At 64.3% G+C, this 56409-nt stretch carries 56 protein-coding genes (2 of these 56 running past the window's edge); 32 read left to right on the top strand and 24 right to left on the bottom strand.

What is annotated here, in order from left to right:
* Positions 1-26, top strand: the end of a protein-coding gene (locus HHL08_RS04225) for an oxygenase (protein ID WP_169571224.1). It extends 1048 nt beyond the left edge of the window; 26 of the gene's 1074 nt are visible here — the last part of the coding sequence; its start codon lies beyond the left edge, outside the window; it ends in the stop codon at positions 24-26.
* 60 nt (positions 27-86) lie between these two features.
* Complete coding sequence (locus HHL08_RS04220) at positions 87-1160, top strand: LLM class flavin-dependent oxidoreductase (protein WP_169571223.1); 1074 nt, start codon at positions 87-89, stop codon at positions 1158-1160.
* A 4-nt stretch (positions 1161-1164) separates the two neighbouring features.
* On the opposite strand, the gene HHL08_RS04215 is transcribed toward HHL08_RS04220, so the two are convergent.
* The 9 genes from HHL08_RS04215 to HHL08_RS04175 all read right to left on the bottom strand — a co-directional run bounded on the left by HHL08_RS04215 (position 1165) and on the right by HHL08_RS04175 (position 15109).
* On the bottom strand, positions 1165-2832 hold the full coding sequence (locus HHL08_RS04215) for an FAD-dependent oxidoreductase (RefSeq protein WP_169571222.1): 1668 nt from the start codon (positions 2830-2832) through the stop codon (positions 1165-1167).
* Between the two features lie 35 nt (positions 2833-2867).
* On the bottom strand, positions 2868-3788 hold the full coding sequence (locus HHL08_RS04210) for a TIGR03619 family F420-dependent LLM class oxidoreductase (protein WP_169571221.1): 921 nt from the start codon (positions 3786-3788) through the stop codon (positions 2868-2870).
* An 84-nt stretch (positions 3789-3872) separates the two neighbouring features.
* Complete coding sequence (npdG, locus tag HHL08_RS04205; RefSeq protein ID WP_169571220.1) at positions 3873-4529, bottom strand: NADPH-dependent F420 reductase; 657 nt, start codon at positions 4527-4529, stop codon at positions 3873-3875.
* The gene (locus tag HHL08_RS04200) at positions 4526-5356 is read right to left on the bottom strand and encodes an SDR family NAD(P)-dependent oxidoreductase (RefSeq protein WP_169571219.1); all 831 of its coding nucleotides are present in this window, start codon (positions 5354-5356) and stop codon (positions 4526-4528) included. Before HHL08_RS04200 ends, npdG begins: the two co-directional genes overlap by 4 nt.
* Complete coding sequence (gene cofH / locus HHL08_RS04195) at positions 5353-7686, bottom strand: 5-amino-6-(D-ribitylamino)uracil--L-tyrosine 4-hydroxyphenyl transferase CofH (RefSeq protein WP_169571218.1); 2334 nt, start codon at positions 7684-7686, stop codon at positions 5353-5355. Before cofH ends, HHL08_RS04200 begins: the two co-directional genes overlap by 4 nt.
* Positions 7687-7757: 71 nt before the next feature.
* Positions 7758-10139, bottom strand: coding sequence for a TonB-dependent receptor (locus HHL08_RS04190; RefSeq protein WP_169571217.1), 2382 nt, complete (start codon positions 10137-10139; stop codon positions 7758-7760).
* A 177-nt stretch (positions 10140-10316) separates the two neighbouring features.
* Positions 10317-11411 carry a CaiB/BaiF CoA transferase family protein gene (locus HHL08_RS04185; protein WP_169571216.1) on the bottom strand — a complete coding sequence of 365 codons (1095 nt, stop codon included), beginning with the start codon at positions 11409-11411 and terminating at the stop codon, positions 10317-10319.
* Positions 11411-12340 carry a BKACE family enzyme gene (locus HHL08_RS04180; RefSeq protein WP_169571215.1) on the bottom strand — a complete coding sequence of 310 codons (930 nt, stop codon included), beginning with the start codon at positions 12338-12340 and terminating at the stop codon, positions 11411-11413. The genes HHL08_RS04185 and HHL08_RS04180 overlap by 1 nt, the downstream gene beginning before the upstream one ends.
* An 87-nt stretch (positions 12341-12427) precedes the next feature.
* Positions 12428-15109, bottom strand: coding sequence for a LuxR C-terminal-related transcriptional regulator (locus tag HHL08_RS04175; protein ID WP_206377710.1), 2682 nt, complete (start codon positions 15107-15109; stop codon positions 12428-12430).
* Between the two features lie 223 nt (positions 15110-15332).
* Between HHL08_RS04175 and HHL08_RS04170 the strand changes: the two genes are divergently transcribed.
* Genes HHL08_RS04170 through HHL08_RS04160 form a run of 3 tightly spaced genes read left to right on the top strand, consistent with a single transcriptional unit; the run spans position 15333 to position 17618 of the window.
* Positions 15333-16334, top strand: a complete 1002-nt coding sequence (locus HHL08_RS04170; RefSeq protein WP_169571214.1) for a quinone oxidoreductase family protein — start codon at positions 15333-15335, stop codon at positions 16332-16334.
* Positions 16331-17107: an SDR family oxidoreductase gene (locus HHL08_RS04165; protein ID WP_169571213.1), complete on the top strand. Its 777-nt coding sequence runs from the start codon at positions 16331-16333 to the stop codon at positions 17105-17107. Before HHL08_RS04170 ends, HHL08_RS04165 begins: the two co-directional genes overlap by 4 nt.
* Before the next feature lie 4 nt (positions 17108-17111).
* Entirely contained in the window at positions 17112-17618 is a 507-nt protein-coding gene (locus HHL08_RS04160; RefSeq protein WP_169571212.1) for a nuclear transport factor 2 family protein, read from the top strand.
* Positions 17619-17656: 38 nt separating this feature from the next.
* Here HHL08_RS04160 and HHL08_RS04155 read toward each other — a convergent pair whose 3' ends face one another.
* Genes HHL08_RS04155 through HHL08_RS04135 form a run of 5 tightly spaced genes read right to left on the bottom strand, consistent with a single transcriptional unit; the run spans position 17657 to position 23937 of the window.
* On the bottom strand, positions 17657-18484 hold the full coding sequence (locus HHL08_RS04155) for an SDR family NAD(P)-dependent oxidoreductase (RefSeq protein WP_169571211.1): 828 nt from the start codon (positions 18482-18484) through the stop codon (positions 17657-17659).
* A gap of 17 nt (positions 18485-18501) precedes the next feature.
* Positions 18502-19356, bottom strand: a complete 855-nt coding sequence (locus tag HHL08_RS04150) for a MaoC/PaaZ C-terminal domain-containing protein (RefSeq protein ID WP_169571210.1) — start codon at positions 19354-19356, stop codon at positions 18502-18504.
* 21 nt (positions 19357-19377) lie between these two features.
* Complete coding sequence (locus tag HHL08_RS04145; RefSeq protein WP_169571209.1) at positions 19378-20535, bottom strand: acyl-CoA dehydrogenase family protein; 1158 nt, start codon at positions 20533-20535, stop codon at positions 19378-19380.
* Positions 20532-22700 (bottom strand): 3-hydroxyacyl-CoA dehydrogenase NAD-binding domain-containing protein, encoded by a 2169-nt coding sequence (locus HHL08_RS04140; RefSeq protein WP_206377706.1) that lies wholly within the window; start codon positions 22698-22700, stop codon positions 20532-20534. The genes HHL08_RS04145 and HHL08_RS04140 overlap by 4 nt, the downstream gene beginning before the upstream one ends.
* A gap of 34 nt (positions 22701-22734) precedes the next feature.
* A complete protein-coding gene (locus tag HHL08_RS04135; RefSeq protein ID WP_169571208.1) occupies positions 22735-23937 on the bottom strand; it encodes an acetyl-CoA C-acetyltransferase in 1203 nt (400 codons plus the stop codon).
* Between the two features lie 153 nt (positions 23938-24090).
* Here HHL08_RS04135 and HHL08_RS04130 point away from each other — a divergent pair, with 153 nt between their 5' ends.
* Entirely contained in the window at positions 24091-25761 is a 1671-nt protein-coding gene (locus HHL08_RS04130) for a class I adenylate-forming enzyme family protein (RefSeq protein WP_169571207.1), read from the top strand.
* 25 nt (positions 25762-25786) lie between these two features.
* Entirely contained in the window at positions 25787-26569 is a 783-nt protein-coding gene (locus HHL08_RS04125) for an SDR family NAD(P)-dependent oxidoreductase (protein ID WP_169571206.1), read from the top strand.
* 7 nt (positions 26570-26576) lie between these two features.
* Here HHL08_RS04125 and HHL08_RS04120 read toward each other — a convergent pair whose 3' ends face one another.
* Complete coding sequence (locus tag HHL08_RS04120) at positions 26577-27281, bottom strand: GntR family transcriptional regulator (RefSeq protein WP_206377704.1); 705 nt, start codon at positions 27279-27281, stop codon at positions 26577-26579.
* Between the two features lie 129 nt (positions 27282-27410).
* On the opposite strand from HHL08_RS04120, the gene HHL08_RS04115 reads away from it, so the two are divergent.
* The 11 genes from HHL08_RS04115 to HHL08_RS04065 all read left to right on the top strand — a co-directional run bounded on the left by HHL08_RS04115 (position 27411) and on the right by HHL08_RS04065 (position 36009).
* The gene (locus HHL08_RS04115) at positions 27411-28262 is read left to right on the top strand and encodes a fumarylacetoacetate hydrolase family protein (RefSeq protein ID WP_169571204.1); all 852 of its coding nucleotides are present in this window, start codon (positions 27411-27413) and stop codon (positions 28260-28262) included.
* 53 nt (positions 28263-28315) lie between these two features.
* Positions 28316-29281 (top strand): VOC family protein, encoded by a 966-nt coding sequence (locus HHL08_RS04110; RefSeq protein WP_169571203.1) that lies wholly within the window; start codon positions 28316-28318, stop codon positions 29279-29281.
* Complete coding sequence (locus HHL08_RS04105) at positions 29278-30018, top strand: alpha/beta fold hydrolase (RefSeq protein ID WP_169571202.1); 741 nt, start codon at positions 29278-29280, stop codon at positions 30016-30018. The genes HHL08_RS04110 and HHL08_RS04105 overlap by 4 nt, the downstream gene beginning before the upstream one ends.
* On the top strand, positions 30015-30791 hold the full coding sequence (locus HHL08_RS04100) for an SDR family oxidoreductase (protein ID WP_169571201.1): 777 nt from the start codon (positions 30015-30017) through the stop codon (positions 30789-30791). Before HHL08_RS04105 ends, HHL08_RS04100 begins: the two co-directional genes overlap by 4 nt.
* Positions 30792-30873: 82 nt before the next feature.
* Positions 30874-32037 carry an acyl-CoA dehydrogenase family protein gene (locus HHL08_RS04095; protein WP_169571200.1) on the top strand — a complete coding sequence of 388 codons (1164 nt, stop codon included), beginning with the start codon at positions 30874-30876 and terminating at the stop codon, positions 32035-32037.
* A 9-nt stretch (positions 32038-32046) separates the two neighbouring features.
* Positions 32047-32505 carry a hypothetical protein gene (locus HHL08_RS04090; protein WP_169571199.1) on the top strand — a complete coding sequence of 153 codons (459 nt, stop codon included), beginning with the start codon at positions 32047-32049 and terminating at the stop codon, positions 32503-32505.
* Entirely contained in the window at positions 32502-32891 is a 390-nt protein-coding gene (locus HHL08_RS04085) for a MaoC family dehydratase (RefSeq protein ID WP_169571198.1), read from the top strand. Before HHL08_RS04090 ends, HHL08_RS04085 begins: the two co-directional genes overlap by 4 nt.
* 21 nt (positions 32892-32912) lie before the next feature.
* Complete coding sequence (locus tag HHL08_RS04080) at positions 32913-33467, top strand: VOC family protein (protein ID WP_268932672.1); 555 nt, start codon at positions 32913-32915, stop codon at positions 33465-33467.
* 16 nt (positions 33468-33483) lie between these two features.
* Positions 33484-34323 (top strand): alpha/beta fold hydrolase, encoded by an 840-nt coding sequence (locus HHL08_RS04075; RefSeq protein WP_169571197.1) that lies wholly within the window; start codon positions 33484-33486, stop codon positions 34321-34323.
* Complete coding sequence (locus HHL08_RS04070; RefSeq protein WP_169571196.1) at positions 34320-35075, top strand: SDR family NAD(P)-dependent oxidoreductase; 756 nt, start codon at positions 34320-34322, stop codon at positions 35073-35075. The genes HHL08_RS04075 and HHL08_RS04070 overlap by 4 nt, the downstream gene beginning before the upstream one ends.
* Before the next feature lie 16 nt (positions 35076-35091).
* A complete protein-coding gene (locus tag HHL08_RS04065) occupies positions 35092-36009 on the top strand; it encodes an alpha/beta fold hydrolase (RefSeq protein WP_169571195.1) in 918 nt (305 codons plus the stop codon).
* Between the two features lie 48 nt (positions 36010-36057).
* Here the strand turns inward: HHL08_RS04065 and HHL08_RS04060 are convergent, their stop codons facing one another.
* The gene (locus HHL08_RS04060; RefSeq protein WP_169571194.1) at positions 36058-36582 is read right to left on the bottom strand and encodes an ester cyclase; all 525 of its coding nucleotides are present in this window, start codon (positions 36580-36582) and stop codon (positions 36058-36060) included.
* Between the two features lie 164 nt (positions 36583-36746).
* Between HHL08_RS04060 and HHL08_RS04055 the strand changes: the two genes are divergently transcribed.
* The 5 genes from HHL08_RS04055 to HHL08_RS04035 all read left to right on the top strand — a co-directional run bounded on the left by HHL08_RS04055 (position 36747) and on the right by HHL08_RS04035 (position 41855).
* Positions 36747-37199 carry a nuclear transport factor 2 family protein gene (locus HHL08_RS04055; RefSeq protein ID WP_206377721.1) on the top strand — a complete coding sequence of 151 codons (453 nt, stop codon included), beginning with the start codon at positions 36747-36749 and terminating at the stop codon, positions 37197-37199.
* A gap of 50 nt (positions 37200-37249) precedes the next feature.
* Positions 37250-39586: a membrane-bound PQQ-dependent dehydrogenase, glucose/quinate/shikimate family gene (locus HHL08_RS04050; RefSeq protein WP_169571192.1), complete on the top strand. Its 2337-nt coding sequence runs from the start codon at positions 37250-37252 to the stop codon at positions 39584-39586.
* 86 nt (positions 39587-39672) lie between these two features.
* A complete protein-coding gene (locus tag HHL08_RS04045; protein ID WP_169571191.1) occupies positions 39673-40113 on the top strand; it encodes a nuclear transport factor 2 family protein in 441 nt (146 codons plus the stop codon).
* The gene (locus HHL08_RS04040) at positions 40106-41107 is read left to right on the top strand and encodes an NADP-dependent oxidoreductase (RefSeq protein ID WP_169571190.1); all 1002 of its coding nucleotides are present in this window, start codon (positions 40106-40108) and stop codon (positions 41105-41107) included. Before HHL08_RS04045 ends, HHL08_RS04040 begins: the two co-directional genes overlap by 8 nt.
* A 22-nt stretch (positions 41108-41129) precedes the next feature.
* Complete coding sequence (locus HHL08_RS04035; protein ID WP_169571189.1) at positions 41130-41855, top strand: SDR family oxidoreductase; 726 nt, start codon at positions 41130-41132, stop codon at positions 41853-41855.
* Here the strand turns inward: HHL08_RS04035 and HHL08_RS04030 are convergent.
* Positions 41852-43003 (bottom strand): oxidoreductase, encoded by a 1152-nt coding sequence (locus tag HHL08_RS04030; protein WP_169571188.1) that lies wholly within the window; start codon positions 43001-43003, stop codon positions 41852-41854. The genes HHL08_RS04035 and HHL08_RS04030 overlap by 4 nt on opposite strands.
* A gap of 130 nt (positions 43004-43133) precedes the next feature.
* On the bottom strand, positions 43134-43340 hold the full coding sequence (locus HHL08_RS04025; protein WP_169571187.1) for a ferredoxin: 207 nt from the start codon (positions 43338-43340) through the stop codon (positions 43134-43136).
* Between the two features lie 92 nt (positions 43341-43432).
* Between HHL08_RS04025 and HHL08_RS04020 the strand changes: the two genes are divergently transcribed.
* The 8 genes from HHL08_RS04020 to HHL08_RS03985 are packed head-to-tail and all read left to right on the top strand — an operon-like array spanning position 43433 to position 50465.
* Complete coding sequence (locus tag HHL08_RS04020) at positions 43433-44818, top strand: aromatic ring-hydroxylating dioxygenase subunit alpha (RefSeq protein WP_169571186.1); 1386 nt, start codon at positions 43433-43435, stop codon at positions 44816-44818.
* 26 nt (positions 44819-44844) lie between these two features.
* Positions 44845-45423, top strand: a complete 579-nt coding sequence (locus tag HHL08_RS04015) for a 3-phenylpropionate/cinnamic acid dioxygenase subunit beta (RefSeq protein WP_169571185.1) — start codon at positions 44845-44847, stop codon at positions 45421-45423.
* A 13-nt stretch (positions 45424-45436) separates the two neighbouring features.
* Positions 45437-46606, top strand: coding sequence for an FAD-dependent oxidoreductase (locus tag HHL08_RS04010; RefSeq protein ID WP_169571184.1), 1170 nt, complete (start codon positions 45437-45439; stop codon positions 46604-46606).
* Positions 46603-47415, top strand: coding sequence for an SDR family NAD(P)-dependent oxidoreductase (locus HHL08_RS04005; protein WP_169571183.1), 813 nt, complete (start codon positions 46603-46605; stop codon positions 47413-47415). The genes HHL08_RS04010 and HHL08_RS04005 overlap by 4 nt, the downstream gene beginning before the upstream one ends.
* Positions 47412-48044 (top strand): TetR/AcrR family transcriptional regulator, encoded by a 633-nt coding sequence (locus HHL08_RS04000; protein WP_169571182.1) that lies wholly within the window; start codon positions 47412-47414, stop codon positions 48042-48044. Before HHL08_RS04005 ends, HHL08_RS04000 begins: the two co-directional genes overlap by 4 nt.
* A gap of 4 nt (positions 48045-48048) precedes the next feature.
* On the top strand, positions 48049-49275 hold the full coding sequence (locus tag HHL08_RS03995) for an acyl-CoA dehydrogenase family protein (RefSeq protein ID WP_206377701.1): 1227 nt from the start codon (positions 48049-48051) through the stop codon (positions 49273-49275).
* Between the two features lie 51 nt (positions 49276-49326).
* Positions 49327-49893, top strand: a complete 567-nt coding sequence (locus HHL08_RS03990; protein ID WP_169571181.1) for a gamma carbonic anhydrase family protein — start codon at positions 49327-49329, stop codon at positions 49891-49893.
* Entirely contained in the window at positions 49890-50465 is a 576-nt protein-coding gene (locus tag HHL08_RS03985) for a malonic semialdehyde reductase (protein WP_169571180.1), read from the top strand. The genes HHL08_RS03990 and HHL08_RS03985 overlap by 4 nt, the downstream gene beginning before the upstream one ends.
* A 33-nt stretch (positions 50466-50498) precedes the next feature.
* Here the strand turns inward: HHL08_RS03985 and HHL08_RS03980 are convergent, their stop codons facing one another.
* From HHL08_RS03980 to HHL08_RS03970, 3 genes are all read right to left on the bottom strand, one after another.
* Complete coding sequence (locus HHL08_RS03980; RefSeq protein ID WP_169571179.1) at positions 50499-51722, bottom strand: cytochrome P450; 1224 nt, start codon at positions 51720-51722, stop codon at positions 50499-50501.
* 79 nt (positions 51723-51801) lie between these two features.
* Complete coding sequence (locus HHL08_RS03975) at positions 51802-52965, bottom strand: acyl-CoA dehydrogenase family protein (RefSeq protein ID WP_169571178.1); 1164 nt, start codon at positions 52963-52965, stop codon at positions 51802-51804.
* An 18-nt stretch (positions 52966-52983) separates the two neighbouring features.
* Positions 52984-53718: a GntR family transcriptional regulator gene (locus tag HHL08_RS03970; protein ID WP_169571177.1), complete on the bottom strand. Its 735-nt coding sequence runs from the start codon at positions 53716-53718 to the stop codon at positions 52984-52986.
* Between the two features lie 86 nt (positions 53719-53804).
* Here HHL08_RS03970 and HHL08_RS03965 point away from each other — a divergent pair, with 86 nt between their 5' ends.
* On the top strand, positions 53805-54251 hold the full coding sequence (locus HHL08_RS03965; RefSeq protein ID WP_235954808.1) for a hypothetical protein: 447 nt from the start codon (positions 53805-53807) through the stop codon (positions 54249-54251).
* Positions 54252-54279: 28 nt separating this feature from the next.
* On the opposite strand, the gene HHL08_RS03960 is transcribed toward HHL08_RS03965, so the two are convergent.
* The 3 genes in view from HHL08_RS03960 to HHL08_RS03950 are tightly spaced (at most 16 nt apart) and all read right to left on the bottom strand, a layout consistent with a single transcriptional unit that may run on beyond the window.
* Positions 54280-54996 (bottom strand): TetR/AcrR family transcriptional regulator, encoded by a 717-nt coding sequence (locus tag HHL08_RS03960; RefSeq protein WP_235954806.1) that lies wholly within the window; start codon positions 54994-54996, stop codon positions 54280-54282.
* Positions 54997-55002: 6 nt separating this feature from the next.
* Positions 55003-55368 (bottom strand): hypothetical protein, encoded by a 366-nt coding sequence (locus HHL08_RS03955; protein WP_169571176.1) that lies wholly within the window; start codon positions 55366-55368, stop codon positions 55003-55005.
* A gap of 16 nt (positions 55369-55384) precedes the next feature.
* Positions 55385-56409, bottom strand: partial view of an acyl-CoA dehydrogenase family protein gene (locus tag HHL08_RS03950; protein ID WP_235954804.1) — the 3' portion only. It continues 250 nt past the right edge of the window; 1025 of the gene's 1275 nt are visible here — the last part of the coding sequence; its start codon lies off the right edge, out of view; its stop codon occupies positions 55385-55387.

Here is a 56409-nt window from a genome sequence, read left to right as displayed (position 1 = left end):
TGCGCAAGGAACTGTTCCAGTTCTGATTTCCCCCTCCCCCTGAAGGGCGGACCCATATGGTCCGCCCGGTTTTTTCGGGATGCTTCATGCCAAAGCTCGTCAACGCCGTCGGCGGCGAACGCCGCTGGTGGGGGGTCATGCCGACCCTGCCAGCCCCCATGATGGGCGGGATCGGCCAGCAGATGGAGCAGGTCGGCTTCGAGGGCTGTTTTTCGCTCCAGATCTATGGCCCGCCCTTTGTGCCGATGGCCGCCACGGCCGCGCTGACCAGCAGCCTGAAGGTCGGGACCGGCGTTGCCATCGCGGGCACCCGCAGCCCGGTGGAAACCGCCTATGCGGCGATGGACGTGGACCGGATTTCGGGCGGGCGCTTCGTGCTGGGGCTGGGGTCCAGCATCAAGAGTTGCGTCACCGGCATGTATGGTGAGCCGGAGCGCAAATTGCTGACCCATTTGCGCGAGAGCGTGAAGGTGATTCGCTATGTCATCGCCAACGCGCATATCGGCCTCGACCCGATCGAGGGGGAATATTTCTCCGCCGATTTTGGCGAGATGATGCTGACGGCGCCCCCGGTGCGCGCGGAAATCCCGATCTGGATCGCTGCGTTGCAGGACAAGATGACCGCGTTGGCGCTGGAAGTCGGCGACGGGCTGATGGTCCATGCGTTGTGGTCAGCGGCCTATACGCGCAGCAAGCTGCCCTTCATCGAAGCGACGCTGGCGAAATATGGGCGCGCGCGCAGCGACATAGAGATTAACGCCTGGCCGTGGATCGCTGTGAACGACGACAAGCAGAAGGCGATCGACGACAGCCGCGCGACGGTCGCCGCCTATTCGGGCTATAAGGAATATGAGCCGTTTTTTGAAGCGATCGGCTTTGGCGATCAGGCCCGCGCTTGCCAACTCAGTCTGGGCGAACATGGCGACATCGCCAAGGTCATCGGCAATGTGTCGGACGATATGGTCGAGGCGTTCGTCACCTGCGGCCCGGTCGACGAGGTGCTGGAGAAGATCGAGCCCTTTTGGGACGTGGTGGATTCGCTGTGTCCGATGACGCCCTATCGCGACCTGACGATGGAGCAGATGACCGACTATAATGCCGGTCTGTACCGGCTGGTGGCGACCGCGAAGGCGCGGGCCGGGGTCACCGAACCCGCCTGACCGGTCAGGCGGGAACCAGCGCCCCCGCTCCCATGGCTCCCATCGCCTGACCCGCAATATAGCCCGTCACCATCGCCGGACCGACATTGCAGCCATGGGCGGGCGACTTGCCGCGCCAGATCGAGTTCGCATCCAGCCCTGCGGCATAGAGGCCCGCGACCGGCGCGCCATCGGTGCCAATCACCCGGCAATGCGCGTCGATCTTCAGCCCCACCGTGGTCGATCCATCGCCGGGGTGGATTTTGATCGCGTAGAAGGGCGCCTTTTCGACGCGGCCCAGGCACGGATTGGGCTTATGCTTGGGATCGCCGATTTCGATGTCGATCTGGGTGTCGCCCTTGCCGAAATCGGGGTCTTTGCCGGTTTCGGCATAGCGATTCATCTTGGCCACGGTTGCGAGCAGGCCTTCGCCATCGACGCCGATCTTGTCGGCCAGTGCGCGCAGGGTGGGTGCCTCGATCACATAGCCGGCCGCGATCAGCTTTTTCAGCCCGCCGCCGCCGGGCAGCACCATGCCCATGCCGTAGGTTTTGACGCAATGGGCGTCGCCGATGATTTGGGCGGGGACGGTGCCGGTGGCGTGCATCGCCTCGACGAAATGGACCGACGCCTCGTTGCCGAACCGCTCGCCCTTCGCGTTGACGGCGATGCAGCCGGGTTTCGACATGTCGATCAGATGGGCGTAGCGGGCGACATAGCCGTCGGGCCGGGTCATGGTGGATACGACCGCCCAGACCGCGTTGACGAGGTTGTCGCCATCCAGCGACGCGCCAGCCTCCAGCCCCATATTCATGCCATCGCCGGTATTTTCATAGGGGAGGATCGACACATGATCTTCCGCGAACGGAATATAGGCCTTGCGCAATTGCTCGCTGGCGGAAAAGCCGCCCGCCGCCAGCAGCACGCCGACCTTGGCCGCGATATCCTCTCCACCCACGCGCACGCCGGTCACGCGGCCGTCGGCGACCAGCAGGCGATCGACCGCCGCGTCCTTGCGCAGGGTTATGCCCGCGTCGAGCGCGGACCGCAGCAGCCGCGCGACGAGGGCGTTGCCCATCGTCAGCCGGGTGCCGCGCGGGTAGCGGCGCAGCTTGTCCGCACCGAATTTCGCGGCCAGCTTGCCGAAATGGAACAGGGATTTTGCCGATGGCATGTCGGCCAGATAGGGCAGATCGAACAGGTCGATCATGAAGCCGCCGGGTGCGTTGAATTCTTCGCGGGCGGGGCGCAGGTCGGCGAAATGGGCGCCCAGTTTCTTGCCGTCATATTCCTGGGGCGAGAGCAAGCGGCCATGATCGGCGGACCCGGCGATGGCGGGATACCAATCGCTGCTGGGCGGAGAAAGGAGGAAGCGGACCGCGCTGTTGCGCTCTAGCCAGGCGACCATCGCTGGCGCTGCATCGAGATAGGCGTCGATCAGCGCCGGGTCGGCGCTTGGTCCGATGACGTCGAGCACATATTGGCGCGCGACCGCCGCGCTGTCATCGACCCCGGCGGCCTGCGCCTGCGGACTGCCCGGCACCCAGATGCCGCCGCCCGATATGGCGGTGGTGCCGCCGAAATATGCAGCCTTTTCCAGCACCAGCACCGTCAGGCCCGCAGCCGCGGCCCGCAGCGCCGCCGTCAGGCCCGCCGCGCCCGATCCGACGACGACCACATCATATTGGGTCATGATCTACTCCGATTCACTATGCAGGTGGGCAATGCTCACACTTTGGGCATGATCTCTTCGGCTACCCAGTGCAGGCGCTCGATATATTCGGTGAGGCCCGTCATGCCCGGTGGCAGCGGCACGATCGTTTCGTTGACGCCCAGATCCTTCAGCCAGCCGATCTGGTCGATGATCTTTTGCGCATTGCGGGTGCCGGGCGCGCGGGGATCGTCCATAATTTCGTGATGGGCGCCGACATTGAGCATTTCCAGCGCGAAGAACAGGTCGATCGGGCGACCGTCATAGGATGGCTGGGCGCGGATGAGGTCGAGACATGCTGGGAATTTTTCCGGCGGGGTGCGGAAGGGCGACCAGCCGTCGCCGAATTTCGCGACGCGCTTCAATACCGGTTCCGCGTCGCCCCCGAACCAGATCGGCAGGCGCGGCTGCTGCACTGGCTTGGGCGCGAAGCCGACATTCTTGAAGGAGACGAATTCGCCCTCGAACGTCGGCGTGTCGGACGTCCATAGTTCGATGATCGCGGCGACATATTCGTCCGCCATCCGCCCGCGATTGTGGAAATCGACGCCCAGCATGTCGAATTCCTCCTTCAGCCAGCCGACGCCGAACAAAGCGGTCGCGCGGCCGCCGCTCAGCCAGTCGAGCGTGGACCAGGCCTTGGCCTGCACGATCGGGCTTTGCAGCGGCAGGATGGAGACGGACGAACTGACCCGCATTTTCGACGTGCGCCCGGCGAGGAAGGCGAGCGCCACCGTGCCATGGACATAATGGTCGCCAGACAGGGCGACATGTTCCTGCGGGATGATGAAATGCTCACCCAACATGCATTTGTTGAAGCCCAGATCGTCGGCGACCTTGAGCGCGCGGCCGATATCGTCGCCGGTCAGCGCATGTTCCCATGGCTGGGTCATCGCCGCCACATGCATCGAATTGGGCACGCCGATGTTGAGCTTCATTCCTCTATCCCCTGTATCGTTTATGCCCGGCAGGATGGCGCGCCCGGTGGCCGGGTCGCACCTTCCGCCCGGAAGGGGTTGCGCTCAATCGGTCGGTGGAATCAGGTCGCCGGTGATGCGGATGCCCGCACCATCGACCTTGTAGGTCTTGTTGAGGAAGATGAGGATCGAGGTCAGGGCTTCGGCGGCGGCGGAATTGCACAGTGCGCCGCCGTGCAGGCCGCGCAGGCCCATCGCGTCTGCAAGGGCGACCACTTGACCGCGCGCCGCCTTGTCATCGCCGAAGACAAGCACGTCGCAGCCGACATCGACATCCTTGGCCAGCTTATGCGCGGCGACATTATGGAAGGCGGACACGACAGTCACACCCTCGCCCAGCGCGGCCTGGGCGCGGAGCGCGGCCGATCCTTCGGCGGGGAGTTGCACGCGCATCACCTTGGGCGGGACCAGCGGGACGGTGGTGTCCACGACGATCTTGCCCACAACATGGGGCGCGATGTCGCGCAGCGTCGCGTCCTGCGCCGCGAAGGGCACGGTGACGATGACGATGTCCGCCCCGGCCGCCGCGTCGATATTGGTGGCGCCGGAGAGGTCGTGGCCGAGTTCCGCCGCCGTCTTTTGCGCGCCGTCCGCGCTGCGCGATCCGATAACGACGGGATAGCCCGCACGGGCGAGGCGCCAGGCGATCGCCGCGCCCAGATTGCCGGTGCCGCCGACGATGGCGATAGCGGGAAGGCTCATGCCTGTGTCTCCGTCTGCATGGCGGCGAAGCGCATCATGTCCGCATAGACCGCCGAATGGGAAGTGAAGCCGCCATCGGCGACGATCGATGCGCCGGTGACATAGCGCGCCTGATCGGACGCCAGGAAGGCGACGACTTCGGCGATGTCCTCTGGCCGGCCCAGATAATCGACCAGATTATGTTCGGTCATCAGCTTCTGCGCCTCCGGCGGCATATTGTCGTCCAGCGCCTCGGTCATCACCAGCCCGACCACGACGACATTGGATCGGATGCCCTGCTTGCCATATTGGGTGGCGATATATTTGGAGAGGCCCAGCATCCCTGCCTTGGTCGTGCCATAGGCAGGATAGTCGACATCGCCCGCCAGCCCCTTGCCGGAACCTGTAAAGACGATCGACCCGCCGCCTGCCGACAGCAGATGCGGGATGGCGTGTTTGGCGCACAGCATCGACCCGCGCAGGTTGGTGGCGAAGGTGCGATCCCAGAAGGCGACGTCCATGTCGGCGATCAGCGCGTCTTCATGCATCAGGCCGGTCTGGGCGGCGTTGCTGTGGAGGATATGGAGGCCGCCGAAATGATCGACCACCTTGGTTATCCCTGCCGCGATCGAGGCTTCCTCCATGACGTCCATGGCGACGGCGAGCGCCTGCCCGCCCTGCGCCGTGATTTCGTCGACCACATAGGACAGGCGCGATTCTGTGCGGCCGGTGATCGCGACCTTCGCGCCGCGCTGCGCCATCATCAGCGCGGTGGCGCGGCCGATGCCGCTGCCGCCGCCGGTGATGATCGCCACCTTGTCCTTCAGGGGGTGCAAGAGATCGGTCATAGGGACTCCGTGATGTGGGTTTGCCGGGGCGATACCGGATCATAAAGGGTGGTGCGCTGGCGCGCCGGGCGGCCGACCGATGCGGCGAGCGCGCGCATTTGCGTGGGGCCAAATTCCTGGCCGTTGACGCCACCCGCCGCGCGGGTGATCGATTCGTCCATCAGGGTGCCGCCCATGTCGTTGGCGCCCGCGTTCAGGATTGCCGCCGCCCCCTCCGGTCCCATCTTGACCCAGGACACCTGGATATTGGGGATCAGCGGATGCAGCACGATACGGGCGATCGCGTGCATCAGCACCGCCTCACGATAGCTTGGGCCGGAGCGCGCCAGCCCCTTCCGCCAGATCGGCGCTTCCATATGGACGAAGGGCAAGGGGACGAATTCGGTGAAGCCGCCGGTCTGTTCCTGCAAGGCGCGGATGCGCAGCAGGTGGCGCGCCCAGTGGCGATACCCCTCGACATGGCCAAACATGATCGTCGCGGTGCTGCGCAGGCCGATACCATGGGCGACGCGCATCACCTCGATCCACTCGTCGGCGCTGACCTTGTCCGGGCAGATGAGCGCGCGGATTTCGGGGTCGAGTATCTCGGCTGCTGTACCGGGCAAGGTGGAGAGGCCCGCCGCTTTCAACTGTGCCAGATAATCCTCCAGCGGCAGGCCCAGCGTCTGGGCACCATGGGTCACTTCCAGCGGGGAGAAGGCGTGGATATGGATGTCCGGCGCGGCGTCGCGCACGGCCTTCAGTACCGCCAGATAAGTGTTGCCATCATAGTCGGGATGGATGCCGCCTTGCAGGCAGACTTCGGTTGCGCCGCGATCCCAGGCTTCCGCCGCGCGCCGTCCGACTTCGGCATAGTCGAGCCGGTAGGCCGGGCCGCGCATCGCCTTCGTACTGCCCTTCGAAAAGGCGCAGAAGCCGCATTTGTAGAGGCAGATATTGGTGTAGTTGATGTTGCGGTTGACGGCATAGGTCAGCGTGTCGCCGATGGTCTCCTGCCGCAGCCGGTCGGCCTGCGCGATGATGGCGGCAAGGTCAGGCCCCTCCGCATCGAACAGGGTTACAATGGCGCGTTCGCTCAGGCGCCCGCCCGCTTCGGCGTGGCGCAGGAGCGCCTGCACCGATGCCTGGCCTACATCGCCGCCGATCAGCGCGGGTGCGACGTCGCCATGTCCGGCGGCCCAGTCGTCGGGTTTGGGCAGGCCGCGTCCGTCGATCGCGCGCAGGATAAGGGTCGCGACCGCAGGCGCGGCCCAATCCTGCGCCGCCAGCGCGTAACGTGGCCCGATGGCAAGGCGTTGGGAAAGCGTGCGGCCAGCGGCGCGGGTGGCCTGCGCCAATGTCTCCAGATGGGGCCAGGGCGCTTCGGGATTTACATGGTCGGGCGTCACCGGCGACACCCCGCCCCAGTCGTTCACCCCGGCCCGGATCAGTGGGGCGAGATCGACCTGATCGTGCAGGTTGGGCGGCGCCTGGATCGTCATCTCCGGCCCCAGGATCAGCCGCGCTGCGGCGATCGTCCAGAGATGATCGTCGAGCGCGGGTTCGGCATGATCGGCCATCCGCGTGCCCGGCTTGGCCCGGAAATTCTGGATGATGACTTCCTGAATATGGCCATATTGGCGATGCAGGTCGCGGATGGCGACCAGCGCGTCGACCTGTTCGTCGCGGGTTTCGCCGATGCCGATCAGCAGCCCGGTGGTGAAAGGCACTTTGGCGCGGCCCGCCTCGGCGATCGTGGCCAGACGGCGCACCGGCTCCTTGTCGGGCGACCCGAAATGCGGGCCGCCACGCGCGCACAGCCGATCTGCGCTGCTTTCCAGCATGATGCCCATCGACGCGGCATGGGGGCGCAGCAGGGCATAGTCGGCCGCGTCCATCAGGCCGGGGTTGAGGTGGGGCAGCAGGCCGGTTTCCTGCAGGACCAGTTCAGCCATTTCGACGAGGTAAGAAAGCGTGGAATCATGGCCCAGCCGGGCCAGCGCGTCGCGCGCCGCGGCGTAGCGGTCCTCGGGCCGGTCGCCCAGGGTGAACAGCGCCTCCCGGCACCCGGCCTCAGCGCCCGCGCGCGCGATCGCCAGGACTTCTTCGCGGCTGAGATAGGCGTCGACCGCCCGCGCCGGGGTGGTGGCGAAGGTGCAGTAATGGCAGACATCGCGGCATAATTTGGTGAGCGGAATGAACACTTTGCGCGAATAGGTGACGCGGGCGCCATGCCCCTCCAGCGTCAGCGCCTCCGCCTTCTTCATCATCGCGGCCAACGGGCTGGCGCGCAGCTCAGCCGCAATCTCGCCAGGGGCCGCGTCCGTGCGATGCAGATCGTCCAAAGTCACATCCTACTCCGCAATTATCCCGGCCCATGGCGCGGGCGGGGCAGATGCTATCTGCCCCGCCCGCCTTCGCATCAGAAGCTGTATTTCGCGCTGACGCCCCAGGTCCGTGGCTCCCCGGCATAGACCGAACTGAGCGGGAAGGATGGCAGCAGCACGCTGGATGCCGAGAAATAGTCTTCCTTGAAGATATTTTTCACGAACACGCCCAGATCCAGACCGGTTCCACCGATGCCGCGCCAGTCGATACGGGCGTTCGCCATCTGATAGCCGGGCAATTTTTCGCCATTCTGCCCACCGAAATCGTCGGTCATGAACAAGTCGGCGTTAAAGGCGAGATCGCCATCGGCCGGCTTGATTGGCAAGATCCAGCTCACGCTCGCCGTGCCGGAGAATTTGGGCGAGTAGGTGTTGATCTGCGCCTTGCCCAGCGTGACCGATGCGGGCAGCCCGTCCGGTACGTTGACGCTTTCCACCTTCACGTCGGTATAGGCGGCGTTGAAGGACACGGTGAAGTTGCGGGTGGGGCTGATCGAGGCTTCCAGTTCCACGCCCCAGATCCGCAAATTGGCGACATTGGCGGCAAGCGAACCATTGGTCGGCGAATCCGGCGTGCCGTTGGGGATGATGGTTTGGGTGTTGAGGAATTGCAGCGCGTTTTTATACTTGCTGTAATAGGCCGCGATGTTCAATCGGCCACGCGCCTCCCCCACATGATAGTCATATTTCGAACCCAGTTCGACGTCGGTGATCTTTTCCTCGCCCGTCTTCTGGAATGCGCGCAGGTCCGGGCAGACGCCGCCGGTCGCCACGCAGGACGGATCGACGCCGCCGGTGGTGAAGGGCGTTTCGAACAGCGGGGTGTTGATGTTCACGCCGCGATAGCCGCGCCGCGACGAGATATAGAGCAGCCAGTCGGGCGTCGCCTTATAATCCAGACCGATGGTCCAGCTTGGCTCCTCCCCCTTGTTGGAAACGGTGCCGACGCCATCGGCAAGGCCCAACGCGGCGGTGGAGAGGCAGGTGCTTTCATCGACATAGTCGTTGCCGATCGTGCCGCCGCAGGCCGACACCTTGTCCCAGCTGTAGCGGCCGCCAAGGTTCAGTTTCAGCTTGTCGGTGATTTCATAGCCGATCTGTCCATAGATCGCGAAATTCTTGTTGCGGACATGGGCGCTGACCGCAGGTGCCGGCACGCCGCCGACCGAGAAGGCGGTGAATTGCGATCCGGTGGGACCGGCGGACTTATCATTATTGTAGAAGACGCCGGTGATGAAGTTGAACGACCCGAAATCGCCCAGCAACTGGGTTTCGTTGGTCAGATATTGGCGATCCAGCACCGACGCGGCATGGAACAGGGTGAAGGGCACAGCAGCGGGGAGTGGCGCGGGCAGGCCGGTGGGGATCGACAGATTTTGCAGCGCGCCGGTGTTGATCAGCTGATCGCTGAAATTCTTGCGGAAACCGAAGATGTTGCGCAGCGTCAGGTCGCCAAAGCTGAACGAGGTGTCGTTGGTGATCGACGTCATCTTGCGCGACGAACGGCCGCCATTGATGCCGCCGTCAAACGAACCGCGACGGTTGCCGCGCTGCGTTTGGAGCGCGGCCTGCGCCTGCGGGTCCAGCACGCCCAGGCCGAAGGCGGCGAGCGAGAAATTCTGGCGCAGCAGATAGAGGCCACCGGCCAGTTCGTCGCTCTTGAAATATTCGTAGATGGTGGTGCTTTTCAGACCCTCGACCGGCTCCAGCAGCAAGGACAGGCGAAAGGCATCCTGCTTGATATTGTCAAAGCCCGGCCCGCCGTCAAAGGCGATCGTGCGCGGGTCCTGCCGCCGGACCTGGCCGGCCGCGCGGAACGCCACCTTGTCGGCGACGATGGGGACGTTGATCGCGCCTTCCAGTTCGCGATAGTCGAAGCTGCCATAGGTGCCCTCGACATAGCCTTCAAATTCATAGGTCGGGCGCTGGCTGCCGATGACCACGGCGCCGCCAAGCGTGTTGCGACCGAACAAGGTGCCCTGCGGCCCTTTGAGCACCTGGATGCTGCCGATGTCGTAAGTCGGCACGTTCGAGCCGACGGCAGGCAGCGGAGTGTCGTTTAGGTAGATGACGACGCCGGGCGTGACTTCGCCGAGCGGCAGCTGGCCGATGCCGCGCAGGGTGAGCGCGACATTGTCCTTGCCGCCTTCGGACGAGAAGGTGAAGCCCGGTGCGATCGTCTTGACGTCGCTGACCGTCTGGACGGTGCTGCGCTCCAGCGAGGCGGCCGAGAAGGCGGAGATGGAGACGGACACGTCCTGCAACCGTTCTTCGCGACGGCGGGCGGTGACGACGATGTCGCCGCTGCCGGAACTTTCAGCCTGGGGCGCGGCGCTGGTTGCGTCCTGCGCCCACAGCGGAGCCGCCAAGGTCGCACCGGTCGACAGCAGCGCCAGTTTCAAAATGCCGAATTTCATTCTCTCTCTCCCGTAACCGATCTGGATCGCCTGTTCTGTTGGCAGGCATCGTCCTTACCGGTGCATAAAGGCGATCACGGCCGCCATTCTCCACCTATCGTTCGACAGGAATCGTTGCACAGATGGAAACTAATCTGTCTATCGTGGTAATTATGCCGCAGGCTTTTGGCGTGGCGATCAGGACCAGCGGCGGAGGATGTCCGCCACGTCCGCGCTGGCCGGTTCGGTGATGGCCCCCGTAGTGCGATCCAGCCTGGGCGCGGGCGCGGGTTGGGGGATGCCTTCCCGCTGGACAAAAGTGCCGCGCGCCTGATTATGCGGATGCCCCGGCGCTTCGGCCATCGCCAGAACCGGGGTGACGCACGCATCGGTCTGGGCGAAATGATCGGCCCATGCGTCGCGCGTTTGGGTCGCGAAGGCGGCCGTAAAATCGGCCTGCATCGCGGGCCAGCCCGCCCGGTCATTCTGGTCGTAGCGACGATCGGACAGGCCCAGCCCTTCGACCATCTGGGCAAAGAATTTGGGTTCCAGGCAACCGACCGCGACATGGCGGCCATCCGCGCACGTATAGCAGCGATAGAAAGGTGCGGCCCCGTCCAGCAGGTTGGAGGCGGGCGCATCGGTCCATAGCCCCTTGGGCTGCCAAGCGTAGAAAAGGCTCATCAGAGACGCGACGCCGTCCGTGATGCAGGCGTCGACCACCTGCCCCTGCCCCGTCCGTTGCGCCGACAGCAGGGCGCTGAGCAGGCCAAAGATCAGGAACATGGCGCCGCCGCCATAATCGCCCACCAGATTGAGCGGCACTGGCGGCGGCGCGCCCTGTTTGCCCATCGCGTGCAGCGCGCCGGTGATCGAGAGATAGTTGATGTCATGCCCCGCCCGCATCGCCAGCGGACCCGATTGGCCCCATCCGGTCATGCGGCCGAACACCAGGCGCGGATTGCGCGCGAGGCAGATGTCGGGGCCGATGCCGAGCCGTTCCATCACGCCAGGGCGATAGCCCTCTATCAGGCCGTCCGCCAGATCGATCAGGTCGAGCAGCTGCGCGCGATCCTCATCGCGCTTGAGGTCGAGATGGATGACCGTCCGGCTGCGGTGGAGAATGTCGCCGCCGACATCGTCCCAGTCGCCCGCGCCCGCCGATGGCGGCCGCGCGACGCGGATGATCTCCGCCCCCATGTCCGCCAACAGCATCGCCGCCAGCGGCACCGGGCCGATGGCGTCGATCTCGACGATGCGGATGCCGGCCAGCGGCCCCGATAGCTTGGTCATCAGATGTTGGTCCGGTCTGCGCCCTTGAGGTCCAGAATAGCGCGCGCCTCGTCCGGCGTGGCGATGTCCAGGCCCATCCCCTCAATGATCTGGCGCGCGGTCGCGACCTGTTCGGCGTTGGTCTGCGCCAGGCGACCGGGACCGCCCCAGAGCGAATCCTCCAGCCCGACACGCACATTGCCGCCCATCGACGCGGCCATGGCGACGATGCTCATCTGGCGCGCGCCAGCACCCAGCACCGACCATTGATATTGGTCGCCGAACAGCCGGTCGGCGGTGCGTTTCATGTGCATGATGTCGTCGGGATGGCTGCCGATGCCGCCCAATATGCCAAAGCAGGTCTGGATGAACAAAGGCGCTTTCACCAGCCCGCGATCGAGGAAATATTTGAGGTTGTAGAGATGGCTGGTGTCGTAACATTCAAATTCGAAGCGGGTGCCGAGCGGCGACAGGGTGGCCAGAAGATATTCGATATCCGCATAGGTATTCTTGAACACCAGGTCGCGCGATGCCTCCAGCGCGGCCGGTTCCCATTCATGCTTGAAGTCCTTGAACCGGTCCAGCATCGGGAACAGGCCAAAGCCCATCGTGCCCATATTGAGGCTGGCGACTTCGGGCGCGAAGGTCTGGGCCGGGCGCATCCGTTCCTGCACGGTCATGGAGGGATGACCGCCGGTGGTCAGGTTCAACACCGCGTCGCTGCGCTGCCTGATGACCTTGAGGAAGGGGGTGAACAGGTCGGGATTTTGGTCGGGTCGCCCGTCGACGGGATTGCGGGCGTGCAGGTGGATGATCGCCGCGCCCGCTTCCGCCGCGCCGATCGCCGACTCTGCGATCTCCTCTGCAGTGATCGGCAGATAGGGCGACATGGACGGGGTATGGATGGCGCCGGTGATGGCGCAGCTGATGATGACTTTACGTTTGGCCATGATGGTTCCTTTCGCCCGGCTGGGCGATGGCAGGCGCGCAGGGACGCGCAATCTATCCTTGGGTAGGCGGGAGCGGGAGCGGGAGCGTCAGGGCAGGATGCCAAGCTGACGCGCGCGCAACACCGCCTGCGGCCGCCGCCGGACGCCCAGCTTGTCGTAGATCTGCTGCATATACCATTTGACCGTGCCTTCGGTCAGGCCGAGCCGGTCGCCGATTTCGCGGTTGCGCAGGCCCCCGCTCACCATGGTCAAGATATCGACTTCCCGATTGGCGAGGCGGCCGGTCAGGCCGAAATCATCGTCATCCTCCTCGTCACTTTCGATCTGCGGGCCGCTGCGCATCAGCGATACCAGACGCACGGCGAAGCGGTCGGCCGGGGTTTCCAGTTCCGGCCCCTGCGCATAGGCTTCGGTCAGCAGCGAGGCGATGACTTCGCCTTCATCGACGAAGGTGCGGACCCAGCCCGCCGGTTCGGCCATTTCGACCGCGGTCCGCACGGCGCGACGGGCTTCGGACCGATTGCCCTGCAACACCGCGATTTCGGCCAGCAGCAGTTCGAACGTCACGGCTGAGCGGACGGCCCCGGCGCGGCGGACGAATTCCAGCCAGCGATGCGCGACCTTGCGCGCGCGGCTGAGCCGATGGCGCTGCATTTCGATCCGCAGCCAGGCGATGGCGATGCTTTCGTTGCGGCGGGTGGGATGCAGCGTCGGGATCGGTTCGCCGTCCAGTTGCGGATCGCCCGCGGCAAAATGCCGTTCGGCCTCCTCGATCTGGCCGGCCTTGATGAGCAAGCGGACCTCTTCTGCGACGATGAAGGCGCGCATTCGGTCCAGCCCACATTCGATCGCGACCAGATGCGCGTCATTCAGCGTCGACAGCGCGCCCGGCAGGTCGCCACGCGCAGCCCGCAGCCGGGCGTTGACGATATAGCCCGACGCCATCTGGTCCGCGAAACCCCATTCGCGCACCACGGGCAGATGGCGCTCGACCAGAGCCGCCGCGCCATCCAGATCGCCTGCGTCGTAGAGAAGTTCCGCGAGCGGCAGGGCGGGCAGCGCCGCAAGGCCGGACCCTTCGCCATGAATGTCGCGGGCCATGGTCAATGCTTCATCCAGAAAACGATGCGCCAACTGGGTCTTGCCCTGCGCCATCAGCGTGGGGGCGACCGACGCCTTGAGCGCGATCGATGCGAAATCCGATCCGGGGCGAGACAGAGCGCGCCGGGTTTCCGCCTCCAGCTTGAGCATGTCGTGAAAATGATAGAGTTCGCGCCGCGCCGACATCAATTGCGCGAGCAGGGTGCAGCTGAGATAGGCATGGCTTTCGGCCATTTCCGCGAGCAAAGGTTCGGCCTCCGCCTCCACCTTCACCATATCGTCGCGCGCCGAGGCCAACATGACGAGGCGATGGCGGACCATCAGGTCGAGCTGCTCGCTTTCATGGGCCGACATCTCGTCGCTCAGGCTGCGCGCGTCATGGATGGACCGCGCGGTCGCGATCAGCCGGTCGGCCGCGGCGAAGGACAATTGCCGTATCCGCCGCCACGCCAAAGCCAACAGCAGATAGGGGTGCTGCGCCAACACGGCCCAGGGCAGTTCCGCGCCCAGTTCGTCGATCCGGTACAGATAGCCCGAATAGGTGAGCTGTTCGGCCAGCCGGTCCAACTGTCCGGCCAGGAAGGCCTGATCCCCGCTCAGCCGGGCATGTTCGACCGCCTTGAGGATGTCACCGGTCGCGGCGAAATGATCGCTCGCGCGGCAGTGCATCATGGCGGCGCGCGCGGGCGCGCGGTCGATCAAGCGGCCCAGCACCATTTCGCGGAACAGGCGGTGATAGGCGTAGCGGCCATGTTCCTGATCGATCGGATTGAGAAACAGCCCTTCGCGAAAGACGCGATCCAGCATGGCGCGCGCATCGTCATTGCCCGTCACCGCCGCGCAGGCAGACGGGGTGAGTTCATCCAGAATTGATGTGTCGACCAGGAAACGGCGCACGTCGTCGGGCTGCTGGCCCAGCACCTCTTCATGGAAATATTCGGCAAATTCCGGGCGCAGGCCGGTCAGCCGCATCTGGCCCGCCCCCTGCGCGCCGCGCCGGTAGAGGTCGCAGGCGATGACGACGCCCGATACCCAGCCCTGGGTATCGCGCACGATATCCTGCAAATTCTGCGCATCGATGGGTGCCCCCACGCTCATTGTCACAAGCTGGGTGGCTTCGGCGAGCGTCAGCGACAGATCGGCATTGCCCACTTCGACCAGGAAGCCGAGCGCCCGCATCCGCGCCAACGGCAGTCCTACCGCGCCGCGCGCGGCGACGATCATGGTCAGGCCGTCGCGCGCGCTGGACGACAACTGGGCGATGAAGGCAAGGGTCGGTTCGTCGAGCAGTTGCGCGTCGTCGATGACGATGACCGGTTTGGGTTCGACCACCGCCGACAACGCCTTGAGCCACACGGCATCACCCGCATCAGCGTCGAGATCCGCCCAGTCCAGCCGGGCCGCGACACCGGCGGCCTTGAGCGCCAGCAGGAAGGACGCCTTGTTGCCGATGCCCGCGCGCGCCGCCAGCCACAGCAGCGGTCGCCCCTCGGCCCGCAGCCTTTCCGCCCAGAACAGCATAGCGGTGGTCTTGCCGCTGCCAGCGGGCGCGGACACCATCGTCATGCGGGATAGGGCAACTTTTTGGGTCAAGGCCACCAGCGCCGGACGCTCGATCAGCGTCGGGGTGATCCGGGGCGGCAGGACGATTGTCGGGACAACGGCCATTCAGTCTCTCCTGTTCGTGCTGCGTGGCACGATTCGTTTTATTCTTGTAAATATATTCTGACCGCTGAAATCTGAAATGCAATCCCCTTTTCCTATCCACAGATAGGTCATGAGCGCGCCATAACATTGTCCTGATGGCATGACAGGCTGCGTCGCGGGCGCGCCGTCCAGAAAAAGGCAGGCGATCCCAACAGCCGCGCCGACGCATCAGGAAAGGTTGACCATGAAGGCCCTGTATCTCGAAAAGATCGACGGACCCGATTCCGTTATCGTGGCGGATGTCGAAACGCCCGTGCCCGGCCCCGGCGAAGTCCGGGTCGCGATCAAGGCTGCGTCGATCAATCACCGCGAACTGTTCATCACCCATGGCCAATATCCCGGCATGACCGTGCCCACGACGCTGGGTTGCGACGGCGCGGGCGTGGTCGACATGATCGGCGAGGGCGTGACCGGGGCAAGCGAAGGCGACGAGGTCGTCCTGTACCCCGCCCGCAACTGGGGCCCGAACCGTCATGCGCCCGCCGCCGATTTCGGCCTGCTGGGCATGCCCTTTGCGGGCACAATCGCCGAATATATCTGCGTACCGGTCGAAAACCTGGCACCCAAGCCCGCCTTTATGAGCTTTGAGGAAGCCGGCGCGATGCCGCTGACGGCACTCACGTCCTGGCGCGCGCTGATGTTCAAGGGGCGGTTGCAGGCGGGCGAGACGCTGCTGATCAGCGGCGTGGGCGGCGGTGTTGCCACCTTCGGCCTGGCCTTTGCCGTCGCCAAGGGTGCCAACGTCTATGTCACCGGCGAGAACCAGGAGGTCATCGACCGCGCCATTGCCATGGGGGCCAAGGGCGGCCTGCTCTACACCGATCCCGACTGGCGCAAGCAGGTCGGCAAATTGACTGGCGGCGTCGACGTCGTGCTGGACGGCGCGCCTGCGCCCAGCTTCGCCAACTATGTCCGTGCGATCAATCCGGGCGCGCGCATCGTCATATACGGGTCGACCGCGGGCAATGAGATCAAGTTCAATGCGACCGACATCTTCCTGAAAAGCGCCAGCATCGTCGGCAGCCAGGTGGGCGATCCGCAGGATTTCCAGGAGATGCTGGCTTTTGCGGGCGAGCATCAGATCAGGCCCGTGATCGAAGCCACCTATCCGTTGGCGCAGGCCAAGGACGCGCTGCTGCATCTGCGCGACAGTCACAAATTCGGTAAAGTCGTGGTGACGATGTGAGCGACCTGTTCAGCCTGGCGGGCAAGAAGGCGATCGTCACCGGCGGCGCGCAGGGGCTGGGCCGGATGATCGCCGAAGGACTGCTGCGCGCGGGCGCAACCGTGGCGATCACGTCGCGCAAGGCCGATATCTGCGAGGCGGCGGCCAGCGAGATGGGGACATTGGGCAGTTGCATCCCCCTGCCCGCCGATCTTTCGACGCCGGAGGCCGCAGTCGATCTGGTCGCGCGCTACCGCGATGCCGTGGGGGCGTGCCATATCCTGGTCAATAATGCGGGCAAGACCTGGGGCGGCGAGATAGACAGTTTCCCCGACAAGGCGTGGCCCGGCGTGATGGCGGTGAATGTCCAGACGCCCTTCACCATGGTGCGCGAATTGCTGCCCGAACTGGGCGCGGCAGGAACCGACGACGATCCGGCGCGGATCATCAATATCGGGTCGGTCGCGGGGATGAAGACAGAGCGGCTGAGCGCCTATAGCTATGCCGCCAGCAAGGCTGCGGTCCATATGATGACCCGCGATCTGGCGGGCGATTTGGCCGCGCGCAACATCACGGTGAATGCGGTCATTCCCGGTTTCTTCCCGACCAAGATGACCGCGCATATGCGCGATGAGGATAGCGTTGACGCGGGATTGCTGGCCCATATCCCACTGGGCCGGCTGGGCAAGCCGGACGATATTGCCGGAATCGTCGTGTTTCTATGTTCGCGGGCGGGTGCCTATGTCACGGGCGCGCAGATTCCGGTCGATGGCGGCGTGGTTGGTTGCGGCTGATATCATGACGCACAGTCTCCACATTCTGGCCGACCGGATCGCGATAGAGGAATGCCTGTATCGCTACGCCCATCTGATCGATGCGATGCACTATCACCGGATTGCCGACGAGGTGTTCACCCCCGACGGGATCATCGATTTCGGCGGGGCGAAGGCGGTGGGGCGGGAGGCCATCAATGCGCAATGCATGACCTATCAGGGCGCGTTGCTGGGCTGCTGCCACAATGTCACCAATGTCGTGATCGAGGTGGATGGCGACGAAGCGCGCGCGGCCAGCCGCATCCTGGCCTGGCATTGGTTCGCCATTCCCGATGCCGATCCGTTGCGTGCCGCCGATCTGCTGGCGGTGGGCGGCTATGAGGACCGGTTGCGGCGGACGCCCGACGGCTGGCGCATCCATGAACGACGTGGCCTGAATTTCGGTACGGGTGTCGGTGCCGGGCAGGTGCCCGAACCGATGCGGCCGATCTTTGCGGGGATGCAGGGGCGCCCGCCGACCTGGCCCGCCTGACCGGTAAGGCGGGGCGTCGATGCCCCGCCCCCGCCCGCCTATAGCTGCCAGCCGCCGCCCGCGACGATGACCTGGCCGGTGATATAGTCCGCTTCGGGCAGGCACAGCAGATAGACGGCGCCTGCCGCTTCCTCCGGCGTGCCCGCGCGGCCCAGCGGTATGCCCTTTTCCATCGCTTCGAGGATTTCGTCGCTGACACCGGCCTTGATGTCCTTGCCCTTCACATTGATGGTCGAACTGCCAGCTTCGCCCGCCGTCATCCGGGTCATGATCGCCCCGAAGGCCACGGCGTTGACGGTGACATTATAGCGGCCCCATTCCTTCATCACGGTCTTGGTCAGGCCCACGATCCCGGCCTTGCCCGCGGCATAGCCCGCCTGCCCCGGATTGCCGCCAAGCCCGGCGACCGAGGAGATGTTGACGACGGTGCGCCGCGTGGCGCGGCCATGTGCGGCAATCTCCGCCTTGGCGGCCGCCGCGATCACGGGTTGGGCGGCGCGCAGGATACGGAACGGCGCGCTTAGATGCACGTCCAGCATCGCCATCCATTGTTCGTCGCTGGTCTTTTGCAGCACCGAATCCCAGGCGTAACCGGCATTGTTGATGATGATATCGATCGTGCCGAAAGCATCGACCGCCGCAGCGATGAATTGTTCGCCGAAATCCAGCGCCGTTACGTCACCCACGCACACCACTGCGCGCACGCCAAGCGCCTCTATCTCTGCCGCGGTCGCATGGGCGACGTCATGGTCCAGGTCGTTGACGACGATATGCGCGCCATTGCGCGCCAGCTTGAGCGCGATCGCCTTGCCAATGCCGCGACCCGACCCGGATACCAGGGCGACCTTACCATCCAATATCTTCACGTTAGTTCCCGTTCCCTTCAAAATCCGGCTACGCAGGCCTGTCCGCCATCCATTACCACAACGCAGCGTTCGGGCACGCTGGCGCGAAACAGCACATCAACGCCATCGCGCCAGATTTCCGTGCGCACCGTTTCCCCCGGCCAGACCGGGGCGGTGAAACGCGCGCTGATGGCGGTCAGGAAAGCGGGATTGCCGTCGCAGCACAGATGGACCAGTGCCCGCCCGACCAGCCCCATCGTCGCCAGCCCGTGCAGGATAGGGCGATCGAACCCGGCCGACGCCGCGGTCCCTGCGTCCACATGCAGTGGGTTGCGATCCCCGGTCAGGCGATAGAGCAGCGCTTGGTTGATCGCGGTCGGCAGGTCGAGCATGGCGTGCGCCGGTTCGTCTGGCATCGCCGTGGCCGCCGCACCGGGCAGATCGCGCGGCCCGCCAAAGCCGCCCGCGCCGCGCAGCACCCAAGTCTCTTCCATCTCCGCAATCACCAGATCGGTCGGGGTCATCAGGGTGCGTTTTGCCCGTACCAGTGCAGGCTTGCCAGGTCCCTTATCGGCGATATCGCCAATTTCGATCCGGCCATGGACCAGCTGACCCAGCTCCAGCGGACGGAGCAGGCGCAAGCTCTGTTCACCATGCAGAATGTTCGGCCAGTCCCAGCCCAGTTCGGCCGCCATCGGCCAGAAGCCGGGCGTGCCCAGCACCAGCGCCATGGTCGGCAACACCGCAAGGTCACGCTCGAACACCAGATGCTGTTCGTCGATCGGCGCGAGGCCCGCGCCCACGCCCAGCGCGTAGAGGATGGCGCTGCGCGGATCGCATATATCCTCCGCCGCGGGAATGGCGAAGTCCCGCAGGCGATCCAGGTTCAACATCAACACTCTCCCGGCAGCGGATCAGGACAGCTTGCGCTCGTCCAGCCCCAGCCCCCGCCCGATGATTTCGCGCATGATTTCGCTGGTGCCGGCAAAGATACGGCTGATCCGTGCGTCGGTATACATGCGACTGATGCGATATTCTTCCATATAGCCCGCGCCGCCGTGCAATTGGACGCATTCGTCCATCACCCGGCCTTCCAGTTCGCTGGCAAGCAGCTTGGCGGCCGACGCATCCTCCGCCGTCAGTTCGCCTCCGTTGAGCAGCAGGACGCACTGGTCGACATAGGTTTGAAGCGCGTCCAGTTCGGCGCGCATCGACGCCATCTTGAACCGGGTGTTCTGGAACGCGCCGATCGGTTTGCCGAACGCCTTGCGCTCCTTTACATAATCGAGCGTGATGTCGAAGGCGGTCTGCGCCGTCGCCATGAAGCCGATCGCGGCCACCAGTCGTTCCTGCGCCAGGAAGCGGGCAAGATATTTGAAGCCCTGGGTCGGATCGCCCAGCACATTGGCCTTGGGCACCTTCACATCGTTGAAGAAAAGTTCGGCCGTGTCCTGCGCCTTCAGGCCCATCTTGGCGAGTTTGCGGCCGCGCTCGAACCCCTCCATGCCGCGTTCGACCACGAACAGGCCAAGGCCGTGGCGGCTGTTGGGATCGGTCCGCGCCGCAACCACGATCAGGTCGCCCAATATGCCGTTCGAGATATAGGTTTTCGCGCCATTGAGCAGCCAATGGTCGCCCCGATCGGTGGCGCTGGTGCGCATCCCGGCCAGGTCGCTGCCGGTCGAAGGTTCAGTCATCGCGACGGCGAGTATCTTTTCGCCGCTGACGATGCCGGGCATCCAGCGGTCCTTCTGTTCGTCATTGCCCAGCTTGGCGATATAGGGCGCGACGAGATCATTATGCAGGTTGATGTAGAAACCCACATCGCCATGGCGCATATTTTCTTCGATGATGATCTGTTCGAAGCGGAAATCGTCGATCCCCGCGCCGCCATATTTCTCGTCTGCCCACGTGCAGAGCAGGCCCTGCGCACCGGCCTTGAGATACAACTCGCGATCGACGATGCCCTGTTCGCGGAACCGCTCGGCATGGGCGCCGACTTCGGCGCTCATGAACTTGACGACGCTGTCGCGGAACTGTTCATGCTCCGGTTCGAAGATGAGGCGTCTCATGCCGGGACCGGCTCCTTGACCGTGGTTTCACTGGCGGGGGTGTAGAAATCTTCACCCCGTGCCGCCTTGTCGCGCAGCCAGGCGGAGGGCAGGAAGCGGGGGCCGTATAGCTGCGCCAGGCGATCGGATTCCTGCACGAATTTGTCGATGCCGATGGTGTCGATATAGCTGATCGTGCCGCCGGTCCATGCCGGGAAGCCCCAGCCGTAAATGGCGCCAAGGTCGGCATCCTGCGGCGTTTCCAGCACATTTTCTTCCAGGCAGCGGGCGGTTTCCATCGCCTGCGCATAGAGATAGCGTTGCTTGATTTCCTCGATATCCCAGCCGTCCTTGACCGGAAAATGTTCTGCCAGCCCCTTCCACAGATGCTTCTTGCCGCCTTCGGGATAGTCGTAGAAGGCCCCGCCCGCCTTGCGGCTGGAACGGCCGATCTCGTCCTTCATCCGGCGCATGACGGCAACGCCAGCAGGCGGCGTATAGGCGTCGCCCTCCTCGGCGATCGCTTGGTCGACGATCTTGAGCGGCAGGTCGAGCGTCAGTTCATCCAGTAGCGCCAGTGGGCCAACGGGCATCCCAACGGCCTTGGCCGCATTCTCGATCACCGCAGGCGGCACGCCTTCGGCCAGCATTGCCGCGCCTTCATGGATCAGCATCTGGAACACGCGGCTGGTATAGAAGCCCCGGCTGTCGTTGACGACGATCGGCGTCTTGCGCAGTTGGGCGATGTAATCGAGGCCTTTGGCCAGCGTCGCCTTGCTGGTCTGCTTGCCCATGATTACTTCGACCAAGCCCATACGTTCGACCGGCGAGAAGAAGTGCAGGCCGATAAACTGGTCGGGGCGCTGCGATGCCTGCGCCAGTTGAGAGATCGGCAGGGTGGAGGTGTTGGAGGCGAACACGGCATGGTCGGGCAACACCGCTTCGGCCTTGCGCGTCGTTTCGGCCTTGATCCCGGTATCCTCGAACACCGCCTCTACCACGAGGTCGCAGCCGTCGAGCAGGGCGAAATCGTCGGTAGGGGTGATGCGCGCCAGGATGGCGTGGGCCTTGTCCTGCGTCGTCTTGCCCTTTTCGATCAATTTTCCCAGCACCTTGGAGGCATAATCCTTGCCCTTCTGCGCGGTCGCGGTGTCGCGGTCGATCAGGATCACCTCGATCCCCGCATTGGCGGAGACATAGGCGATGCCAGCGCCCATCATGCCAGCGCCCAACACGCCGACCTTCTTCGCCGCGAATTTCTCAAAGCCTTCGGGGCGGCGCGCGCCCTTTTCGGCGGCCTGTTTGGAAATGAAGGTCGTGCGGATGATGTTGCGCGCGACCGGATCGGTGAGCAGCTTGGCGAAATATTTGCCCTCTACCGCCAGCGCCTTGTCGAAGGGGAGTTGCAGGCCCTGGAAGACGCAATTGAGGATGGCGAGCGGGGCTGGCTGGTTATAGCCGACCTTAGCGATGCCGCCTGCCGCCATCATGTAAGCGGTGGAATCTTCAGGGACGGTCAGCCCTTTCTTCTGCGGCGGGGTCCAGCCCTTGACGTCCCAGGGCTTGATTGGATTGGGCGCGGTCGCAAGCCATACCTTGGCTGCATCGATCAGGGTGTCGGCGGGAGCAATTTCGTCCACGATCTTGAGTTTCAGCGCTTCGGCCGGACCGACCGAACGGCCCGACAGCAGCAGGTCGAGCGCGGTCTTCATGCCCGCAATGAGGCCAAGCCGCACCGTACCGCCCGATCCGGGGAGCAGGCCGACATTGACTTCGGGCAGGCCGACTTGAACCTTCGCGTCGTCCACCAATATGCGGCGATGGCAGGCCAGCGCGAGTTCGAACCCACCACCCAGCGCCAGCCCGTTGATCGCCGCGACCCAGGGCTTGCCCGACTGTTCGATCGCCCGGTGCATGTCCGTCGCGCGCTTGGAGAAGGCGTAAGCCTCCTTGGCCGTCAGCGTGCCGAAGCCGTTGACCAGTTGCTTGAGGTCCGCGCCCGCCATGAAGCTGGCCTTGGCCGATGTCAGGATGACGCCCTTAATGCCGTCATCTTCCGCGATCTGCTTCGTCGCCGCTTCCATGTCGGCGATGAAGGCGTCGTTGACGACGTTCATCGATCCTTCCGCATTGAGGGTCAGGATCGCGAAGCCGTCATCGGCCTTTTGCAGTTGCATGGTCTTCATGGAATGTCCCGCTCTATGGTTCGCAAGGGCGCGCTCAGACGCGCTCGATGATGGCGGCCGTGCCCAGGCCGTTGGCGGCGCAGAGCGTGATGAGGCCGGTTGCCGCGTCGCGGCGTTCCAGTTCGTCCAACACGGTGCCCAGGATCATCGCCCCGGTCGCGCCAAGCGGATGGCCCATGGCGATCGCGCCGCCATTCACGTTGATCTGGTCATCGGGGATGTCCAGGTCGCGCTGGAAGCGCATCACGACGCTGGCGAAGGCTTCGTTCAGTTCCCACAGGTCGATGTCCTTTTCAGTCATGCCGCCGGCCTTCAAGGCCTTGCGCGACACGGCGGTCGGCGCGGTCAGCATGATCGTCGGCTCAGACCCGATATTGGCGTAGGAGCGGATGCGACCGCGCGGCTTCAGCCCCGCCTTCTCACCGAACGCCTTCGACCCAACCAGCACCAGGCCCGAACCATCGACGATGCCGGAGCTGTTGCCGCCGTGGTGGACATAGTTGATTTCTTCCAGCTCGGGATATTTCGCCTTGCCCACTGCCTCGAACCCTGCCTTGCCATAGCCTTCGAAGGCGGGCTTCAGCTTCGCGAGGCTTTCGACCGTGGTGCCGGGGCGCATATGTTCGTCGCGATCGAGGATAACTTCACCCAGCACATCTGTCACCGGAACGATCGAGCGCTTGAAATAGCCCTGGTCCCAGGCATGGGCGGCCTTGCGCTGGCTTTCGACAGCGAAGCCGTCGACATCTTCGCGGGTGTAGCCGTCCAGCGTGGCGATAATGTCTGCGCCGATGCCCTGGGGAGCGTAATAATTGCTGAAAGCCACGGCGGGGTCGGACGTCCAGGCGCCGGAATCATAGCCCATCACCGTGCGGCTCATCGATTCCACGCCGCCGCCGATCCCGGCGTCGATCATCCCGGCATGGACCTGCGCGGCGATCAGGCTGACGGCGTCGAGGCCGGTGGCGCAGAAGCGATGGATCTGCTGCCCGGCGACGGTCTGGGCATAGCCTGCCTGCAACACCGCCGCGCGCGCCAATACCCCGCCCTGTTCGCCGACCGGCTGGGCCATGCCGATGATCACATCGTCGAGCAGCGCGGTATCGAGATTGTTGCGCGACTGAAGCGCCTTGAGCAACTGCGTCGCCATTTCGACCGAGCTTATCTCATGCAGCGCGCCATCCGGGCGCCCCTTGCCGCGCGGCGTGCGAACATGATCGTAGATATAGGCTTCCATCGTAAATTCCCGATCCGTGATCCGATATTTTGCTGTGTCCGCTCTTGGCGTGGGCAGCCCTGTCCGCACCTATCCAACGAAAGGCGCATGATGGGACGCACGCTGCAATCTGACGACAATCAAGGATTGGCAGATATTTAGGAGCGGGCTTTCGTGGGCATCAAGGGCGAGGACAGCGCCGCAATTCGCATAACGGCGACGACGCTGGGCGACTTGCTTTTGAAAGGGCGGGACAAGGGGCGGACCAAGGACGCGCTGGTCTTTCCAGGCGAACGCAAAAGCTATGACGATCTGGTCGCTGGCGTGCTGCGCCGGGCGCGGGGGCTGAAAGCGCTGGGCATCGGTCGCGGCGACCATGTCGGCATATTGCTGCCGTCCAGCATCGAATTTGTCGAGACGCTGTTCGCCAACGCGATGTGCGGCGCGGTGTCGGTGCTGATGAACGCGCGCTACAAGGCGCCGGAAATGGCCTATGTCGCGCAAAATGCCGATCTGCGCGCGATCGTCACCAATGATCTGGTAACTGAGCATGTCGATTTCGGCGCGCAGTTGGTGGAGGCCTTTTCTGGCCTGCCTACCGTGGCTGATCCTGCTGCCCTGACCCTGGCGGAAGCGCCGCTTTTGCGGCAGATCATCATGCTGGGCGGGCGTTCCGCGCCCGGCTTCGTCGACCAAGCCCGGTTCGATGCGGCGGTACAAAGCGTCAGCGAAAGCGACATCCATGACACGCGCCTGACGGTGCGGGTGCGCGACACGGCGATGATCCTCTATACGTCCGGCACGTCGGCCAATCCCAAGGGCTGCCTGCTGAGCCATGAGGCAGTAACGCGCGAGGCGAATAATCTGGCGCGCTATCGATGGGGCTTCCAGCCCGACGAGCGGGCCTGGTCGCCATTGCCGCTATTCCATATCGCGGCGATGCTCTGCATGTTGGGCGCGATGGATGTCGGCGGCACCTTCATCGGCCAGCCGCATTTCGACGCCGGGGAAAGCCTGCGCCAGATCGAGGCGGAGCAGGTGACGATGATGTTCCTACCCTTCGTTACTTTCCATCAGGCGATGATCGCGCATCCCGAATGGGAAAAGACGGATATGTCGTCCGTCCGCCTGCAAAATAGCTGCTTTGCCTTCATGCCGGATCGGGTGGGCCAAGCCTATCGCGACAAGGCGCCCAATATGCTGCAGGTCGGCACCATGGGCATGACCGAGGCGACCGGCATCGTCACCACCGGCGGCCCGGCGATGGACCCGGAAATGGGGTTCAGGAAACTGGGCTATCCGCTGGCCGGTATCGAAATGAAGATCGTCGATCCCGATACTGGGGTGGAACGCGGCGTGGACGAGCGCGGCGAGATATTGATCCGGGGCTATAATCTGTTCGACGGCTATTATCGCGACGCGGAAAAAACCGCCGAAGCGATCGACGCAGACGGATGGTATCATAGCGCCGACATCGGATCGATCGACGCGGAAGGCCATATGATGTTCCATGGCCGGTTCAAGGATATGCTGAAGGTCGGCGGCGAGAATGTCGCGGCGGCCGAGGTTGAGGCGGTGCTGGCGAGCCATCCCGCCGTGCGGCTGGCGCAGGTCGTCGGCCTGCCCGACGATCGGCTGGCCGAAATTCCCGCCGCCTATATCGAGCGGGACGGCGATGTCGCGGTGGAGCCGGACGAACTGATCGCCTACACAAAGGCGCGGTTGGCGTCGTTCAAGGTGCCGCGCCACATAAGGTTCATCGACGAATGGCCGATGTCGGCGTCCAAGATCCAGAAGTTCAAGTTGCGCGCGGCGCTGATGGCCGAACTGGGCCTGAGCGACTGACAAGACAGAAAAAAGGAGAGGTTGAATGCGGGTCATCATCACAGGCGCGGCGAGCGGCATCGGGCGCGCCTGCGCGCAATTGCTGGCCGCAGGCAGCGTGATCGCGGGCGAGCATCAACTGCTGCTGGCCGATCGGGATGCCGTCAATCTTCAAGGCGTAGCCGATGCGATCGGCCCGGCGGCGGCGACCTGCGTCGTTGACCTCGCCGAACTGGATTGCGGCGACCGGATCGTCGCGGCGGCGATGGCGCATATGGGCGGAATAGACGCGGTCATCAGCAATGCCGGGATCATCATGGGCGGCGCGCTGGTCGACCTGCCGGCGGGCGATTTCGACCGCATATTCGCGATCAACACCCGGTCGGCCTGGCTGCTGGGCAAGGCCGCGCATCCGCACCTGAAGGCTAGTGGGGGGGCGTTTGTCGCCACCGCGTCCATGTCAGCCACCGCGCCGACGCCCGCGCTTGGTTTCTACTCATGCAGCAAGGCGGCGTTGCTGATGATGATCCGGCAACTGAGCATCGAATGGGGACCGGACGGAATCCGGTGCAACACCGTGTCCCCCGGCCCGACCTATACGCCGATGACGGCGGCGGGCTATGACGACCCGGCCCGGCGCGACCAGCGCGAAGCGACCATACCTCTGCGAAAGCTGGGCATGGCGGAGGATGTCGCCAACGCCATCCTGTTCCTGATCGGTCCCCATGCCGGGCATATCAGCGGCATCGACATCTTGGTCGATGGCGGGATGAGCAACATGCTGATGCCCGCCAGTGGCGGCGGCACCGGGCAGAAGCGGCAGAATTAGGATGGGGTCAGGCCGCCCGCACCTCTGTTTTCTCGCCCGGCAGGCGCATCGCGCCGTGCTGTGCATCGACCAGCAGGCGGGCGGTCGCCATCAGATGATCGCCCAGCAGCGCCACCGCCCGATCGGCGTCGCGGCCCAATGTGGCGGTAACGATATCGCTATGTTCGTGGACCAGGTCGCGCTCGCCGGTCGCCAGCGGGACGGTGAGGTAGCGATAGCGTTCCGACTGGGCATAGAGCCAGTCGCGCATCCGCAGCAGCCAGGGGCTGTCGCAGGCGGCCACCAGCGCATGGTGGAATGCGCCATGGGCGTCGGCATAATCCTCGTTCAGGCGGGCAGGATCGGCGGGATCGCGGGTCGGCGTTTTGCTGAGGCGATGGGCGGCGCTGACGATCGCGGACTCCCAGTCCAGCCCGCCACGGGCGATGGCGCGGCGCAGACATTGCCCCTCTATATCGCTGCGCACCGTGACCAGATCCATCAGGTCGCCGATCGAAATCGGCGTCGCGCGAAAGCCGCGCGCATCGTCCTGCGTCACGAAGCCTTCGGACGTCAGGCGCGACAGGGCTTCGCGCACCGCGCCCAGGCTGAAGCCGCGATTATCGGACACATCCTTGATGTTGATCCGGTCGCCCGGCACCAGCCGGCACGTCAGGAGATCATCCCGCAACTGGCGATAGGCCCGCTCGGTCAGGCTCAGCTTTTTCATCATCGCCAAAGCCATAGCAGTTTTGAAACCATAGGCAAATGTTGATAGTATATTTCATATCGTAGAATATATTTCATATTGACCCGGACGACGGCCCGCTCCACGGTGGCAGGGTATCAGGAGGACAGAATCATGCGTTTGGCTAAGGTTTCGAAAAATGGGCAGACCGGTTTGGCGGTCGATACCGGGGCGGGCGTCAAGGCGCTGTTCGGCGATGCCGCACTCTATGATCTGGACGCGCTGATCGCGCAGGGCGGCGACGCGCTGACGCAGGCAGGCGATGCGGTCGTGGCAGGCGGCGAGGATGTCGCCATCGACGACCTGACGTTCCTGCCGCCGCTGATCAAGGCGCCCAAGATCCTGTGCCTGGGCCTGAACTATAAGGACCATGCCGCGGAGGGCGGCTTTCAGGTGCCGGAATTTCCTACCATATTCGGCCGCTTCAATAGCAGCCTGATCGGCCACGGCGCGCCCATCATCAAGCCGCCCTGTTCCGACCAACTCGACTATGAGGCCGAGATGGTCGCGGTCGTGGGCAAGGGTGGCAAGGACATCGCCAAGGACGACGCGCTGTCGCACATCGTCGCTTATTCGGTGTTCAACGACGGGTCGATCCGCGATTATCAGCTGAAGACCCCGCAATGGACCGTCGGCAAGAATTTCGACGATACCGGCGCGTTCGGGCCGTGGCTGGTGACGGCGGACGAACTGCCCGCGGGCGGCGCGGGGCTGAAGATCGAGACGCGCCTGAATGGCCAGACCGTGCAGAGCGCCAACACGTCCGACATGGTGTTCGATGTGGTCGATACCGTCGCCCTGCTGTCGACCTGCTTTACGCTGGAGGCAGGCGACGTGCTGGTGATGGGGACGCCGTCCGGCATCGGCCTGGCGCGCAAGCCCCCGCTGTTCATGAAGGACGGCGATGTGTGCGAAGTGGAGATCGAGAAAATCGGCCTGCTGGTCAACCCGATCAAGGCGGCCTGACAATGGAACGGGCGGCGGCGCGATCCGCCGTCCGTCATGCCAAGGAGGACAGGATGAACGATAAGAGCATCGCCGGGCGGCGAGCCAATGTACTAGGCGTCCATTCGATCGACCATTTCGCGCTGGCCGTGCCCGACCTGGAAGAGGCACGCCGTTTCTACACCCTGTTCGGCCTGGACGTGCGCGACGGCGACGGCGCGCTGCATCTTTACACACAGGGTAATCCGCATCGCTGGGGCGTCATCACGCAGGGCGCGGGCGCCAAGCGGCTGCGCTATCTGAGCTTTGGCGTCTATGCTGACGAGATCGATGCGTTTGCCGCGCATCTCGATGCCTGTGGCGTCACCTATATCGACGCGCCTGCGGGTGCGGACGCGCAGGGTATCTGGTTCAGCGGCTTTGATGGCTTGCCGATCAACATTCGCGCGGCCGTCAAGTCTACGCCGTCGGAAAAGAGCCATTTCGCCTTCGTCAGCGCCCTGCCCGGCCAATCCGGCGCGATCCCCAACAGCCAGGCGCCCAAGGTCCATCCGCGCCGCCTGTCGCATTTCGCGATCTTCACGACCGACGTGAACGCGGCGATCGCTTATTATGAAAAGACGCTGGGCCTGCGCCTGTCGGACAAGAGCGAGCCGGGCGTCGCCTTCCTGCACGGGGTTCATGGCAGCGACCATCACCTGCTCGCGCTCGTGCTGTCCGACCGGCGCGGGATGCACCATGTCAGCTGGGACGTCGGTTCGGTGATGGAAGTGGGCCTGGGCGGCGCGACCATGGCGCGGGCGGGCTATGGTCCCAACTGGGGCGTGGGCCAGCATGTGCTGGGCGCCAATTATTTCTATTATGTCCGCGATCCATGGGGCAGTTTCAGCGAATATTCGGCCGACATCGACTTCATCCCCCATGATGTCGAATGGCCATCGGCCAATCATGCGCCCGAAGACAGCATGTTCCTGTGGGGCCCGGACCCCTTCCCCGAATTCATCCAGAACACCGAACCTGCGGAGGCTGACCTGCCATGACCACATTTGTTCTACTCCACGGCGGCGGCATGGGCGGCTGGACCTGGAAATATGTCCGCGACCTGCTCGAAGCGCAGGGGCACAGGGTTTATACGCCGACCTTCACCGGCTTTGGCGAGCGCGCGCACCTGACCGGGCGGCATGTCGGCAACACGGTCCATGTGCAGGATATCGTCAACGTCCTGCATTATGAGGATCTGCATGATGTCGTGCTGGTCGCGCACAGCTATGCCGGGACGGTCGCGCCGGGCGTGATCGCGCAGGCGGGCGACCGCATCGCCACCGTCATCTATCTGGACGCCATCGTGCCCCATTCGGGCGAACGCATCGCGTCGCTGATGGGCTATGTGCCCGAAGACCAACTCGCTGGCCTGGACGCCATGCTGGAGGCGGGCGAAGGGCCGATCGGATCGGGCGTCGATGTGATGCAGCGGGAGGCCGCCAAGACGCATCCGCACCTGATGGACGCGGACCGGCAGCAATGGCTGCTCGACAATCTAACCGACCAGCCGATGCGGGCGACATCCTGCGTTATCCCGGTCGGGGCGGAAACGATCGACAAGCCGGTCGATTATATCGCCGCCGCCATCACCGTCATGAACGCGATGCATGATCGCGCGCGCGCGCTGGGCTGGACGATCCACGACCATCCGGGCGATCATGCGCTGCTGGTGGGCGATCCCGAAGGGACGGTCGACCTGATCATGAAGATCGCAGCATCGAAGGGCGCGGCATGAATATCGATGCGCTGTTTTCCGTCCTGGGCCGGGTCGCGCTCGTCACCGGCGGGTCGAGCGGGATTGGCCGCCACATCGCCACCGGCTATGCCTCGGCCGGGGCGAAGGTCTATATCTGCGCCCGGACCGAAGCCAAGGTGCTGGCGGCGGCGCAGGCGATCAGTGAAGCGACCGGGGGCACCTGCATCGGGCTGACGGCCGATCTTTCGACGCTGGCCGGGATCGACGCGCTGGTGGCGCAGGTCGCGGCGCGCGAAGGCGCGCTGCACATGCTGGTCAATAATGCCGGGACGATGGCCGATGCGCCGATCGACGATTATAGCGAGGACGACTGGGACCAGGTCATCGACCTGAACCTGAAAGCCCCCTTCTTCATCCTCCAGAAATTCCTGCCGCTGCTGCGCGCGGGCGGTACGGCGGAGCGGCCGGCTTCGCTCATCAACATCGGGTCGGTGGGGGCGCTGAAGGTCGGGCCGAAGGAAAATTACGCCTATCAGGCGTCCAAGGGCGCGATTCACTGGCTGGCCAAGGGGCTGGCCAAGCGGCTGGGCCGCGACAACATCACCGCCAATGTGATCGCACCGGGCTTTTTCGAATCCGAGATGACGGTGATCGCGTCGGACGAGATGCGCAAGATGGTCGAGGCCATGGTGCCGCGCGGGCGCGTGGGGACGCCGGAGGATCTGGCGGGAACGGCCATCTATCTGGCGTCGCGCGCGGGTGCCTATGTCACCGGTTCGGTCATCCCGGTCGAGGGCGGATTGTCGATCTGAACAGCCTCGACCCTATAGGAGGATAGGTTCTCAGCGCGCCTGGCAGGTGCCTAACGGGCAAGCAAAGAGAACAGGAAAGACAATGGATTTTTCGCTCACCGAGGAGCAGCAGGCGTTTCGCGACATCGTGCGCCGCTGGGTCGATGCAGAGGCGCCCAAGGACTGGATGCGCGCGCTGGAGGCCGACGAGGAAAATTACCCCTACGCGCTGTGGGACAAGATTGCCGAACAGGGTTTCTTCGGAATCGGCATACCGGAAGAATATGACGGCCTGGGCGGCGACGTCATGATGCAGATGATCTTCGCGCGCGAATTTGCGCGGACCGCCGGCGGACTGCTGTGGGTCTGGGGCCTGACATCCTTTGGCGGGGCCAAGACGATCAGTGCGGTCGGCACGGAAGAACAGAAGAACCGCTGGCTGCGGCCGATGGCGCAGGGCAAGCTGCGCGTCTCGCTTTCGATGACCGAACCCGATGGCGGGACCGACGTGCTGGGCGCGATGAAGACCCATGCCGAAAAGGTCGATGGCGGCTGGAAACTGAATGGCGCGAAGATGTGGACGACGGGCGCGAAGGCGGCCGATCGCCTGCTCGTGCTCGCCCGCACCGACAAAAATGTCGAAAAGAAGCATCATGGGCTGACCATGTTCTTCGTCGATGCCAAGACGCCGGGCATCACCGCGTCGCTGCTGCCAAAGCTGGGGATGCGCGCGATGGGATCGTGTGAAGTCCATTATGAGGATGTGTTGGTCCCCGACGAAGATGTTCTGGGGGAACCGGGCCAGGCCTGGTACGCGATGCTACCGACGCTGAACAATGAGCGGATCATGGTCGGCGCGCAATGCCTGGGCGCGATCGACGGGGTGCTGGAAGATGCGCTGGCCTATATGCTTCAGCGAAAGGCGTTTGGCGGCATCATCGGACGGTTCCAGGTGCTGCAACATTATGTCGCGGACATCGCGACCTGGCAGAAGACTACCGAATTGCTGCTCAACAATGTCGCGTGGATGCAGTCCAACGGCATGAATTGCGGCGTCGAGGCCAACATGCTCAAGATGGTGGCGACCGAAAATGCGGTGAAGGCCGCCGACCTTGGCATCCAGATATTGGGCGGCATGGGCTATTCGGCGGAAACCGACATGCAGCGTTACTGGCGCGATCATCGCATCCTGCGCATGACGCCGATCAGCAACGAGATGGTCCGCAACTCGATCGCCGAAAGCCTCGGCCTGCCGCGCTCTTATTAGGGACCAGCCATGAGCGATCTCGACACCCTGCCCCCCGCTCCCGACGCTGCCGGCATATCGCTGGACGGCACGAGGGTCTTCACGATCAGCGCGGAAGAAAATGCCGCGCTGTGCCGATCCACCGGGATCGAACCGGCCAGCGACGGCACCGCCCACCCGATCTATTATTATGTCGCCACGCAAGTCGCGATGGGGAAGACCGTCGCGGGTGTATGCGAAGCATGCGAGTTCGATGTCGATGACGGGCCGATGATGGGCAGCAGCGGCGTCAAGTTCGACGCGCCGCTGATGGTTGGGACAAGTTACAAGGTGACGGGCGAAATATTGAGCCTGATCCGCAAGCGCAGCCGCAAGCTGGGGGTGATGGACGTGCTGACATACCGTCTGCGCCTGCATCTTTTGGACGGGACGCAGGTTCTGGAAACCGACAATGTCTGGGTGCTGCCGCGCAAGGAGTTTGCCGCATGAGCTATGCCGTTGGCGATGCGTTGCCGCCCTTTACGATCGAGAGCGTCAGCCCCGAAGCGATGCAGCAATGGGCGGTTTTCCTGGCCGATCCCAATCCCATCCATCTGGATGTCGAGGTGGTCAAGGCCAAGGGGCTGGGCGACCGGGTCATCAACCAGGGGCCGGCCAATGTCGCCTATATGATGAACATGCTGATGCGCGCCTTTCCCGGCGGGCGAATCAAGGCGATGGATTCGCGCTTTCTGGACAATGTTTATGGCGGCGACCGTGCGACCGTGACCGGCACGGTCGCGGCGATCGACGGCAACAGCATCAGCTGTGCCTTCACGCTGGATGTCGAAGGACGGGGCACCGTCAATTCCGGCACGGCGACGATAGAAGTCTAAAAATTCCGAGGAGATAAGATTATGCCAAGCGGACCCTTTGCTCATGTGTGTATGGTCGTGCGCGATCTGGACACCGCGATCGTGGACTGGACCAAGATCCTGCGCGTGCTGGACCCCGCCAGCCTGGAAAAGCGCCTTGTCAAATATGACGAGTTTTCCAGTGGTGCCGATGCCGGCATGAAATGGGCCACCTTCGTCAATGATGGCGGCACGGAAATCCAGTTCATCCAGCCCGCCCCCGGCACGCCGATGGGCGACCGGTTGGACAAGGTGGGCGAGCATGTCCATCACCTGTGCTATTCGACCGACGATGTGCCGGGTGCCATGGAGAAGCTGCGGGCCGAAGGGCTGCACCTGCCCGGTGGCGGCCAGACCCATAACGACCCCGACATGACCTGGCAGAAGTGGAGCTGGATCGGGCACAAGAGCACGCATGGCGCGATGATCGAAGTGGCGTCGCCCTATGAGAGCCTCAATGACGGCAAATGGCACCATGCGCCGGGTAAATTCGCCTATGCTGGTCCCGGCGAACATGAGTGCTTCGCCGAAATCGCGCCGCCGATCGCTGCCGAATAAGCCCGGAACGCCCGGCATGATGTCCGCGACCCGGATCAGCCTGCCGGGCGACGGCGTGGCGCTGGTGGCGGACGCCTATGGCGATCCGGCCGCGCCGCCCGTATGTTTCTTCCATGGCGGCGGGCAAAGTCGGCGGTCCTGGGCCGGATCGGCGCGGCGGGTGGCGCAAGCGGGCTATTATGGCCTGACCTTCGACCTGCGGGGCCATGGCGACAGCGATTGGGCCAGCGATGGCGACTATCTGCTGGAAGCCTATGGCCGCGATGTCGAAGCGATCCTGATGGCGCTTAGCCGCCCCGTCGCGCTGGTGGGCGCGTCTCGCGGCGGCCAGTGCGCGCTGGTCGGCGGGTCGCGCCATCCCGATCGCGTGCGCCTGATCATGCTGGCCGACGTTGCGCCGCATATCGATGACGAAGGGGTAGAGGAGATACGTGGCTTCTTCCGCGCCAGCGAAGCGGGCTTCGCGTCGCTGGACGAGGCCGCCGATGCGCTGCACCGCCATCTGGGCCAGCCGCGCCTGGCCGATGTGTCGGGCCTGGCCAAGGCGATGCGGACGGATGGCGGGCGGCTGTTCTGGCACTGGGATCCGCGCACGACGTCGCAAGAATTTCTGCATCCGCCATCCGAAGGCGAAGCGCTGGTGGCGGCCGCGATGCGCGTTACCACGCCGGTCGTTCTGGTGAAGGCGGAACTGAGCGAGATCGTGACGGATGAGAGCGTCCGCCAGTTTCAGGCGCTGACCCCGCAACTGCAGGTCGAGGTCGCGCATGGCGTGGGCCATATGTTCACCGGCGACCATAATGATGCCTTTGCCGAACGGCTGCTCCGCCATTTGACCACGCATCTGCCGCTATGAACCGGGGCGCAGCCTTTGTCGTGGGCGGCACGGGCGGGCTGGGCAGCGCCATTTGTCGTCGACTTGCGGACGAATGGGACGGCGTGGCGATCGGCTATCGATCCAGCGCGGACAAGGCGCAGGGGGTGATCGACACGCTGGGCGAAGGCCAGGACCGGGCGATCGCCGTCCATTGCGATCTGTCCGACATGGCCAGCATCCAGAGCGGTTTTACCGAGGCGAAGGCGCGGTTCGGCGAGATTGGCACGGTGATTTTCGCCAGTGGCGTGGACATAGAACAGCCCTTCGTCAGCCAGATCGGCGAGGACCAGTGGCGGCAGGTGATCGAGGTCGAACTGATCGGCTTCACCCGCATCGTAGCCGCCGCCCTGCCCCATTTCCGCGCGCAGGGTTTCGGCAATTTCGTGTCGGTGGTGTCGGTCGCCAATTACTGCTTTCCGCCGGGCGACGCACTGTCGTCCGTTCCCAAGGCGGGGATCGAGGCGCTGGGCCGCGCCATCGCGAAAGAGGAAGGCCGCTATGGCATCCGCGCGAACATGGTTGCGCCCGGCATCATCGACGCGGGATTGGGGGCCGAATTTCTCACCACCCTCTACACGCCCGCCATTTGGGAAGCGCAGCGCAAGCGGATCGCGCTCCAGCGCTTTGGTGATGGCGAGGATATTGCGCAGGCCGTTGCCTTCCTGGCGTCAGAGCGCGCGCGCTACATTACTGGCCAGACATTGATCGTCGATGGCGGCTTCAGCCTTTGAACGGATAGAGCGATCCATGCCGAAGTTCACACTGTCCCTGCCGGTCCAGACCATGGTCGATTTCGGCGAAGCGATCCAGATCGCGGCGACCCTGGCGATACCCGACAGACTGCCCGATGGCCCGATCGACCTGCTCGTCTGCCTGCATGGCGGCACCTATAGCCGCTGGTATTGGGATGCGCAGATCGACGGCTGGCCGGGCTATAGTTTCGTCGATCATTGCCTGGCGCAGGGCAAGGCGGTGCTGGCGCTCGACGCGCTGGGCATGGGGGACAGCAGCCAGCCGGAGCGGGAAGATAGGTTGACTCCCCATGTCGGCGCGCAGGCGCATCATCTGGCGCTGGCGGCCGTTCTGGAACGGATGGACGCCGGGGAATGGGGCGCGGACATGGCGGGGCGCGCGCGCCGGATCACCGGCATCGGCCATTCGATGGGCGGGATGCTGACCATCGTGCAGCAAGCCGCATGGGCCAGTTTCGATCAGGTGGCGGTGCTTGGCTTTACCAATATCGGGCTGGCCATGTCGGACGAGGTGCGATCGGCCATCGGCGCGCAGGTGGCGGGGCCAGGCTATGGCGCGGCCAATCGGGCGGCGATGCGCGGCTATTTCCATGCCGCAGACGTGCCCGAAACGGTAATCGCAGCCGACGATGCGCGGGCGTCGCTGACGCCCAATAGCTATGGGCGGCTGGCCATCATGCCCGGCGGGGTGGCGGCGGAGGCGGCTGCGATCGCCGCGCCGGTCTATCTGCATTTTGCCGACATCGACGTCAGCCCCGATGCCCATGCCGAACCGGCAGGGTATCGCGCGTCGCGCCATGTCACGCTGACGAAGCTGGCCGACGCGGCCCATTGCCATAATTTCGCATCGACCCGGCTGCAAAGCTGGACGATGCTGCACCGGTGGATCGACCATATCGGTGCCATCAGCTGACGGCGGTAGCGCCCCGGCCACCCAGAAGGCGGCCGGGACAAGGATTGCTTACTTATAGGGATCGACGGGCTGGGGCACCTTGATGACTTCCAGATCCTTGAGCATCGTCAGCACGTCCGAGATCGAATAGATATGGTCGATCTTGCCGTCGCGGAAGCGCAGCCACGAGAACCACAGGACGTTGAGATCATTGCCGGTCGGCTGGACGCCCATATAGGGACCGCCGGTATGTTTGCCATGGTGATGGCACAGCACGCAGATTTCATCGTCGCCCCGGCCCCATGCCTTGATCGTGCGATAGATGCTGGGCGGGAAAGTGGTGTACAGGCCCTGCGGCGAGGTTTTCCAGACATGATAGGTGCCCAGATCCGGCCGGTTGGGATTGTCGTAGGTCATGGTTTCGGTGTTGAAGAAGGCATCCATGCCGTCCCAGTCACCCCGATTGATGACTTCGTGCAGGTCCATCCAGTGATTGACCATATATGCCTGGCTATCGGTCAGCCCGGCGGTGATTTCAGCCCGCGTCTCTGCGGACAGGACGAAATCGGCTTCGGTGAACGGGGCTAGACCCATTTATACTCTCCTAGATAAATGCTTGAGGCAAATTGGCCCGCTGACATGTGCCTGCGGTAACGCCTCATCCCCTGTCGCTATCCCCTCGACACCTACCCAACGAAAGGCGGCCGGCCAACCGGCCTGTGCGACCGATCATTCTATAGAATGAAGGAGAGTGGGTGATGCTGACCGTGCAGGAGATGTCGGACCGGTTCGAAATACAGGATTTGATCGTGGGCTATTGCTACGCGGTCGACAGCCGCGACTGGGATGCGCTGGACCAGTATTTCACCGCCGATGCGGTGATCGACTATTCCGAAATGGTCGGCGTTTCCGGCAGCCTGGGCGAGATTAAAGAGTTTCTGGCCAGCAGCCTGACGCCGATCCTGGCGTTCCAGCATAGCGTATCGACCACCCGCTACAGCATCGACGGCGACCGCGCGCAGACCAAGACCGTCTGCACCAATCCCATGACCGTGAGCGATGGCACGAGAGCCGAAACGCTGGTTTTCGGCCTGTGGTACATCCATGATTATGTCCGCACGCCTGCCGGATGGCGGATCAGCCGCCTCTACGAACAGAAATGCTATCGGATGAACGTGCCCGACTGGCTGGCCGCGCAACTGCCTGCCTGACCGCACCGGTTGCCTCCTCCTTCCTTCCCCCTGCGCGCCAAGGTGCCTTCATGCAACGCTTCCTCAATGCCGCCTTCCTGATCGTGCTTGTCGTGACGGGGCTTTCGCTTGCATGGCTTGGCGGGCGTTTGCTGATGCTCGGCGGATCGCCCTGGTATCTGCTGTCCGGGCTGGTCATGGTCGCTGTCGCGCTACTTGGCTGGCGCAGGGTGCCGCTGTCGATCGCTTTGTTCTGGGCTTTTCTGGCGGCGAACCTCACCTGGGCCTTGTGGGAGGTAGGGCTGGACGGATGGGCGCTGGCCCCGCGCCTAGCCATGCCGCTGTGCCTTGGCCTCTATATGCTGACCCCCTATTATCGGCGCCATGTCGGGCGATCCGCCCCGTTGCCGGGCGGACGCGTGCTGTGGCCCGCGCTGGCGCTGATCGTCGGGGCAAGTATCGGCCTGGCGTTCTGGGCCGATCGCACGCCTGCCGCGGCGAGTCGGATATGGGGTCCGGCCCCCGCCAGCGCGGCCGATGGCGACTGGATCGCCTATGGCAACGACCGGGGCGGATCGCGCTATTCCCCGCTGGAACAGATCAGCCCCTTCAATGTCGGCAACCTGGAACCGACCTGGACCTATCACACGGGCAAGGTGGGCGACGGAAAGCAGGGTACCGCCTTTCAGGTCAACCCGATCAAGGTCGGTAACCGCCTGTTCCTGTGCGCGGGCAATAATGACGTGATCGCGCTGGACCCGGAAACCGGGCGGCAATTGTGGCGGCATAATCCCAAGACGGACCTGGTCGGGGTCTATGGCCTGGTGTGCCGGGGCGTGACCTATTATCGCGTGCCCGGCGCAACGGGGGCCTGCGCCGAGCGCATATTTACCGCCACGCTCGATGCGCGGCTGATCGCGCTGGACGCTGCGACCGGGCGGCCCTGCCCCGGTTTCGGGCGCGGTGGTCAGGTCGACCTGAAGACCGGGCTGGGCCAGGTGGACAAGGGCTATTATTTCGTCACGTCGCCCCCCGCCCTGGTGCGCGGGCGGCTGGTGCTGGGCGGCTGGGTGACGGACGGGCAGAAGATCAGGGAGCCATCGGGCGTCGTGCGCGCGTTCGACGCGGTGACCGGCGATTTCGCCTGGGCATTCGACATCGGCCGCCCCGACGACCATGGCCTGCCCGCGCCCGGCGCGACCTTCACGCCCGGCACGCCCAATAGCTGGGCACCGATGAGTTCGGACGAAACGCTGGGCCTGGTCTATGTACCGACCGGCAATGCCACGCCCGATTATTTCGGCGGGCATCGGACGGCCAATGACGATCGCTATGCCAGTTCGGTGATTGCCCTGGATGGCATGACCGGCGCGGTGCGATGGTCGTTCCAGACGACGCATCACGACCTGTGGGATTATGACGTGCCGGCGCAGTCCACGCTGGTCGACCTGCCCGGCGGGGTGCGCGGCCTGCTCCAGCCGACCAAGCGCGGCGAGATTTTCTTCCTCGATCGCGCGACCGGCAAGCCGATCCTGCCGGTCGAGGAACGCCCCGTGCCGCAGGGCGTGGTGCCGGGCGAACGCCTGTCGAAAACGCAGCCCTATTCGGTCGGCATCCCGAGCTTCACCGGGCCGCGCCCGACGGAAAGGGGCATGTGGGGGCTGACCCCGATCGACCAGGCGATCTGCCGCATCCGGTTCAGGGAGGCGCGGTTCGATGGCGACATGACGCCGCTGTCGACGCAGCATCCGACGATCACCTGGCCCGGCTATCTGGGCGGGATCGATTGGGGCGGGGTTTCGGTCGATCCCCGGCGCGGGCTGATGATCGTCAACAACAACCAGGTCGGCAATTATAACCGCCTGATCCCGCGCGCAGAGGCCGACCGGCGCGGCATCAAGCCGATGAACGCCATCCATATGGGCGATGTCGGTGGCCCGGCAGCGCAACAGGGCGTGCCCTATGCCGCGCAGATCGCGCCGTTCCTGTCGCCGCTCGCCATTCCGTGCCAGCAGCCGCCCTATGGCCGGATTAATGCCGTTGACCTGAAAACCGGCAAGATGGTGTGGAGCCGCCTGTTCGGAACGTCGCGCGACAGCGGGCCGCTGGCGCTGCCGACCTTCGTACCGATCCCGATGGGCGTGCCCAATATCGGCGGATCGGTGGCGACGGCCAGCGGGCTGACGTTTATCGGCGCGACCCAGGAACATGCGTTTCGCGCCTATGACACGGCGACCGGGCGGCTGCTTTGGAAGGCGCGCCTGCCCGCCGGCGGCAATGCGTCGCCCAGCAGCTATTGGTCCAACGCCAGCGGTCGCCAGTTCGTGGTGATCGCGGCCGGTGGCCATGGCGCGATGCTGTCGGGGTCCAGCGACCAGTTGATCGCCTATGCCCTGCCAAAGAAATGACGCGCCGCCGGCTCGATCCTATCGTTTGGCGGGCAAGATCGGCCATCCCTTCCCTATGCTGTCCAACGACATGAGGGAGGATGAGAATGGCGGCACATGGCAGCCTGACGCGCAGGGCGCTGCTTTCGGCGGATGACGAGCGGGCGATCCACCATTTGCTGCTGCGCTATGCGACCGGGATCGACACGCGCGACTGGCCGTTGTTTCGCACCTGTTTCGCGCGGGATTGCGAAGCCGATTATGGCAGCTTCGGCCGCTGGCGCGGGCCGCGCGAGATCACCGAATATATGGAGGGCGCGCACCGCCATATGGGCGCGACGCTGCACCGGATCAGCAATATCGTGGTGGAAAGCTGTAACGACGAAATCGTCGCGCGCAGCTATGTTGACGCGATTTTGATGGACCAGATTCAGGGCGTGACCCACCGGGCGACCGGCTATTATGACGATTGCCTGATCCGCACATCGGCCGGATGGCGCATATCCCGGCGGAAATTCACGATGGTCAGGGCCGGGCTGGATGGATGATGCCAATCGCCAGGTGATCCTGGTCGCGCGGCCGACCGGCATCGCGCAGGCCAGCGATTTCGCGATCCGGCCCAGCCCGATCGACCAGCCCGGTCAGGGCCAGATACTGGTGCGCAATCATTATCTGTCGGTCGAACCGGCGATGCGCGGCTGGATAGCCGATCGCGGCAATTATGCCGCGCCGGTGCCTATCGGATCAGTGATGCGCGCGCTGGCGGCCGGACAGGTGGTGGCGTCGGGCGACGCGGCCTACCGGGTCGGCGATCATGTGACGGGCTGGTTTGACTGGCAGGACTATGCCTGCGTTTCAGCCGACCAGGTGGTGCAACGCACCAGCGCAGCGGAGATGCGCGCGGCGCTGGGCATATTGGGGATCAACGGCGTCACCGCCTATCTGGCGCTGACGATGATCGGCCAGCCGCGCGCGGGTGAAACGGTGCTGGTGTCGACCGCCGCCGGGGCCGTCGGATCGGCGGTGGGGCAGATTGCGCGCCTATTGGGGTGCCGCACGATCGGCATCGCGGGTGGCCCCGACAAGGCGCGGCGATGCGTCGAAGATTTCGGCTATGACGGCGCGATCGATTATCGCGGGGAAGATGTCGGCGCGGCGGTGGCGCGGATCGCGCCGGAGGGGATCGACATTTATTTCGACAATGTGGCGGGGGCCATCAGCGACGCGGTGCTGCCGCATCTGGCCATGAAGGGCCGGGTCGTGGTGTGCGGCACTGCGTCCATCGATCGCTGGGAACCCTGGCCGCAAGGGCCGCGGGTCGAGCGCCATCTGCTGGTCAAGCGCGCGCGGATGGAGGGGTTCGTCATCTTCGATCATATGGACCGCTATGCCGATGCCGTGGCGCAGTTGCGGGCGTGGATCGGCGAAGGCCGCCTGACCTGGCGGGAAGAGATACTGGACGGGATCGAAGCCTGCCCGGATGCGCTGGCGGGGCTTTACCGTGGCGAAAATGACGGCAAGCGGCTGATCCGCCTCGTTTGACAATGGATGAAGGAGGGATGCGATGACCAGTCTGACGGGCAAGATCGCGATCGTCACAGGGGCGTCTTCGGGTATCGGCGCCGCGAGCGCCCATGCGTTGGCAGACGCGGGCGCAACGCTGGTGCTGGTGGCGCGCCGGGCGGATCGGCTGGCAGCGCTGGCGGCGGAGCTTGGCGCCGACTGCCTGCCCTTCGTTGCCGACATGGCCGAGGCGGACGCGCCGCAGCGGCTGCATGAGAAAGTGATGGCGCAGTTCGGTCGTGCGGACATTCTGGTCAATAATGCGGGCATCCTTCATGCCGCGCCGATCGACCAGTTCGACCTGGACCAGTTACGGCCGATGATCGCGCTGAATTATGAGGCGGTGGTGCGAACCTGCACGTTGTTTGGGCGGTCGATGAAGGCGGCGGGGACCGGCCAGATCATCAACATATCCAGCATCGGCGCGAACATCATCGCGCCGGGCGTGGGTGTCTATGGCGGGCTGAAGCGGGCGCTGGAGGCGTTCACCGATTGCCTGCGCGTCGAGTTGGCGGGGAGCGGAGTCAAGGTCGGCATCGTCGCGCCGGGCACGACCAGCACCGAGATTTTCGAGGATATGAAAGCGCGCGGCCAGCCCGCCTGGGACAGCTTCATTCCTGCGATGCAGCCGGGCGACGTCGCCGATGCGGTGCGGTACATGGCCTCGCAGTCGGACCGCACCAGTATGGCGCGCATCCAGGTCTATGCCGCCGCCGACACGCATTAATCCAGCGTGGCGTAGGCCTCCAGCCGGAACGGATCGACCGCGCCGCCGTCGCGCATCTTGCGGACCCATAACGGGTCCATCAGCAGCGCGCGGCCGACGGCGATCAGGTCAAACTCCCCTTGCGCCATGCGGTCCGCCACCAAATCCAGATTATCGGTCATCACCGTTGGCTGGGCGAAGGACGATTGCAGATCCTTGCTGAGGCCGACGCCGCCGACCGCGATCACTGGCTTGCCAGTCAGCCGCTTGATCCATCCGGCAAGGCCCATGTCCGACCCTTCGAACGCGGGGGTCGAGAACAGGCGGGTGCTGGCGTCGAAGATATCGACACCGGCGTCCGCGATCGGGGCCAGCATGGCGGCCAGTTCGTCCGGCGTCTGCGCGCTGCGGGCGTCGTAATCCTGCAATTTCCATTGCGAGAAGCGGAAGATGATCAGGAAGTCGGGGGCGGTCGCGGCGCGGACGGCCCGGACCACTTCCGCGGCGAACAGCGCGCGGGTAGCCGCGTCGCCACCCCAGCGATCATCGCGCAGGTTGGTGCGGTGCCACAGGAAACTGTCGATCAGATAGCCATGCGCGCCATGCAGCGCGATGCCATCGAAGCCGACGGCGCGGGCGTTGGCCGCGCTGCGGGCGAAGGCGGCGATGATGTCACCGATTTCGCTGTCGGTCAGTGGCGTCGTGGGCGCGCGCACCGCGTCGAGATAATCGGGCGGCACCATCGCCCTGTCGGTCGGCCCCCAGATGCCCGATGGCCGGGCCGACGGCGCCTGCGGATCATAGCCGGTGCCCGGCACGCGAATGACGCCCTGATGCCATAATTGCGGGACGATCAGCCCGCCGGCAGCATGGACCCCGGCGACAATGGCGCGCCAACGGGCCAGCGCTTCGTCGCCATGCAGTACCGGGGAGGCACCGCCGCCCATCGATTCCTGGCCCAATGCGGAAGGATGATCGACCCCGATGCCTTCGGTCACGATCAGGCCCACGTCCGCATCCGCGCGACGGCGATAATAGTCTACCACGCTATCGGACGGCACGCCGCCCGGTGAGAAGTTGCGCGTCATCGGCGCCATCACGAACCGGTTGCGCAGGCGCAGGCCCGCCACATCGACGGGCGTGAACAGCATGTCCCTTGCGTCAGTCATCCTCTATCCTCCCTGCCGTCCCATGGCCGCGCTGGTGCCGCAGCGACCGGCGGCGAGGAACCTACCTATCGGCAGGTTCCTCATCGGCCCAACGGGCAGAGCCTTTCACCATGGAATGCACAGCGGCCAATCAGGCGTCGACGACGGCCAATGCAGCTTGGGGACAGGCCTCAGCTCCTTCGCGCGCCTGGTCTTCCAGACCCTCCGGCACGATCGGGTCATCGACATAGACGATGCCATTGGCATCCAGCTTGTACACTTCGGGGCAGATTTCGGCGCACACGCCATAGCCGCAGCAGGCCGCCTTATCGATCACCACCTTCAACGTCTGGCTCATCATCCTCTCCTTATGGGGCAACATTACAACTTGAACAGATTTAGTTCAATATGTATAACACGACTCACGATGGATTTTCCAAGGAGAGGAAGATGCTGCACAAGGCCGGGTTGACTCTGAGCGATGGGACCACGCTCGACGACCTCATCAACCGCGACATGAACGAAGTATCGTTGCGGGTGATGAACGACAAGGAACTATACGAACTGGAAATGGAGCGCGTTTTCGCGCGTACCTGGCTGTTGCTGGGCCATGAATCGGAAATCCCCAAGCCGGGCGACTATGTCATGCGTGACATGGCCGAGGATAATGTGATCGTGTCGCGGGCACGCGACGGCGACGTGCATGTCATGCTCAACGTCTGTCCGCATCGCGGGATGAAGGTCTGCACCGCAGAAGCCGGCAATGCCGCCGCCCATCGCTGTATCTATCATGGTTGGGCCTTCCGGTCCGACGGCAGCTTCATCGGCGCGCCGATCGAAAAGGAGCAGATGCACGGCAACAAGCACAGCAAGGACGAGCTGGGCCTGAAAAAAGCGCGGGTGCACCTTTATGGCGGGCTGATCTTTGCGACATGGAGCAAGGATCTGTCGTTCGAGGATTATCTGGGCGACGCCAAATTCTATCTCGACCAGCTATTCTGCCGCACCGACAATGGCCTGGAAATGCTCGGCCCCCCGCAGCGCTTCGTGCTGCCGTGCAACTGGAAGATCCCTGGCGAACAGTCCGGTTCAGACGGTTTCCACACGCTGACGCTGCACCGGTCGCTTATGGAAGGCGGCATCATGGGCGGCACGGCCGAGTCGATCTATGACACGGCACCCGGCATGTATGGCGTCGATATCTCGGTGCCGCAGGGGCATACGCTGCGCTGCCTGGAAGCGGCGCAGACGTTCAAGATGTTTGCCGACATAAGCTTCGAAGGCAAGACGACCGAGGAACGGCTGAACCTGCTGACCCCGCCGGGCGTCACCAAGGACATGATCCCGCAGCTGTTCAAGAATCTGTCGGAGGCGCAGGTCAACCAGTTGGCGACCATCCCGCCGCAGGTCGGCGGCATGTTCCCCAATATCCTGATCGCCTTCATCTTTGCCCCGCGCATGGATGGCGGCGCGTCAGGCGCACTGTCGCTGCATACTTATGTGCCGCGTGGGCCGGACAAGGTGGAGTTCATCAACTTCATCTTTGCAGAAAAGGACGCGCCGGAGGACGTAAAGCGCGACATGCTCCAGAACGCGATCTGGTCCACCGGCACGTCGGGCACGATCGAGCAGGACGACGCCGACACCTGGCCGCAGATCATGCGCAATTCGCGCGGCCATATGAGCAAGACCATGACCCTGAAATATCAGGCGCTCCATGGTCATGAACGGCCCGAAGGCTGGGTCGGCGGGGGTGATCTCTATCCCGGCTTTACCAAGGACGACACGCAATGGGCGTGGTGGTCGGCCTATTATGACCTGATGGCCGAAGCCTGAGCGACGCGAGAGAAGAGGATCACACCATGACCGTGAACTACGCGACCGCCGCGATCGACAAGACCAGCGTCATGCGCGGGCTGGTATCCACCCAGCGCGTGCCGTTGGGGTCGGAGGTCTATAACCGCCTGCTCGAAACCCTGTATGACGAAGCCGCGGCACTGGACGAGCGCCGGTTCGACGACTGGGTCGCCTATCTGGAGCAGGATCTGGTTTACACCGCGCCGCTGCGCCTGACCCGCAACGGTCCCAACAAGGATCGCGACGTCGTGCGCACGATGAAGCATTTCGACGAAAACCATGCGTCGATCCTGATGCGGACCGGCCGCCTGTCGAAAAGCGCCTGGGCGGAAGACCCGCCGTCGCGCACGCGCCGCTTCGTCACCAATGTTCGTATTGCACAGTGCGACACGGCGGGCGAATATGAAGTCGTGAGCTATTTGTACGTCGAGCGCAGCCGGTTCGATAACCCGGAAAACGAGTCGATCACGGCCGAACGGCGTGATGTTTGGCGGCTGGTCGACGGTGCCTATAAGCTGGCGGTGCGCGAAATCATCGTCGACCAGTCGACGCTGGGCATGTCCAACTTCGCGATCTTCCTCTGACGGGGTGATGGCAATGACAGGCTCCCCGCATATCGTAGTGATCGGCAGCGGTCTGGCTGGCTATGGCGTCCTGCGTGAGTTGCGCAAACTCGCGCCGGACGCCCGGCTGACCTTGGTGACGCAGGATGACGGGCATTTCTATTCCAAGCCCGCTTTGTCCACCGCGCTGGCCAAGGGCAAGGTCGCCGATACGCTGGTCACGACGGCGGCGGAGAAAATGGCGACGCAGTTGAAGCTGGACCTGCGCGCCGGGCGGGTTGTCGAGGCGATCGACCGGCAGGACAAGGCGGTGCTGACGACCGGCGGGCCGATCTTCTACGACCGGCTGGTGCTGGCGCTGGGGGCGGACCCGATACGGCCGCCGATCGATGGCGATGCGGCGCACCGGGCGATGGCCGTCAATACGATCGACCATTATCGGGAATTTCGTGAAAAACTGCCCGACGGCGCGCGCGTGCTCATCATGGGCAGCGGGCTTGTAGGCACGGAATTTGCCAATGACCTGGCGGCGAGCGGTTATCGGCCGGTCGTGGTCGACATGCTCGGTCATCCACTGGCGCAACTGGTGCCGCCCGCCGTGGGCGCGCGCATCCGCGATGCGCTGAGCGCCAAGGGCGTGGAATGGCATCTGGGCCGCAAAGTGATGGCGATCCACAAAGCTGACGGGGGCATCCGCGCGGAACTGGACGATGGGCTGGTGGTGGAGGCCGCCGTAGTGTTGTCCGCCGTTGGCCTGCGCCCGAATGTGCAACTGGCGCAGGACGCCGGACTGGACGTGGAGCGCGGCATCCTGGTCGACCAGACCGGCCGCACCAGCGACCCGGATATCTACGCGATCGGCGATTGCGCCCAATATCCCGGCGGTCTGGCCGCCTACGTCACGCCGATCATGGCTGCCGCGCGCGCGATCGCGCCCAGTGCGCTGGGTACGCCGACCGACATCCGCTTTCCGCCGCTGTCGGTGCAGGTCAAGACGACCGCCTGCCCGGTCGTGCTGCTGCCTGCGCCGCTGGGCGTGGCGGGTGCCTGGGAAGAAGCGGCGAACGACGCGATGGGCCTGAAATATCTGTTCCGCGACGGCGATGGCGCTGTCCGCGGCTATGTCTTCACACAGGATTATTGCCAGGAACGCATGGACATGGACCGTGCCCTGAGCGAGCCACTAACAGGAGTTGCGGCGTGACGGCTTTGGTACAGGACAAGGTTGCGATCGTCACCGGCGGGGCCAAGGGGTTGGGCCATGGCATATCGCGCTGTTTGGCGCGGGAGGGCGCGCATCTGCTGATCACGGGGCGCGATGGCGCGGCGGCGGAGAAGGTGGCGGCAGAGATTTCGGCGGAGTTTGGCGTGCGCGCCACCGGCATGTCCGCCGATGTCGGCGTCAAGGCGGACGTGGAAGCGATGATCGACCGCGCGGTCGCCGAATTTGGCGGCATCGACATTCTCGTCAACAATGCATCGCTGCTGTCGGACAACGTCCTGCTGGAACAGAAGACTGACGAGATGCTCAAGCGCACGCTGGAAATCGGCACCTGGGGCAGTTGGTGGGCGATGCGCGCGGCCTTCCCGCATATGAAGGCGCGGGGCGGCGGGTCGATCGTCAACTTCTATTCGATCGACGCGCAGACCGGCGCCTGGCTGCATGCCGACTATAATATGAACAAGGGCGCGATCATGGGCCTGACGCGCAGCGCGGCGGTGGAATGGGGGCGGTTCAACATTCGCACCAATGCGATCGCGCCGACCGGCATGGGTCAGGTGTTCGCACAGCTGGTACAGGACGTGCCGGGCTTTCTGGACATGGCGACCGCCAGCAACCCGTTGAAGCGCGCAGGCGACCCGGAACTGGACATCGGGCCGGTGGTGCTGTTCCTGGCGTCGGACATGTCGCGTTTCGTCAATGGCGAGCTGATCAACGTGGATGGCGGGCAGCATCTGCCCGGCTATGTGAGCGTTCCGCACAATCTTGCCGAGATGGAAGCCCAGACATGAAATTGATGCCGCACACCGACTGGAGCGACATCGTCGCCACCGATCAATCCGGCAGCGTCCAGAAAATTCTGGATGGCACGCTGCGCGCGATCGGCAGCATCGGTGCGCGGCGCCTGTCGATGAGCGACATCAGCGAGGCGAGCGGCGTGTCGCGCGGCACGCTCTACCGCTATTTCACGTCCAAGGAGGACGTTCTGGCGGCGGTCAGCGAATATATATGCAGCAGTTTCGAAAAAGGGATTATCGAAGCGGGTCAAGGCATAGCCGATCCTATCGAGCGGTTCCGCGCGGTGATGCGCTTTTACGGCCGCTTCACCATCGAACGGTCGCCCGACGGCATATTCGAGGTCGAACCGGCCTTCCACCTCAATTTCCTGCGCAGCCATTTCAGCCGCCACAAGGCCGCCGTGCAGCAGGCGCTGGACCCGGTACTTGACCATTTCGAGATGCTGACGGGCAGCCGCCTGGACCGCGACATTTTCTGCGACACGATGGTGCGGTTGCAACTGAGCACCCTCATCATTCCGGCTACGCCGCAATGGCTGGCCATCTGGAACGGGGCGCCCGACCGGTTGTGCGAATGGGCGCTGCAAATCGCCGGCCACCATGCCGAACATAAGAGAGGATGAACTGATGGCTACCCTGGCAAAGTTAGAATCCACCACAAAGGTCGGCTTCGCCGACAAGAGCGTGGCTGACGCGCTGGTCGAAAAGGCGCGCAGCCTGCGCGATTTCCTCCAGAGCGAAGCGCCTGCCGGCGAAAAACGGCGCTGCCCGACCCCGGCGGTCGACAAGATGCTGAAGGACGAAGGCTTCCTGCGCCTGCTGGTGCCGCAGCGTCTGGGCGGTTTTGGCCTGTCGCCGACCGATTTCTGCCGCGTGCAGATCGAAATTGCCAAGGGCGATCCGGCGATCAGCTGGGTCATGCAGATCATCAACGGCACCAGCTGGATCACCAGCCTGGCCCCCGATGGCGTGCAGGACGCGGTGTTCGCCGACGGTCCGCAGACGGTGTGCGGCGCGTACAACCCGCCCGGCAAGGCGCGTAAGGTCGATGGCGGATGGATCATCAACGGCAAATGGCCCTATATGTCCGGGTCGCGCCAGTCGAACTGGGCGCAGCAGGGCGTGGTGCTGGAGGATTATGACGGTCCCGTCGTTCCGGGCATCAACATGTGCTACCTGCCGATGGACGCCATGACGATCGAGGACAGCTGGTTCGTGTCGGGGATGCAGGGTACCGGGTCCGACACCGCCATCGCCAAGGACGTGTTCATTCCCGATGCGCAGATGGCGCTGATGACCGAGAGAACCGGCCAGATCGACCCGACCAAGCGCCATTTCGGTGCGCCGTCCGACCTGTTGCCCGCCGTTCCGGTGGTGCGCACGACGGGCATTGCGCAGTTGATCGGCGCGGTCGAGGCGATGCTGGAAATCGTGCGGGCCGAAGCGCCCAAGAAGCCGGTGCTGACCACCATCATCGGGCCGCGCACGAGTTCCGGCGCCTATATGCGCGACCTGGGCGAAGCGGCCGCGATGATCGACACGGCCAAGCTGATCCTGTTCGACCTGACCGCCAAGCTGGACCGGGTCGGCCTGGGCGAGGAATTCACTATGGCGGAGAAGGCCAAGCACCGGGCCGCGGGCGCGCAGATGATCGAGCTTGTCCATGGGGCAAGCGAATCGCTGATGTTCCAGGTGGGATCTTCGGCCTTTGCGCTCGACAAGCCGATCAATCGCTATTGGCGCGACGTGTCGATGGCGACGCGGCATATCCAGAATATCCCGACCATCGGCTATGAAATCTTCGGCCGCGCCATGACCGGTGCGGACCCGATTTCGCCGCCCGGCGCCTATTGATCGGCAGGACCGCCTGCCCGGATGGGTGGGCGGCCTTGTTCGAACGACGCGATGATCGCGACGTCCCCGGCCTATGTCGATCCGACCGTTCGCCTGTTCGGCGACGTGCGGCTGGGCGAGGATTGCAGCTTGTGGCCCTATGCGGTCATCCGGTGCGAGCGGGCGTTTGTCTCGGTAGGCCGCTGCGCCAGCGTGCAGGATCATGCGATGGTCCATATCGGCTGGGACGATCCGACCGTCATCGGCGATTATTGCACGATCGGCCATCGCGCGGTGGTGCATGGCTGTATCATCGAACCGGCCTGCCTGATCGGCGTGGGCGCGACGATCATGGAACGGTGCGTCATCGGCCATGGGTCGATCATCGCGGGGCATAGTTTCCTGCCCCCCGACAGCATCGTACCGCCCCATTCGCTGGTGATGGGGACGCCCGGCCGGGTCGTGCGCCGGATCGAAAAATTGCGCGACCATGTGATCGACGCGCTGCTCTATCGCGACAATGGGCGCGGCTATGCGCGGGGCGATCATCGGGTGTGGGAGCGAGCGGATCGGGAGGCGCTTGGCAGGGAGGCGGACGATATACTTGCCCGCGAGGCACCCAACTGGGGAAAGCCATGACCGACATATTGGACCGGCTGTTCCGGCAGGCCCGGACCCATAATGGCTGGACCGGCCAGCCGGTTACCGGCGATATGGTCCGCGCCCTCTATGATCTGGCCAAATGGGGGCCGACGACCGCCAACAGCAATCCCGCCCGTTTCGTCTTCATCCGTTCGGCGCAGGCGAAGGCGCGGCTGATGCCGCACATCAATGCGGGCAATGTCGATAAGGTCGCGCAAGCCCCCTGCACCGTCATCATCGCGGGCGACACGCGATTTTACGAGGCATATGATACCCTGTTCCCGTCCCGTGACATGCGGAGCGTATTCGAAGGGAAAGAGGCGCTGATTGCCGAGACGGTGGCGCGCTCATCGACCTTGCAGGGTGCCTATTTCATCATGGCGGCGCGGGCGCTGGGGCTGGATTGCGGGCCGATGTCGGGCTTCGACGCGGCGGGGGTGGATGGCGAATTTTTCCCCGATTGCCGGTGGAAGGTCAATTTCCTGTGCAATATCGGCCATGGCCAACCCGAAGCGCTGCATCCGCGCAACCCCCGCCTGGATTTCGACAAGGCGTGCCTGGACCTGTAGGGCGTCCGTCGCGAGACGAACGCCCCCCATCGATCAGGCGGCCGGCGTCCAGACCAGCGGCAGCGCGACCGGCTGGATCATGCCCAGATGGCATTCGACCGTATGACCCGGCGCAATGCGGAATTGCGGGATACGGGCGAGAAATTCCTCCATCGCGATCCGCAATTCCCGCCGCGCCAGATGCATGCCCACGCAGGTATGGATGCCAAAGCCGAAGCCGACATGGCGCGGCTTGCGGTCCAGCCGCACCTGCGTCGGCGCGTCGAACTCGGCCGGATCGCGGCCCGCGAGCGTGGTCGACATCGCGACCTTTTCGCCCGGCATGAAGCGCACGCCGCCGACTTCGGTTTCCTTGATGCAAGTGCGGAAGGTCGTGACCGCACCATAGGCGCGCATCAGTTCATCGATCGCGTGCGGGATGTCGGACGGATTGGCGCGCAGATGCGCCTGATCCTCCATCGCGCTGCCCAGATGGCGGAAATGCAGACCCATATTGGTCGAGACGGTATCAAGCCCGCCGATGAACAGGTTGAACATGAAGCCCAGCAATTCATCCTGCGTCAGTGGCCGACCGCCGATCTTGCCATGAACGCCGAAGCTGATGAGGTCGTCGCGCGGATTGGCGCGGCGATCGTCGATTTCGCCGCCCAGATAGTCGAGTACGTTGCGGGTCGCTTCGGCGATCTTGGCCAGGTCGTGATTGTGGAGCAGGTTCATTTCCCACTCCATGAACTCCGCCACCCGGTCGTGCGGCAGGCCCATCAGGTCCATGAACACCTTGATCGGAAATTCGAACGCAAATTCGCTCATGAAATCGCACGAGCCGCGCGCGGCGAAGGCATCGATATATTCGATCGCATATTGGCGGATCTTCCCCTCCAGCGCGGCCATAGCCTTGGGCGTGAAGGCGGGGTTGACCATCTGGCGGAAAGGGCCGTGGGCGGGCGGGTCCAGTTCTGCGGGCGAATTGATCCAGGTGCCGCCGACCAGTTTGGAAAAGGGCGAAAAGTCGGTCGAGGAAAAATGCTCCGTATCCAGATAGATGGCGCGCATATGCGCCATGCGCCGTGGCACCCAGGCAGCGGTGCCGCCCGGATAGGCGTGCGGCGCGTAGATAATGTCCGGGCCTTCATGCACTTCCATCGCCATGTCGTCGAACGGATCGCGATCCGTCGTCATGCCGAAGATGAAGGGAAAATCGGGCTTGACCAGATCGGCCGGCACATGGTCGGGAATGGGTTGCGGGGGGAACATCATGATCGTCTGTCTCCTTGATCGACGGGGAGGCTGCGCGCCCGCCCCCGCCATTTCACCTGTCTTTCAGAAGGGCCGGGTTTCAGAATGAGCGCGGCAGCCCCAGGCTCTCGGCGATGCCGTTGCGCACCATTTCATTGGTGATCGGGCCGATCCGCCACAGCCGGCTGTCGCGCCAGTAACGCTGCATGTCGGTTTCGGCCGAATAGCCCATGCCGCCCAAGATCTGGATGCCCATGTCGGCGGCCGCATTGGCATTTTCCGACGCCATCAGCTTGAGCATATTGGCCTCCACCCCGACATTTTCGCCCCGCGCCTGCTTGTCGGCGCAGAAATGCAGCATCAGTTCGGTGGTCTTCTGCATGGTCGCGATGTCGGCGACATAATGTTGCAAGCTCTGGAAACGGCCAATGACGCCGCCGAATGCTTTGCGCTGCTTCATATAATCGAGCGCGTCCTCCAGCACGCCGTCTATGACGCCAAGGCAGAAGGCTCCGACCATGATCCGTTCGTTGTTGAGCGTGGGCAGCAGCATGTACCAGGCCTTGTGCGGCTCCCCCAGCACCTGTTCGTCGGCGACGAAGGCATCCTCGAAATGCACCGAGCAGCTGCCCATCGAGCGCATACCGAGTTTGGCGAGCGGGGTGATCTTGACGCCCGCTGTGTTGGTCGGCACCCAGAACAGGGTCAGCCCCTGATGCTTTTTTTCAGCGTCCTTGTCGCTGCGCGCGATCACCAGCAGATAGTCGGCGACATGGGCGGAGGAAGACCAGATCTTCTCGCCATTCAGTTTCCAGCCGCCCTCGACCCGTTCCGCCGTCGTCGTCATCGCGCCGAGCAAATCGGTGCCGCCGCCCGGTTCGGTAAAGGCGATCGCAGCCTTTAACTGGCCTGTCGCGATCAGCGGCAGATATTTCGCCTTTTGTTCGGGCGAACCATAGAGGCCAATCGATTTCGACCCGGCAAAGCTGGTGATGCCCCAGATCCAGGCGAGGCCGCCCAGCGAGCGGGCCAGTTCGCGCGCCAAAAGCATCTGCATGACGACATCGCCGCCCTGCCCGTCATATTCTTCCGATATGCCGATGCCGTGGAAGCCGGCCTCGGTGAATTTGTCCCACAGGGCGAAGGGGTAGTTATGTTCGTCCTTCTCCAGCGCGCGCGCCCATTCCTTGGGTACTTCCTTGTCGACCCAGCGCCGCACCATGTCCTGAAAGGAACGATATTCCTCGGGCAATTCGAAATCCATTTCCTGTGTCTCTCTTGCTTATCGGGAAGGGCGATCGGATGCGGCCGGGCAGCCCGCGTCCGCAATGGCGATCAGACGCGTGGCCATGCGATCGAGGCAGGCCAGCACGCCGGGATGGTCGCCCGCCTTGAACGCGGTCAGGATCGCCTGATGCTGTTCCAGGCCAATCGTCGTCAGCGTCTGGAGGCCATGCAGCAGGATGAAGCGGGCGATCAGCCCGCGCCGGTCGAGCGTCGAGCGCAGTAGTTCGCGGTTCGCCGACGCTGTGATGAAGATGGTGTGGAAATCCAGCCCCGCGGCAATCGCTCCTGCATGGTCGTCCCCGTCCAGCGCCGTGCGATAGTCGGCGATCGCCTGATCGAGCAGCGCGGTTTCCCCTGCGCCAATATGCTCCATCCCCCAGTCATAGCCCAGCCGCCACAATTCCCATTGCACGCGCAACAGGTCGCGGGTCGCCGCAAAATCGATTGGCGTCACGCGCTTCAGCCGATGCGCCTCTATCTCCACCAGCCCTTCGGAGGCCAGCGTACCCAGCGCCTCGCGGATCGGGGTGGCGCTGACGTTGAGGCTGGCGGCGAGCGCGGTTTCGCGCAGCAACGTGCCCGGCGCGATGATGCCGGAGACGATCGCGTGACGCAGACGATCGACCACGGCCTGCCGCAAGGTCGAGGGCGAACGCAACGGCTCGCCCATCAGCGCAGCTGGCGGTGCGAGGGTTGTGGTGGTGGTCGATGCCAGATGCTGCAATTCCATAGTCTATAGAATGGTCTGGCCCGGTGCCCTTCCGCGCCTCTCCGGCGATAGGGTCGGCCCGCTTCCAGAGCCGTTAGGGCGGCATCATGACTTGCCCCACATGCCGCGCGCCGCTCAACGGCTATGGAAATGGTTGCGCCGCCTGCGGCCATATCGGCGGCAACCTGCGCCGGGCATTGCTGTGGACGTTGATCCCGACGGGGATAATCGCCGTCGCCCTGGGCGCATCGATCGCCATCGCCGAAGCGTATCGGACCGGCAGCAGCCGTAATCCCTACAGCAACGCCATCGAGGTGCGCGACGCGACCGGACGCAGCCAATCCTTCGCCACGCTGATGCATGATGCGGGGCAGGTTTGCGCCCGAACCACACGGTCGCTGTTTCGCGGCGACATCGGCACCAATGCGGCCTGGTCCATCCGCTGCGGCGACACTGGCGACTGGATGATCCTGATCGCGGGCACGGGCGCGACCCGCGTGGCGCAATGCGGCCCACTCGAAAAGGCCGGCACGCCATGCTGGACGCCGCTGTGATGACGCCAACGCGGCACGACAGGCGCGATTAGCTGGCTGGAACTCCGTGATTTGTGGACCACCAGTCCAGAACCGGCCCATCCTTCGCCAGACGCAGCCACACGCGATCCAGCACGGCGGCCACTGCCAAAGGCGGCGTGTCCAGCGCGTAGAAGGTGCGCGCAATCATCTCATCCATATAGGCACGCGGACCGGCGACCGACGGGCGCATCAGCCGTCGCCGCGCCTCGATCGTCACGCCGACGATCAGGTCCACTGCCACGTCGATCAACACGAACGCCATCTGGCCCTGGCTGCGGGCGGCGTCCAGCGCATCGCGTACCATGAGGTCGAAAGTGCTGGCCCGCTCGAAATAATCGACATAGTCGACCCGGCAGGTGAAGCCGGCCCAGCGCGGATCGTGCCAGGCGCGCAGCATGGCCATCGCCGCGCCGCCCACCGCGCGCAACAGCGGATCGTCGCCATCGTCGAACAGGCGGCGATAGTCGCCGATCATGCCGGCCGTCAGCCGTTCGCCCAGCGCATCGACGGCCGCTTCGAGCGAATCGAAATATTTGTAGAAACTGCCGCGCGACACGGCGGCTGCCTGGATCACGTCGTCGATCACCAGATGGCCGTTCGCCTGCCCCGGCTGATACAGGTCGAACACCGTATCGAGCAGCCGGTTGCGCATCAGTTCCCGCCGCAGCGCCGCCGCGCGGCTGCGCGGATCGATGGCGGGCGGGACGGATGCTGTGTGCGACATGGCCTGCTACTGCATCGGATGGAAATAGCGCGCAAGCAGGCTGCCATCGTCGCCGAACACATAATGTTCGATGCTATAGACTTTGACCGGATTCCCTTCATGCACGCCTTCGTTGCGGACGTAGATGACCGCTTCGTTGCCGCTGACCTTCACATCCTCCACCACTAGCTGCCAGCCGAGAAACTGATCGCATAGCGCCTCCAGCTTGTCCCACCCCGCCTCCACCGGGGCCGTCGCAGGGTCCTGCACCTTGAACCCGCCCGGCGCGATGGCGCGGAAGGCAGCCATGAAATCATCGATCCGGCCTTCGCTGAACATGACGGCTTGGCTGGTCAGAAATGTTGCTATCTCCTGCGTCGTGGGTATCGGCATCCATTCTCTCCTGTTGTTATGCTGTTGCCCAAGCGGGTGCGGGCGCAATGTCCGGCAGCAGGCGGATGTTGGACGGCATGCCCGCAATCGCGCGGCCGTACAGCTCGATCGACAGCGGCGCGTTGAGCGCATTGTGGCGGGTGCCGACATTGAGGTCGCGCCAGATGCGCTGCAATGGACTGGCCAGCGCAAAGGCGCTCGGCCCCGCCACGTCCATCAGCCGGTTGCCCGCCGCGCGCAGCAATTCCATCGCATAGCCGCAATCGGCCTGGATCTGCGCCTTGTCATAGCCGGTCAGCACCCGTTGCTGCGCGCTATCATCCAGCAACGCGGCGGCGCGGCGGATGTGGAGCCAGGCCGAATCGATCTCCATTGCCGCCCGGCCCATCAGGCCGACCAGCCCCTCCGACCCGGCCTGGCTGGCATAGGTCCACCCCACCACGGGCCGCCCGGCCATGGCCTGCGTCACGCCCTCCAGTAGAGCGCTCGCCGCGCCCAGCATCGGCGCCAGCACGCCCAGCGGAAACAGCGGCTCCATCGGCCAGCGGTCGCGCGGTTCCAGCCCCGCCATCGTCAGCAGCAGATCGGCCGACGGCGCGCGCCCCGTCCACAGGATCAGCGCGTCGGGCACGAACAAGTCCTCCGCCACGATCATGTTGCTGCCCGATCCGGCCATGCCCGCGACATGCCAGTTATCCTCGATCCGGCAGGCCGCATCGCGCAGGTCGAGAAAGGCCATGGCCGCTTCGCCCCCTTGCGCGGTGTCCACCATGACGCCGTTCAATGCCCAGTCGGCGTGGAGGCAGCCCGATCCATAGCCCCAGCGGCCCGACACGCGATAGCCGCCCGCCACCGCCACCGCCTTGCCGGTCAGGGCCGACGCGCTGCAAAATAGTTCGTCCCCGCTGCGGAACAGCAGCTCGGTCGCCGATGGCGGCAGCGCCAGTGCGGTGCCGGTGATCCCCGACAAGAGGCCATAGGCCCAAGCGGTGCCGACGCAGCCCTTGGCCAGTTCCGCCACCGTTTCGATATGGGTGATGA

Source organism: Sphingobium psychrophilum, assembly GCF_012927105.1.
In the GTDB taxonomy this organism is placed as follows: domain Bacteria; phylum Pseudomonadota; class Alphaproteobacteria; order Sphingomonadales; family Sphingomonadaceae; genus Sphingobium; species Sphingobium psychrophilum.
Note: the sequence above shows the minus strand (reverse complement) of the source record. Positions and strands in the feature narration are given on the sequence as shown.

Bases quoted from the DNA above. Each gene is read 5' to 3' on its own strand.
- HHL08_RS04070 (WP_169571196.1), top strand. From the start codon at position 34,320: ATGAACCGGGGCGCAGCCTTTGTCGTGGGCGGCACGGGCGGGCTGGGC.
- HHL08_RS04050 (WP_169571192.1), top strand. From the start codon at position 37,250: ATGCAACGCTTCCTCAATGCCGCCTTCCTGATCGTGCTTGTCGTGACG.
- HHL08_RS04030 (WP_169571188.1), bottom strand. From the start codon at position 43,003: ATGACTGACGCAAGGGACATGCTGTTCACGCCCGTCGATGTGGCGGGC.
- HHL08_RS04125 (WP_169571206.1), top strand. From the start codon at position 25,787: ATGCGGGTCATCATCACAGGCGCGGCGAGCGGCATCGGGCGCGCCTGC.
- npdG (WP_169571220.1), bottom strand. From the start codon at position 4,529: ATGAGCCTTCCCGCTATCGCCATCGTCGGCGGCACCGGCAATCTGGGC.
- HHL08_RS03980 (WP_169571179.1), bottom strand. From the start codon at position 51,722: ATGATGTTCCCCCCGCAACCCATTCCCGACCATGTGCCGGCCGATCTG.
- HHL08_RS04185 (WP_169571216.1), bottom strand. From the start codon at position 11,411: ATGACCAAGCTATCGGGGCCGCTGGCCGGCATCCGCATCGTCGAGATC.
- HHL08_RS03995 (WP_206377701.1), top strand. From the start codon at position 48,049: ATGGCTACCCTGGCAAAGTTAGAATCCACCACAAAGGTCGGCTTCGCC.
- HHL08_RS04075 (WP_169571197.1), top strand. From the start codon at position 33,484: ATGATGTCCGCGACCCGGATCAGCCTGCCGGGCGACGGCGTGGCGCTG.
- HHL08_RS03955 (WP_169571176.1), bottom strand. From the start codon at position 55,368: ATGCCGATACCCACGACGCAGGAGATAGCAACATTTCTGACCAGCCAA.
- HHL08_RS03960 (WP_235954806.1), bottom strand. From the start codon at position 54,996: ATGTCGCACACAGCATCCGTCCCGCCCGCCATCGATCCGCGCAGCCGC.
- HHL08_RS03985 (WP_169571180.1), top strand. From the start codon at position 49,890: ATGACCGACATATTGGACCGGCTGTTCCGGCAGGCCCGGACCCATAAT.
- HHL08_RS04095 (WP_169571200.1), top strand. From the start codon at position 30,874: ATGGATTTTTCGCTCACCGAGGAGCAGCAGGCGTTTCGCGACATCGTG.
- HHL08_RS04040 (WP_169571190.1), top strand. From the start codon at position 40,106: ATGGATGATGCCAATCGCCAGGTGATCCTGGTCGCGCGGCCGACCGGC.
- HHL08_RS04215 (WP_169571222.1), bottom strand. From the start codon at position 2,832: ATGACCCAATATGATGTGGTCGTCGTCGGATCGGGCGCGGCGGGCCTG.
- HHL08_RS03965 (WP_235954808.1), top strand. From the start codon at position 53,805: ATGACTTGCCCCACATGCCGCGCGCCGCTCAACGGCTATGGAAATGGT.
- HHL08_RS03970 (WP_169571177.1), bottom strand. From the start codon at position 53,718: ATGGAATTGCAGCATCTGGCATCGACCACCACCACAACCCTCGCACCG.
- HHL08_RS04055 (WP_206377721.1), top strand. From the start codon at position 36,747: ATGCTGACCGTGCAGGAGATGTCGGACCGGTTCGAAATACAGGATTTG.
- HHL08_RS04180 (WP_169571215.1), bottom strand. From the start codon at position 12,340: ATGGCCAAACGTAAAGTCATCATCAGCTGCGCCATCACCGGCGCCATC.
- HHL08_RS04170 (WP_169571214.1), top strand. From the start codon at position 15,333: ATGAAGGCCCTGTATCTCGAAAAGATCGACGGACCCGATTCCGTTATC.
- HHL08_RS04145 (WP_169571209.1), bottom strand. From the start codon at position 20,535: ATGAGACGCCTCATCTTCGAACCGGAGCATGAACAGTTCCGCGACAGC.
- HHL08_RS04190 (WP_169571217.1), bottom strand. From the start codon at position 10,139: ATGAAATTCGGCATTTTGAAACTGGCGCTGCTGTCGACCGGTGCGACC.
- HHL08_RS04175 (WP_206377710.1), bottom strand. From the start codon at position 15,109: ATGGCCGTTGTCCCGACAATCGTCCTGCCGCCCCGGATCACCCCGACG.
- HHL08_RS04010 (WP_169571184.1), top strand. From the start codon at position 45,437: ATGACAGGCTCCCCGCATATCGTAGTGATCGGCAGCGGTCTGGCTGGC.
- HHL08_RS04045 (WP_169571191.1), top strand. From the start codon at position 39,673: ATGGCGGCACATGGCAGCCTGACGCGCAGGGCGCTGCTTTCGGCGGAT.
- HHL08_RS04090 (WP_169571199.1), top strand. From the start codon at position 32,047: ATGAGCGATCTCGACACCCTGCCCCCCGCTCCCGACGCTGCCGGCATA.
- HHL08_RS04060 (WP_169571194.1), bottom strand. From the start codon at position 36,582: ATGGGTCTAGCCCCGTTCACCGAAGCCGATTTCGTCCTGTCCGCAGAG.
- HHL08_RS04105 (WP_169571202.1), top strand. From the start codon at position 29,278: ATGACCACATTTGTTCTACTCCACGGCGGCGGCATGGGCGGCTGGACC.
- HHL08_RS04065 (WP_169571195.1), top strand. From the start codon at position 35,092: ATGCCGAAGTTCACACTGTCCCTGCCGGTCCAGACCATGGTCGATTTC.
- HHL08_RS04160 (WP_169571212.1), top strand. From the start codon at position 17,112: ATGACGCACAGTCTCCACATTCTGGCCGACCGGATCGCGATAGAGGAA.
- HHL08_RS04015 (WP_169571185.1), top strand. From the start codon at position 44,845: ATGACCGTGAACTACGCGACCGCCGCGATCGACAAGACCAGCGTCATG.
- HHL08_RS04020 (WP_169571186.1), top strand. From the start codon at position 43,433: ATGCTGCACAAGGCCGGGTTGACTCTGAGCGATGGGACCACGCTCGAC.
- HHL08_RS04085 (WP_169571198.1), top strand. From the start codon at position 32,502: ATGAGCTATGCCGTTGGCGATGCGTTGCCGCCCTTTACGATCGAGAGC.
- HHL08_RS04080 (WP_268932672.1), top strand. From the start codon at position 32,913: ATGCCAAGCGGACCCTTTGCTCATGTGTGTATGGTCGTGCGCGATCTG.
- HHL08_RS04135 (WP_169571208.1), bottom strand. From the start codon at position 23,937: ATGGAAGCCTATATCTACGATCATGTTCGCACGCCGCGCGGCAAGGGG.
- HHL08_RS04000 (WP_169571182.1), top strand. From the start codon at position 47,412: ATGAAATTGATGCCGCACACCGACTGGAGCGACATCGTCGCCACCGAT.
- HHL08_RS03990 (WP_169571181.1), top strand. From the start codon at position 49,327: ATGATCGCGACGTCCCCGGCCTATGTCGATCCGACCGTTCGCCTGTTC.
- HHL08_RS04025 (WP_169571187.1), bottom strand. From the start codon at position 43,340: ATGAGCCAGACGTTGAAGGTGGTGATCGATAAGGCGGCCTGCTGCGGC.
- HHL08_RS04200 (WP_169571219.1), bottom strand. From the start codon at position 5,356: ATGACCGATCTCTTGCACCCCCTGAAGGACAAGGTGGCGATCATCACC.
- HHL08_RS04100 (WP_169571201.1), top strand. From the start codon at position 30,015: ATGAATATCGATGCGCTGTTTTCCGTCCTGGGCCGGGTCGCGCTCGTC.
- HHL08_RS04110 (WP_169571203.1), top strand. From the start codon at position 28,316: ATGAACGATAAGAGCATCGCCGGGCGGCGAGCCAATGTACTAGGCGTC.
- HHL08_RS04220 (WP_169571223.1), top strand. From the start codon at position 87: ATGCCAAAGCTCGTCAACGCCGTCGGCGGCGAACGCCGCTGGTGGGGG.
- HHL08_RS04035 (WP_169571189.1), top strand. From the start codon at position 41,130: ATGACCAGTCTGACGGGCAAGATCGCGATCGTCACAGGGGCGTCTTCG.
- HHL08_RS03975 (WP_169571178.1), bottom strand. From the start codon at position 52,965: ATGGATTTCGAATTGCCCGAGGAATATCGTTCCTTTCAGGACATGGTG.
- HHL08_RS04120 (WP_206377704.1), bottom strand. From the start codon at position 27,281: ATGATGAAAAAGCTGAGCCTGACCGAGCGGGCCTATCGCCAGTTGCGG.
- HHL08_RS04115 (WP_169571204.1), top strand. From the start codon at position 27,411: ATGCGTTTGGCTAAGGTTTCGAAAAATGGGCAGACCGGTTTGGCGGTC.
- HHL08_RS04210 (WP_169571221.1), bottom strand. From the start codon at position 3,788: ATGAAGCTCAACATCGGCGTGCCCAATTCGATGCATGTGGCGGCGATG.
- HHL08_RS04150 (WP_169571210.1), bottom strand. From the start codon at position 19,356: ATGTTGAACCTGGATCGCCTGCGGGACTTCGCCATTCCCGCGGCGGAG.
- HHL08_RS04140 (WP_206377706.1), bottom strand. From the start codon at position 22,700: ATGAAGACCATGCAACTGCAAAAGGCCGATGACGGCTTCGCGATCCTG.